Source organism: Cellulomonas endometrii (genome assembly GCF_949769265.1).
Lineage (GTDB): Bacteria > Actinomycetota > Actinomycetes > Actinomycetales > Cellulomonadaceae > Cellulomonas > Cellulomonas endometrii.
Window position 1 is genome coordinate 230,282 of record NZ_CATKPC010000001.1, and the last position, 52,742, is coordinate 283,023.

The window sequence follows — 52,742 nt, forward strand, 5'->3', positions numbered from 1 at the left end:
CCGAGCCGGGCGTCGTCCCGCTGGAGTCCGCGCGCCTGGGCCGGACCGTGCAGATCGGCGACGTCATCTGCTTCGAGGTCGCCTACGACCCCATCGTGCGGGAGAGCGTGCGCGAGGGCGCCGAGGTGCTCGTGGTGCAGACGAACAACGCCTCGTTCGGCTACTCGCCGGAGTCGACCCAGCAGCTCGCGATGGCCCGGCTGCGCGCCGTCGAGCTCGGCCGCGCGACCGTGCAGGTGTCGACCGTCGGCGTCAGCGCCGTCATCGCGCCGAACGGCACGGTCGCCCAGGACACGGAGCTGTTCACCGCCGACCAGTTCGTGGCCCGGCTGCCGCTGCGCGACTCGCTGACCCCGGCCGCGCGGCTCGGTGCCTGGCCGAGCGGCGTGGTGGGGGCGCTGGCCGTCGTCATGACGCTCGCCGGCATGGCGGGTGCGTGGCGGGTGCGCCGCGCCGACCGTCCCGAGGCGGCCGCGTGACAGGCCCCGCGGGCCGCGTGCTCGTCGTGGTGCCGACGTACGACGAGCGGGACAGCCTGCCCCGCGCGCTCGAGACGCTGCGGCTGCACGCGCCCGACGCCGACGTCCTGGTGGTGGACGACGCCTCCCCGGACGGCACCGGGGAGATCGCCGAGCGGATCGCCGCCGAGGACGCCGGCGTGCGGGGGCGCCAGGCCATCCACGTCCTGCACCGCGAGGGGAAGCAGGGGCTCGGCACCGCGTACGTCGCGGGCTTCCGCTGGGCGCTGGCGCGGGGGTACGACGCCGTCGTCGAGATGGACGCGGACGGGTCCCACCGGGCGGAGGACCTCCCGGGCCTGCTGGCGCGCGTGGCCGACGCGGAGCTCGTGATCGGCTCGCGGTGGGTCCGGGGCGGCCGGGTCGTGAACTGGCCGCTGCACCGCCAGCTGCTGTCCCGCGGCGCGAACGTGTACGCGTGGCTCGCGATGGGGCTGCCCGTGCGGGACGCGACCGCCGGGTTCCGCGTGTACCGGGCCGGCACCCTGCGCGCGCTGGCGCTCGACGAGGTCGCGTCGCACGGCTACTGCTTCCAGATCGACATGGCGTGGCGGGTGGTGCGCGCCGGCGGGCGGGTGGTCGAGGTGCCGATCACGTTCGTCGAGCGCGCCGAGGGCCGGTCGAAGATGAGCCGCGCCATCGTCGCCGAGGCGCTGGTGCGGGTGACCGTGTGGGGCGCGCAGGAGCGGGCGCGGCAGCTGCGCGGCGCGGTGCGTCGCCGGCGGGGCGCCCGGGCGGGTCGCACCGCCTCCTGACACGACGACGGGCCCCGCACCACGAGGGTGCGAGGCCCGGACGACGGACGCGGTGGGTCAGGCGCTGCGGCGCAGCTTGCCCGCCCGGAGCAGGTCGAGACGCTCGTCGAGCAGCTCCTCGAGCTCCTTGATCGTGCGGCGCTCCAGCAGCATGTCCCAGTGGGTGCGCGGGGGCTTGGTGGCCTTCGGCTCCGGCTTGGACGCGTCGCGCAGCAGCGCCTCCTCGCCGCACCGGCACTCCCACACCACCGGGACGTCGGCCTCGACCGAGAACGGCAGGATGATCGTGTGCCCGTTGGGGCAGTCGTAGTAGGCCTGGAGACGCGGGGCGAAGTCGACGCCCTCGTCCGTCTCCATGCTGTGGGACCCGATGCGCATGCCGCGCAGGGACCGGTTCGACATCAGGGACCTCCGTGCCTTGACGTACAGACTTTTCGTTTGCTCAGGGTGGTCAACGTCCGGGGACCGTCCGGTGTTCCAGTCTGGCGTGAAGGTCCGGTGAACGCGCGGCGAGCCCGGCACGGCCGCGCCCGGCATGCGGTTTCCCGCAGGTCAGGAGCCCGACCCCGCCAGGGTGCTGCGCACGGCCCGTCGCACGAGCTCCGCCTCGTCCGCGCCCTCGTGCCGCCAGGCCCGCTGCTGCTGCGCGCCGTTGCCCCGCCGCAGCAGCGTGGCGAGGTGCTCCTGGACCCACGCGAGGTCGCCGGTCCGCTCGAGCGCCGGGGTGACGTGCCGGAGCAGCTCGCCCACCGCCTCCGCCGCCGGGACCGGGCGCCCCGACTCCGGGCTCAGCAGGTCGCCCGTGAGCCCCGACCGCGCGGCCCGCCAGCCGGCGACCCGCACGAGCTCCGCGCGGGGCTGCGGCGCGGGCGGCGTCGCCGGGTCCAGCGCGGTCTCCGCGAGGCCGCGCACCAGCGCGCCGAGCAGCACGGCGTCCTCGGGGTCGAGGCACACGTCGGCGACCCGGACCTCGACGGTCGGGTAGCGGGCGGACAGGCGGGCGTCGAAGTAGACCATCCCGGTGTCGAGGATCGTGCCGCTCGCGACGAGCGCGTCCACGGTGGCGTGGTAGGTCGCGGCGTCGCCGAACGGCGCGGTCGGGCCGGCGGTGGGCCAGCGGCCCCAGACCTGCGACCGGAAGCTCGCGTAGCCCGAGTCCTCCCCGCGCCAGTACGGGCTGTTGGCGCTCAGGGCCAGCAGCACGGCGTTCCACGGGCGCAGGTGGTCGACCACCCGCACGCCCTCGGCGTCGTCGGCCACCTCGACATGCACGTGGCAGCCCGAGGTGAGCTGGTCCCGGGCCGTCTGCGCGAACGCCTCGGCGATGTCCTGGGCGCGGCGGTTGACCACCACCGTCGGGTCCGCGTCGCGCGGCGAGGTCGCCAGGGCCGCGATCCGGGCACCCGCGTGCTGCGCCGAGGTGTCGGCGCGCCATCGGCCCGCCCGGACCTCCTCCAGGAGCGCGGGCAGGTCCTCGCACGGGTGCGTGGACGTCTCGATCTGCTCCTGGGCGAACTCCTTCTCCAGGCTGCCGCCCGGCTGGTCCGGGTCGTCGTCGCCGTCCTGCGACGAGGCGTGCTGCAGGGCCGCAGCGGCCACCGCGCGGGGCGAGCCGTCCTGGGACACCAGCAGGAACTCTTCTTCCACTCCGATGGTCCGCACGCACCGCAGTCTGGCGGGGGACGCGGCGTCTGTCCTGCTGAGAGCGCCGCGCGCGTCAGGGTCGGCGCCAGTCGTCCTGCTGCAGGTGCGAACCCGCCATGGGGCCCATCGTGAGCATCCCGCCGTCGACGGGCCACGACGCGCCGGTCGTGTAGCCGCCGTCCGGGGAGCACAGCAGCTCGACGACTGCCGCGATCTCCCGCGCGTCACCGGGGCGGCCCAGCGGGATCCCCGGGCGCTCGTGACCCGCCAGCACGGTCTCGTCCTCCTGGCCCGTCATCGGCGTGGCGATCTCGCCCGGCGCGACGGCGTTCACCGTGACGCCGTGCTCGGCGAGCTCCAGGGCGGCCACCTTCACGAGCAGCCCCAGGCCGCCCTTCGCCGCGCAGTACGGGCCGGCGCCCACCCGGGGCGCGTGCTCGTGCACGCTGGTGATCGCGACGATGCTCCCGCCCCGCCCCGCGTCGACCAGGTGGCGGGCGGCCGCCTGCAGGCACAGGAACGCCCCGTCGAGGTCCACCGACAGGACGTGCCGCCACTCGGCGAAGTCCATGTCGAGCAGCAGGGTGGACGAGCCGGTCCCGGCGGCCAGCACCGCGGCGTCGAGCCCGCCCATCGCCGCGACGAGCTCGTCGACGACCGGCGGCGCGGTCTCCGGGTCCGTCAGGTCCAGGCGGGCGAGATGCGCCTCGGCGCCCCGGTCCCGCACCTCGGCGGCGGTCCGGCGGGCACCGTCCTCGTCCTCGTGCCAGGTGATCGCGACGTGGCCGCCGGGGCGCGCGAGGCGCACCGCGCAGGCCTTGCCGATGCCGGAGTCCGCGCCCGTGACCAGGACGCGGTGGGGGTCGGGGCGGGCGGTCGGGTCCTGCGCGGTCATGGGTCCTCCTCGCGGGCCCGTGGCCCGGTGGCGGGCGGGCGGCCGCTGCGCTGCAGCCTCGGCCACACCGTGCACCGCCCGGCCGGACCGCGCCAGTCGGTCGGGGCCGCGCGTCCCGGTGGTCCGCGTCCCGGTGGTCCGCGCCCCGGGTCAGCTCGGCCGCGTCGCCTTCCCGTCGAGCCACAGGGTGTCGGACTCGTCGCGGTGGGAGCCGTCCGAGCCGACGTGCGTGGTGCTGATCTGCGGACCGTTCCTGATGACGTGCACGAGCGCCATGGCGTGCCCGCGGCCGAGGCCGTAGTCCTCGGCGAGCCAGGCCACGATCGTCCCCGCCTTGACCGAGGGGTCGTCGAGGCCCTTCTCCTTCGCGCGGTCGACGAGCTGGCGCGGGGTGAGTCCCGTCTTGGTCTCGATCGCGTCGAGATAGGCCTGGAAGGACATGGTCGATCCTCTCGTGGGGGTGGTGGGAATCCTCCCGGACCGGTGCGCGGGAGTCGAGGTCCTGGTCGCGGCGCCCCGACCGGTCGCGCGCCCGGACGCCCGCCTGCCTAGGCTGCCGACATGGCGCGTGCCCACGAGGACGTCGAGCCGAGCGCGGCCGAGGCGGCCGTGACCGTCGCCGCGGTCCGGCGCTGGCTCGACCTGGGCCGCGACGTGGTGGTCCGCGGGGACGAGGGGTCCGGCCGGTCCCGGGTGCTGCGGACCGTGCTGTCCGACGCGTCGCGTCGCGGCATCACCTCGGTGCTGCTCCGCGCGGCCGGCGACGCCCCGTTGTCCGCGCTGCGGGGGCACGCGTCCGTCCTCGCCGAGCGCGTGCCCCCGACGCCGTCCGGTCTGGCCGGCTGGCTCGCGGGGGAGCTGCGGGGGCGACGGGCGGTGCTGCTCGTCGACGACCTCGACCTGCTCGACGCCGCCAGCACCGAGGTCGTGCTCCAGGCGCTGCGCCTCACCTCGGCGTCGTGCGTCGCCACCACGTCGACGGACCTCACGTCCGCGGGGACGGACGTGCTGGCCGCGCTCGTCTCGGAGCGGGCCCCGGCCGAGGTGCGGCTGCGGCCGCTGGGGTTCCGCGCGACGGCCCGGCTGCTGGCGGAGGTGCTGCGGGCACCGGCGGACGTGGCGCTGACGTCCTCGATCACCGCGCGCTCCGGGGGCAACGCGCGCGTCGCGATCGCGCTGGCCGACGCCGCGCGGTTCGCGGGCGCGGCGCAGGAGAGCGCGGGCCGGTGGCACAAGACGGGCTCGCTCGACGACGTGCCGCTCGACGCGGTGGCGCACGCCCTGCTGGCCCGGCTCGGCCCCGAGCAGGTCGAGGCGCTGGAGCTGCTGGCCTGGACCGGCCCGCTCCCCGAGCCGGCCGCGCTCTCCGCCCTCGGCGCCGAGCTTCTCGAGGGGCTCGTCGCGCGCGGCCGCGTCCGGCGCCAGCACCTGGCCGGGGGCGCCACCGTCACCGTCGCGCCGCCCGCGCTCGCCGCCGCGCTCCGTGCCCGCCTCGCACCGGAACGCCGCCATGACCTGTCGGAGCGCGTCGCCGCGCGCGTCGGTCCGGACGCGCCGCACTTCCCCGACGGGCGCGTCCGGGTCGCGGACATGCTGCTCGACGGCGACCGGACCGAGTACCGGCAGTGGGCGGCGGACCTCGCCGGCGTGCTCAACGAGCGCACGAGCGCGCAGGAGGCCGCCCGGCGCGCCGCGTGGCAGACGGCCCCGACCGTCGCGCACGCGAACGCGTACCTCGACACGCTGCTGCTCCGACGCGCGGACGCCCAGGTGGCCACGGTGTTCCAGGGGACGGAGCCCGCCGGCAGCGACGCGCTCGACGACGTCGTCACCTTCCGGCTCCGCGAGCTGCGCTGGGCCGCGGGGCGCGGCGAGTCCGACGCGGACCTGCTGCGCCGGGCGCGGGCGCACCCCGACCAGCTCGGCGTGGTGCAGGCCCTGGTCGCGATGCGACGGGCCGAACCCGACGACGCCGCGGCGCTGCGCGTCGACCTGCCGCCGTCCACGGTGGCGCGGGCGTGGGGGAGCGTGGTCCGCGCGGCCGGGCTCCTCGACGCGGGCCGGCCGGACCTCGCGCTGGGCGTCTGCGAGGCCGAGGAGCCCGGGGAGCCGCTGCGGGAGGTGGACCACCACCTCGACGGCCTGCACGCCGAGGCGCTGCTCCTGCTCGGCCGGCTCGAGGACGCCGCGCTGGAGTCGCGGCGCCGGCTCGAGCAGGCGCTCGACGACCTGGACCTGCTCGGCATCCGCGCGCACGCCTGCCTGCTCGCGGAGGCCCTGCTGCTCCAGGGCGAGAGCGACGCGGCCTGGCGGGTGCTGGGCACGTCCCTGCGCATCGGCCCCGGGGGGCCGATGGACAGCACGTTCTTCCGGCGTGGGCTCACCGTCGGCGCGGTCCTCCTCGCGCAGCGCGGGGCGACCGACGTGGCGGGGGTCCTCCTCGAGGAGCTCGAGGCCACGCCGCCCGTCGACCGGCCCGTGCTCCCCGCGCTGGAGCCCCTCGGACGGGCGGCGCTGGCCGAGGCCCGCGACCCGGGCAGCGGCGGGGACTTCCTCTGGGACGCCGGGAGCCGGTACGCCGAGGACCGTCAGCCCCTGGCCGCGCTCGTGTGCTGGCTCGCGCACCCCGGTCCGTACGACGCCGAGCGGCTCCAGGTCGTGCGCGACACGTTCGCCGCGTGCCGGGTCCCGCTGCTGGAGCCGTACCTGCGGCTGCACGAGGCGCGGGCCGCGGGTGACCAGGACGCGGTCGTCGCCGCGCTGGCCTCCGCCACGGTGGACATCGCGGGGCTCGTGCGCACCGCTGTCGCGTCGCTCGACCCCGAGCACGCGGCGCTCGACGTGGTCTGGGCGCTGGACCCCCGCCTGCGTCCTGTGCGCGAGGAGCCCCGGCAGGAGGCGCTGTCCCCGCGCGAGCGCGACGTCGCGGCGCTGGCCGGTGCCGGCCTGACCAACCGCCAGATCGCGGACCGGCTCCAGCTGAGCGTCCGCACGGTGGAGAACCACATGTCCGCGGTGCTGGGCAAGCTCGGGGTCTCCGGCCGCGGCGACCTCACGCGCTGGTTCCCGCCGGTCCCCGGCCCGCTCCCCGCCACGCAGTCCCACCCGCAGCGCCACTAGGTACTCCCAGGCCCGCGGTCGGCGGGCCACCCCTGCCCGCTGCGGGCGCCCGGTACGTGGTCGCCGCGCTGGTGCCGTAGAGGCATGGACCACGACACCCGCACCCCGGCCGGCATCACCGCGCCGTCCGCGCCGGACGACCTCTGGGTCGACCCCGTCGAGCCCTGGACGCTGCGCATGCGCGGCGAGCTGGACCTCGGCACCGTGCGCCGGTTCTGCCGGGTGCTGCACCCGTCCGCGAGCGCCGAGCACGCGGCACGGGTGCTGACCCGGGCGGGCGTGCGGGTGGTGGACGCCGGCGCCGTCACGTTCGCCGACTCCGCCGCCGTGGAGCTGATCTGCGCCCTGCTCCAGCAGAGCGGGGCGCGCCCCCTGCAGGTCCGTGACGCGAGCGCCGCCGTGCGGCGCGTCCTCGACCTCACGGGCGTCGCCGCCCTCGTGGACCTGCACCCCTGACCGCACGAGAGGAGACCCCATGCCATCGACCACCTTGTCGGCCCTGACGCTCGCCGCGCTCCTCGCGAGCCCGCCGGGCGGGGCGGGTGCGGGACGGGTGGACGTCGTGCCCGCGGAGTCCGCGCCGGTCGCGGGCACCGTCACGGAGACCGGCCGGGTCGAGCCGGAGGCCGGCACGCTCGAGCCGGACGCCGGGACGGACACGTCGGGCGCCGCGTCGGGCACGTCGGGCACCGCGACGGAGCCCGGCACCGCGCCCACGACCGGACCGACCACCGAGCCGACCACCGAGCCCAGCGAGCCCGCCGAGCCCGCGGACGACACGACCGCCGGCGACACGTGCACCGTCTGCGCGGGCGGCACCTCCGACGTCGGTGCCCAGGACCCGGCCGGGCCGACCGGCGACGTCCTGGACACGCCCGCGTCTGCTGACGAGCCGGCCGCACGCGTGACGCAGGGCTACCACCAGGACGGCGTCGACCGCCCGTTCTGGTGGGAGGACGACGGGCTGCACTTCCGCGACCCGATCCCCGCGAACGGCTACGTGAACATCAACGTCCCCGGCGCGCAGAACCTCAACATCGACGTCAACCGCGACCTGATCGGCGCGACCTTCGTCCCGTGGGAGCGGTTCGGCCTGCAGCCCGGCATGTGCGTGGCGTGGACGGAGTCGAACGGGTACAGCTACCACTTCGGCGAGGACAACTCCGGGCGCGGCGGCGTCGACGAGCGCGGCTGGACGTACTGCGTCCCGGACGAGCCGTCGGAGCCGGACACCCCGGACGAGCCGTCGGAGCCGGACACCCCGGCCGACCCGGACACGCCGACGGAGCCGGACACCCCGACGGAGCCGGACACCCCGGCCGACCCGGACACCCCGGCCGACCCGGACACCCCGACGGAGCCCGACACTCCGGCGGAGCCCGGCACCCCGGCCGAGCCGGCCGTCCCGGTGCCGCCGGTCGCCGACGGGACGACCTCCGCGGTGCTCGCCGCGGACGAGACGGCCGAGGCCGCGCCGCGGTCCGGCGTCCTCGCGACGACGGGCGCGTCCCCGGTGGGCGTGGCGCTGCTCGCGGCCGCCGCGTGCGGCGCGGGCGCGGTGCTGACCGCGGTGGTGCGCGGGACGCGCGGTCGCGCGCGCCCGTGACCCGTCCCTGACCGGGGCCTCACGTCCGCGCGGGCGGGAGTCGGTGCACGCGACCGCAGGTCTGCGGCGCGAACCCGCCCGCGCGGAGGCCGGCGCCCCCTAGGTTGTGCCCATGGCGGCGCAGCGGGACGCGATGCAGGAGGTCGACCTCGAGGACGAGGCGCCGGACGACCTGCCCGTGGGCGCCGCCGGCCTGCCGTCCGGCCCCGACGACCCCCTCCGGCGGCGCCGGGCCCGCCTCCTGCGGTGGTGGCCGGTGGCCGTGCTCGCGGTCGCCGGTGTGGTCGCGACCCAGCTGGTGCTTGACACCCGGGAGCGGCAGCGGGTCGACGCCGCGCGGGAGCTGGACCGGGTCGTGGGTCACGACGTGGGGCCCGACCTCGTCGTCACACCGGTGGGCCGGGGGTGGGACCACTGGCGCCTGATGGGCGGCATCGAGGCGGGGGACCTGCGCGTGGCCGCCGACGAGTCCACCGTCGGCGAACCCCGGGGGGTCACGGCGGTCGACGCGACGTCGGGCGACGTGGTCTGGCGGACGGCTGTCGAGGCGACGGGTCCGGCCCCGGGCGGCGCGCTGCCGGACTCGCCGGTGTGCTCCGCGGGGGACGCTCCGGTCGAGGAGATCCGGTGCCTGGTCCAGGACCGGTCCGCCGGGGAGACCGACGCCTCGGGTTACGTCGCGCAGGGGCCGCTCACCCGGTCACGGCTGCTGACCCTGGACGCCGCGACGGGGGCCGTGCTCGCGGAGCGGGAGCTGGCGCCCGTGTCGACGGCCTTCGCCTCCGGCCGGTACCTGGTGGTCGTCGAGGAGCTGGAGGGTGTCGTCCAGGTCCGTGCCGAGGACCTCGCGACGGGCGACGCCGCGTGGTCCACCACGCTGCCGGAGGTGCCGGACGCCCTGGCGCTGGATCAGGAGCAGGCCGCCGTCTTCGCGCCCGGCATCGGGGTGGAGGCGGGACACGTCTTTGTCCACCATGCGATGCGCGGGGCCGCCCTGCGCCTGTCGGACGGGGCGCTGGAGGCCTCGGGCCGGAGCGTCTGGCTCGGCCGGGGCGACCGGATCCTCACCACGGGCGAGGACGGCTACACGTGGCTGCGCGGCACGGACGGCACCGGGACGGCACGGGTGCTGGGGAACGCGCTGCAGCTCACGGTCGACGACGGCAGCGTGCCCGGGCTGGACCTGTTGTCCGACACCCGCACGGGCGTCGGCGTCATCAGCGCGGTGGAGCCGGCGACCGGCGCGACCGTGTGGTCCCACGAGGTCCCGGACTGGGCAGACGGGTCGATGGTCCTCCTGGACGGCGTGCTGTACGGCGCCGACACGACCGCGGTGTGGGCCCTGGACGCACGCGACGGGAGCGTGCGCTGGCGGACCGAGCGCGGCCGGGTGGACGCGGTCGACGACGGCGACGGCACGTCGATGTGGTCGTCGATGTGGGTGTCCCCGATGACGGACGGACGCCAGCTGCTCCTCGTGCAGTACGACGGCGACCAGCCGGTCCTGTCGGCGTGGTCGCTGGCCTCCGGTGCCAAGCTGTGGACGACCGCGCTGCCGGAGGAGGCGGGCGATCAGCTGGTCGTGTGGGACCACCAGATGTACGGCGGCGGGGAGGCCATGGTCCGGCTGGACGACGCGGCCGACGAGTAGCCCCCTGCCGGCGGCTCAGGCGGGCAGCGGCACTCCGAGCAGCGCCGCGAGCCGGGCGGTGTCCGACCGGTGCCGCTCCGTCTCCGCCGGGTACTCCAGGCACCAGAGGAGCTGCTGCACGGCGGCCCGCGGGCCGGGGGCGTCCGGCGTGCCGGGCATGTCGTCCCACAGCGCCGCCCGGGCGGCGTCGGCGTCGGCGGGCCCGGCCCAGGCGCTGTCCCAATCCAGCACGGCGGCGAGCTCCCACCCGGTGGCGGTGGGGCGCACGAGCGTGTTCGCGTGGTGGAGGTCGCCGTGCACGAGCACCGCGGGTCCGGTGCCGTCGAACAGGTGGCCGTGCCGGTCCAGCAGCCGCTCGACGGCGGTGCGCCGGGGACCCGGTGCGGTTCTGGCGAGGCTGCGGGTCCGGAGGGCGTCGAGCTCGGTGCGTGCGGGTTCGCCCAGGTCGCCGAAGGCCGGGTACCGCGCGGTCCGCAGCCGCGCCAGGACGTCGGCCAGCGCGTCCAGCACCCCGGCGCGCCCGGGCGGGTCGAGGGTCGGCGCGACGTCGCTCCACCGCCGCCCGTCGACCCGCTCGCACACCTGGTACTGCCACCCGTCTCGGGCGCCCGCCGCAAGCAGCCCCGGGACCGGGACCCCGACCGCCAGGGCAGCCTGCAGCGCGGCGGACGACCGCGCGAGGTCGAGCCCGGGCGCACCGACGGGCGCCGTCTTGACGACCAGGTCGCCGTCGCGCGGGCTGACGACGTGCCAGGTGCCCGCGCCGCCGTCGCCGGAGACGTCCGCCTCGACGCGGGCGTCCGGGCCCAGCACGTCCGCGAGCAGCGTGCGCGGGCCGTCCGGCACCGGGTCGCAAGGCACCGGTTCGTCAGGCACCGGTCACCGCTGCCACGACCGCGTTCCCGAGCACCACGCCGGCGAGCCACGCCCAGCCGCCGGTCAGCCGTCGGGCGGGGACCGTGGCCGGGCGGCGGCTCCACACCGGCGTCGGCTCCAGCAGCACGAACGCGAGCCAGAACGGCCACGCGAAGGCGCCGAGCCAGAACCACGCCCAGCGGGTGGCCAGGGCTGGTCCGGGCTGCGTGATCAGCAGCACGAGGGCGGCGAGGAACGCGCACAGCATCACGTACGGGTGCGGCCAGGACGCCCAGGCGACGTCCTCGGTGAACGTGACCCGGACGTCGGCCGGGGAGGCGTCCGCGGCGTCCAGGACCTCCCGCCGCTGGTCCAGCACGACGTCGCCGGCGCCCGGGTCGCCCATGACGACCGTGCCGTCGGTGGCCGACGACGCGGCGGTCTCGACCTGGAGCAGCGCGGTCCCCGGGCGTCCGGGCCCCGTCCACTGCACCCGGAAGGGGCCCACCGGGTCGCCGCCCGGCCGGGACTCGACCGTGAGCGTGCGGACGTCCCCGCGCTCCAGTGCGACCAGCAGCTCGTCGACGGTGCGCTCCGCGGGCGACTGCCACGTGCCGATCAGGTTGAGCACGATCAGCGCGGCCACCACGACGCGCGCGACCAGGACCGGCAGGGGGGACGGCGGGACCGTCGCGGGGAGCACGTCGGTCAGCTCGACCGGCGCGGGTCCCGGCGCGCGTGCCGGTCCGCGCGGGCCGGGGGGCGTGGTCATGAGCGCCAACCTAGGGGAGCGGTGGCCGGCGTGTGACGGGTTCGGGGGACCGGACGTCCCGGTCAGCCGGCGGTGCTCGCGGACGGCGACGCGGCCCGGGCCCCGGGCAGCATCTCCACGGGGAGGCGCTCGACGGGCGCGACCACGAGGTCCTGGATCTTCCAGTCCAGCGCGACGGTGCTCTCGCGCAGGCGGGCGAGCTCGGCGAGGTCGGGCGCCTGGCCGTCGCGGGGGACGACGAACGCCTCGACGTGGAAGACGTGCCCCTCGTCGCGCACCCGCGACCCGGCCTCTGCGACCCAGGGGGCGCCGCGCAGGTGCGCGTCGATCCGGGCGACGAGGGGGTGCGGCTCGTCGCCCTCGACGGTGCTCGCGCGCGCGTCCATGAGCGCGGCCGACGCGACCCGGAGGTTCGTGACGCCGTCGCGCAGGATGCTCCCGGCGATGAACAGGGCCGCCGCGGCGTCCGCCCACCACAGCCCCAGGCCGATCCCGAGGATGCCGACGATGCTCCCGAGGGCCGTCATCCAGTCGGCCTTGTTCATGTCGGCGTCGGCGTACAGGACGCGGTCGTGCAGCGTGCGGGCGAGCGGCAGCTTCGCGCGGCCCAGGAGGACCGGCGGGATGCCGGTCACGACCATCGCGGCGACCATCGGCCAGCCCGCCCACACGGGGTGCCCCGCGAGCACCATGACCCCGACGGGCGGGTGCTCGGCGGCGAGCAGACCGGACGCCGAGTCGACGACCAGGAACGCGCCCATCGTCAGGAGCGCGGCGGCGGCGACGAGGTGCCCGACGCCCACGGACCGGTGGTAGCCGTACGGGTGCTCGGGCGTGGGGGCCCGCCGCGCGAACCCCACGGCGACGAGGAACGAGATGGGCGGGATGAACGACAGCAGGTCCTCGACCCACGCCGCCTTCATCGCCTGGGAGCTGCCCATGACGAGGTAGACGAGCGTGACCCCGACGGCGAGGAACGCGATGGTGCCCCACGCGAGCCGGACGGCGCGGCGCAGCGCACGGGCCTGCTCCTGCGGCAGCTCGGTGTGCCCGAACCGGGCGCTCACGGCCGCACCTCCTGCTCGAGCAGGAACGTCTCCAGGGCGACGAGGAACCCGTTCTCGCCCAGGGGTGCCGCCATCACGTGCGGCTCGGGCGCGCCCTCGGGGTCCAGCACCGTCGCGTACGGGGAGGTCAGCGCCGCCTGGTCGGACCACGGCGACGCCGCCGTGAGGCCGCCGACCACCAGGTCCAGCTCGCCGCGCTCCAGCCGGCCGAGCAGGACCTCCTCGTTGCCCGGCACCCACTGCACCTCGGCGTCCCGGGTGGCGGCGAACTCGCGCACCAGGTCGACCTCCAGGCCGGACGGGTCGGTGTCGGAGTCGGCCACCGTCCACGGCGGGTTCTCCGAGACGCCGACCCGCAGGACGCCGCCCGTCACGCGGTCGAGGGTGCCGTCGGGGTCGGCCGGGAAGCCGCCGGCGCACCCGGTGAGCAGCAGGGCGGCGAGGAGCAGGCCGCCGAGGATCCGTGCCATCGGCCCAGTGAAGCCCGGAAGCCGCGACGGTGCACGTCAGGGCCGCGCCGGGCGTGGATCCGCGGGGTCAGTCCTCGTCCTCGACCCACTCCAGCAGGTCGCCGGGCTGGCACTCGAGCACCCGGCACATGGCCTCCAGGGTGCTGAACCGCACGGCCTTCGCGCGGCCGTTCTTGAGGACCGCGACGTTGGCCGGCGTGAGGCCGACGCGCTCGGCGAACTCCCCGACGCTCATCTTGCGCTTCGCGAGCTCCACGTCGATGCGGACGACGATGGCCATCTCAGATCACCGCGTCCATGTCGGTGCGGAGCGCGGCCGCCTGGCGCAGGAGCGCCCGCATCACGATCATCAGCAGCACGAACACGCCGCTGCCGAGCAGGATCCCCCCGAGCATGACCGGGATCCCGGGGTCGCGGAGCTCCGGCGTCACGTAGATGGTGATGCCGACCGTGAGCGCGCCCGCGAGGAAGATCAGCCAGGCGCCGACGACGGCCCACACGATCCCGTCCACCCACGCGAACGCGTCGGGGCTGAAGATCCGGTCGGCCTTCACCATGGTGAGCAGCTTCCAGGTGCAGACGATGACGATCTCGACGCAGACCAGGATCAGCACGGCGACGGCGGTGAGCGGCCAGCGCAGGTGCGAGACGGGCGGGTCTGCGTCGGCGAGGCTCGCGAACTGCCCGGGCCAGGACAGGGTCTGGCCGAGCACGCAGGCCAGGAACAGCAGCACGAGGAGCACGCGCAGGAGCGCCACGGCGGGGCGGGTCAGGTTCATGCATCGAGTGTCGGCGTATACCTATCGAATGTCAATCGACGATGCGGACGTCCCCTGAGTACGCTGGGCGTCATGCCGCAGGTCGCGCACCCTTTCACGCCCCGGACCGACCCCGCCGCGCTGGACGACCTGCGCCGCCGCCTTCGCGCCACCCGCTGGCCGGACGTCCCGGAGGACGCGGGCTGGTCGATGGGCACCGACGTCGACTACCTCCGCGACCTCGTCGCGTACTGGGCCGACGGCTTCGACTGGCCCGCGCAGGAGGCCGAGCTGGCGCGGGTGCCGCGGGTCCGCGTCGAGGTCGGCGGCCTCGGCATCCACGCCGTACACGTCCGCGCGGTGCGGCCCGCCGGCCCCGTGCTGCCGCTCGTCCTCTGCCACGGCTGGCCGGACTCCTCGTGGCGGTACAGCAAGGTCGTCCCGCTGCTGACGGACCCCGGCGCGCACGGCGCCGACCCGGCCGACGCGTTCGACGTCGTCGTCCCGGACATGCCGGGCTTCGGCTACTCGGACCGCCCCGCGGGCGCGCCCCTGGACGCGATCGCCGTCGCCGGCCTGTGGGCGGAGCTCATGCGGACGCTCGGGTACGACCGGTTCGGCGCCGTGGGCGGCGACATGGGCAGCCACGTGAGCCGGTACCTCGCGCTCGACCACGCCGACCGGGTCGTGGCCGTGCACCGGACCGACGCCGGCCTGCCCGTCTACCAGGGCGACCCCGCGGACCTGACGCAGCAGGAGCAGGACTGGCTGCGAGGCGCCGCGGCGTGGGGTGCCACCGAGGGCGCGTACGCCGCGATGCACCGGACGAAGCCGCAGACGGCCGCCGTCGGGCTCACGGACTCGCCGGCCGGGCTCGCCGCGTGGGTGGTCGAGAAGCTGCAGGCGTGGAGCGACTGCGACGGCGACGTCGAGCGCCGGTTCACCCGCGACGAGATCCTCACGCTGCTCACCACCACGTGGCTCACCGGGAGCATCGGCTCGTCGATGCGCGCCTACCGCGCGAACGCCGCCATCCCCCCGGAGCAGCTCGCCCGGCGGGTCGAGGTGCCGTCCGGGTTCGCGATCTTCGGCGGCGACGTCGTCCGGCCGCCGCGCGCGTGGCTGGAGCGCACGGCGAACACCGTCCACGTGTCCGAGCCCCCGAGCGGCGGCCACTTCGCGCCGTTCGAGGAGCCCGAGGTGTACGCGGCCGAGCTGCGGGAGTTCTTCCGGCCCTTCCGCGTGGCCGCGGCGGACTCCTAGAACCGGAACGGGATCGGGATCGGCCCGCAGCAGCACACGCCCCGCACGTCGCTCTGCGCGAGCATCCCGGCCGCCTGGTAGCAGGCCAGGAGCTGGACCACGCTGGGGCGGACGCCGCGCAGCACGCCGCGGCGCACGACCGCCTGCCGCACCGCCTCCGAGCACGACGTCCCCCCGTGCGCGACGCGGTACGCACAGCTGAAGCCCTTGTGCGGCGAGATGCGGCGCTGGTAGCCGCGGATCAGGCGGTCGACGGCGGTGGCTGCGGCACTCATCCCGTCACGCTACGGGCGCCCCCGCGGGAGCGCGCGCGGGAGGCGGGAGCCGGTCGTCACGGCGCGACCGGCTCCGGCGGCGCGCTCCGCGGAGCCCGGGACGACTCGCGCGCGCCGAGCGGGCGGGCGCGCCGCCACACGATCTGCGCCTGCAGCCCCACCATGAGCGCGATCATCACGAGCACCTCGCCGACACCGCCGTCGTCGCTGATGTCCCACAGGTACGCGAGGGTCCCCAGCGCGAACTTCGCGAGGATGAGCCCGACGAACAGGCCGATGGTCACGGGGGTGCCCTGCGCGTAGACCGTGCCGTCGGCCTCCTCCTGCCACACGCGGGTGAGCCGGCCGCGGACGATGCCGACGACCGCGCTGAGCAGCAGGCTGACGGCCAGGAACGTGACGGACCACGGCGTCCGGGGCAGGTTGAACCCGCCGATGAGGACGCCGACGCCCGCGTAGATGATCGCCAGCTTGAAGCGGCTGCGGCCCACGACCTCGTGGCGCTGCGTCTGGCGGATGATCGCGTAGACCACCAGCGCGAGGATGAGCACGTAGTTCCAGGCATCCATCGACCGACCCCCTGCCGACCGCCCGCGGCCTGTCCCGCGCCGGGAGGCGCAGGTGTCCCGCGCGAGCGCGAGGCTCCACCGTCGCAGGGCCGGTCGCAGGGGCCCCGGGGGGGTCGACCGCGCGCGGCTCCGGGGTCCCTCCGGTAGAACGGCAGGGTGAGCACGACGCGCCCTGCCTCCGCGCACGGACCGGTCGCCGACCCGCGACCGGCGGACGCGCCCGGCGCCGTGCCCGCGGGCACCGGCGAGCCGGACGCGCGCGTCGGCGTCGTCGTCATCACCTGGAACCGGCGCGAGGAGGCGCTGCGCGCGCTCGAACGCCTGCGGGACCTCCCGGAGCGGCCGCACGTGGTGCTGGTCGACAACGGGTCGACCGACGGCACGGCCGCCGCGGTGCGCGAGCGGCACCCGTGGGCGGAGCTGGTCGTCGCGGGGTCGAACCTCGGGGCCGTGGGGCGGAACGTCGGCGTCGAGCGCCTGAGCACGCCGTACGTGGCGTTCTGCGACGACGACACGTGGTGGGACCCCGGCTCCCTGCGGCGCGCGGCGGACGTGCTCGACGCCCACCCGGAGGTCGCGGTGCTGACGGCCCGGATCGTCGTCGAGCCCGCCGGGACGGAGGACCCCATCGTCGCGGAGCTGCGGGACTCGCCGGTGCCCGCGGCCCCCGGCCTGCCCGGCCCGGCCCTGGGCTCGTTCCTCGCGGGAGCGTCCGTGGTCCGCCGCGAGGCGTTCCTGGCGGCCGGGGGCTTCCACCGGCGGCTGTGGCTCGGCGGGGAGGAGGAGCTGCTCGCCGCCGACCTGGCGACGGCCGGGTGGGAGCTCTGCTACCTCGAGGACCTCACGGTGCACCACCAGGCGTCGAAGGCGCGCGACCACGACCGCCGGCGCCGCGACGGCGTCCGGAACACGCTGTGGTTCACGTGGCTGCGGCGTCCGCTGCGCCCGGTGCTCCGCCGCACCTGGGACGTGCTGACCACCGTGCAGCGCGACCGGGTGTCCGCGGCCGGGGTGCTGGCCGCGGTCCGGGGGCTGCCGTGGGTGCTGCGCGAGCGGCGGCCGCTGCCGCCGCGGGTCGAGGCCCGGTTCGCCGCGCTGGCCGCGTCGCAGCGGACGTCGCGCGCACGCCGGTACGTCGGGTGAGCGGGGAGGACGTGCTGCTCGGCGACGGAACGGCGGCGACCGCGCTGGCCCGGTACGACGCGCTCCCGCCGACGTCCCTCGCGCAGCTCCGGGGCGCGTGGCGGGGGTGGGGGATCCCGACGGGTCACCGCCTGGACGGCGTCCTGGAGGCGCTCGGGTGGCAGGGCAAGCGGTTCGACGACGAGGACCGCGTGCACCCCCTGGTCTTCCGGTCCGGGCGCCGGGTGGTGAGCGTGAACCCGGCCGTCGTCCCACTCGCGCTCGCCCTGCGCTGCGCGCCGGCGCTGCGGACCCGTGCGGCAGCCGGGGCGTTCGCTGTCGTCGCCCCGCTGCTCGGCACCGCGCGGCCGCACGGGCGGCTGCGTCCGGTGGAGTACCGCGGCGTGGTGTCGGCCGCGCTCGTCTACGACGACCTGCCCGTGATCGACGCGTTCCGCACCGTGGACGACGTGACCGTGGTCGGGGCGATGGACGCCCGGGGGATGCGCGAGCCCTACCTGTTCGCGCTGCGGCGCGTCGGCCCCTGACCGGCGCCCGCGCCGCGGCGCAGGTGCACGAGCGGGTACGGCCGCCCGTCGCCGGCGGGCATCAGGCCAGCTCCACGTACACGTCCAGCCCGCCCACCTCGACGAAGCCCAGGCGCGCGTACACCCGGGCCGCCGCGTCCGTGTCGGGGTGCAGGTGCGCGATGCGGGCGCCGCGGTCCGCCGCGTCCCGGAGCAGCCACGCGGACATCGCCGCGGCGACGCCCCGGCCGCGTGCCTCCGCGAGGACGCCCACCCCCGCGAGGTAGGCCGCGGGCCCGGCGCGCCCGTCCGAGCGCAGGGCGGACGCGGTGCCGACCGGGACCCCGTCGAGCTCGGCGAGCGCCACGGTGGCGCTCGGGTCGCCCAGGTGGCACCCGATCCACGCGGCCTCCGCCGCCGGGTCCCCGTCGAACGCCGCCGCGTCGACCGCCGCCACCGCGGTGAGGTCGTCCGGTCCGGCGGCGCGCAGGCTCAGGCCCGGCACCGCCGGCGCCGGGACCAGCGCGGCGAGGTCGAGCAGCATGAGGCGCTTGCGGAACAGGTGGCGCCCGTGCGGCCACGGCGCGCCCGCGGGTACCCGCACCCCCCACGGCACGCCGCGTGCGGCGTACCAGGCGCGGACGGCGTCCACGTCGACGAGCGCGGGGTCGGTGACGTCGCCGTTGTTCCACTGCGGGTGCGCCAGGCCGCTGGCCATGAGTCGGATGCCGGGGAGGTCCGCCACGCCGCCGCCGCGTCCGGCCCGCAGCACGCCGTGCTGCTGCCACGCGTCGGCGTGGGCGGTGCGGGCCAGGGCGGTGCGGCGGGCCAGGGCGGTGCGGCGGGCCAGGAGGGTGCGGTCGTCCACCCGCGCAGTGAACCGCGACGGGACCCGCGCCGGCACGCGTTTTGCGCGAGCCGACGCGCGTCCCACGTCAGGCGCGGGCCGGGGCGGCGACGGGGATCTCGTCCACCGACGTCCACACCGGGATGCCGCGCCGGCGGGCGATGGCGACGTCGTTGTCCGCGCCGCGGGACTCGCCGGGCAGGCGGAGGACGGCGTCGCAGTGCTGGAGCAGGCGCTCGGCGGTGGGGTAGAGGACGTCGGCGGCGCGCGGGTCGTCCGGGCCGGCGCCCATGCTGCTGAGCACGGGCAGCGCGACCCACTCGCCGATCATGGGCACGTGCCCGCGCTCGAAGACCGGCCAGGCGGCCTCCTCGAGCCGGCGGAGGTTCGCGGCCATCGCGTCGGGGTCGCCGTTCGTGCCGGACTGGTACGGACCGGCGATGAGGATCATCAGAGGTGTCATGCCTGGCACAGTAGCGTGCAGAAACGTGCAAGACTAGGCATCAATCGACAGGAGGAGGACGCGATGCTGCCGGCGCAACGCCAGGACGAGCTGCTGCGGGTGCTGCGCACCGAGGGCCGTGTGGTCGCGAAGGACGTGGCGGTGCGGCTCGGGCTGTCGGAGGACACCGTGCGCCGCGACCTGCGCGAGATGGCGGCGGCGGGCCTGTGCCAGCGCGTCTACGGCGGCGCCCTGCCGGTGTCGCCCGCGGTCGCCGACTACGCGGGCCGGCGCAGCGTCGCGGTGGAGAACAAGGACCGCGTCGCGCGCCGCGCGGCGGAGCTCGTGCGGCCCGGGAGCACGGCGATCCTGGACGGGGGGACCACCGCTCTGGCCGTCGCCCGCGCGCTGCCCCCGGACCTGCGCGCGACCGTCGTCACGCACAGCCCGACGGTGGCCGCCGCGCTCGCCGAGCACCCGACCGTCGACGTCCTCGTGCTCGGGGGGCGCCTGTTCAAGCACTCCGTCGTGACGTCCGGCGCGCTGCTGGCCGAGGCCGCCGCGGGCATCTGGGCCGACGTGTTCCTGCTCGGTGTCACCGGGGTGCACGCCGAGGCCGGCCTCACGACCGGGGATGCGGAGGAGGCCGCCACCAAGCGGACCCTCGCCGCCCGTGCGGGGGACACGTACGTGCTGGCGAGCGCCGAGAAGATCGGCGCGGCGTCGCCGTTCCGGGTGCTCCCGCTGACCGACGTGACGGGGATCGTCACCGACGCGCCGCTCGACCGGCCCGCCGCGCGGGCGCTCCTCGACGCGGGGGCGCCGCTGCTCGCGGCGCCGTGACCCGCGCGCCCTGACGCGCCCGCCCTGACCCGCCCCCCCGGGGCGGCCCTGGGCACGGGCGGGCGCGCGTGGCAGCATCGCACCCGTGACCACCGACGCCGCCGGCACGCACCGCCTCCAGGAGCTCGCCCGGCTGCGCCGCGTCCGCGACCGGATCGACCGCGAGTACGCGCAGCCCCTCGACGTCGAGGCGCTCGCCCGGGACGCGCACATGTCGTCCGGGCACCTCAGCCGGCAGTTCAGGCTGGCGTTCGGGGAGTCCCCGTACTCGTACCTGATGACCCGGCGCATCGAGCGCGCCATGGCGCTGCTCCGGCGCGGGGACCTCAGCGTGACCGAGGTCTGCTTCGCCGTCGGGTGCTCGTCGCTCGGCACGTTCAGCACCCGGTTCACCGAGCTCGTGGGGATGCCGCCGAGCGCCTACCGGAAGCAGGAGGCGCAGGCCACCGGCGGGCTGCCGCCCTGCGTCGCGAAGCAGGTGACGCGACCGGTCAGGAATCGAGAAGCACGGACGCCGGTGCCGCACCTAGCGTGACCGGCATGGACATCACCATCCACTCCAGCTTCCTCCCGCACGACGACCCGGACGCCTCGCTGGCGTTCTACCGCGACCTGCTCGGCTTCGAGGTCCGCCTCGACGTCGGCAAGGGCGCGATGCGCTGGCTCACGGTCGGTCCGCCCGGGCAGCCGGACACGTCGATCGTGCTCAACCCGCCGTCCGCGAACCCGGGCCTCACCGACGACGAGCGCCGCACGATCGCCGAGATGATGGCGAAGGGCACCTACGCCGGGCTGCTCCTGGCCACCGCGGACCTCGACGGCACGTTCGAGCGCCTGCAGGCCGCCGACGCCGAGATCATGCAGGAGCCGACGGAGCAGCCGTACGGCATCCGCGACTGCGCGGTGCGGGACCCCGCCGGCAACATGATCCGGATCCAGGAGCGCCGCTGATCCACCCCCGTCGCGGACCCGCCCCCGGGGTCTCCACCTGGCGGGAGCGGCCCCGCTACAGTGGTGCTGCGCCGCGTCGGACCCCCGCCGACACCGCCGTCCCGGCCTGCCCCACCGCCGGCGCACCGCGACCCCCGCCTCACAGACGGAGACCCGATGAGCCTGGCCACCAGCACGCCGACCGCCGAGACGCACGTCGCCGACAGCCACGACCTGATCCGGGTGCGCGGCGCCCGGGAGAACAACCTCAAGGACGTCAGCGTCGAGATCCCGAAGCGCCGGCTGACGGTGTTCACCGGGGTGTCCGGCTCCGGCAAGAGCTCGCTGGTGTTCGCGACGATCGCGGCCGAGTCGCAGCGCATGATCAACGAGACCTACAGCGCGTTCGTGCAGGGCTTCATGCCGACGCTGGCCCGGCCGGACGTCGACGTCCTCGACGGGCTGACCACGGCGATCATCGTCGACCAGGAGCGCATGGGCGCCAACCCGCGGTCGACGGTCGGCACCGTGACCGACGCGAACGCCATGCTGCGCATCGTGTTCAGCCGGCTCGGTCAGCCGCACGTCGGGTCGCCGCAGGCCTTCTCGTTCAACGTCGCCTCCATCAGCGGCGCCGGCGCGGTGACGTACTCCAAGGGCGGGGAGACCACCAAGGAGCGCCGCGAGTTCAGCATCACCGGCGGCATGTGCCCGCGGTGCGAGGGCCGCGGCACCGTGCAGGACTTCGACCTCGCGCAGCTGTACGACGCGGACCGGTCGCTCGCGGACGGCGCCATCACCGTCCCCGGCTACTCGATGGACGGCTGGTCCGGCCGGATCTTCGGCGGCAGCGGGTTCTTCGACATGGACAAGCCCGTGCGGGACTTCACCCCGGCCGAGCTGCACGACCTGCTGCACAAGGAGCCCACCAAGATCAAGGTCGAGGGCATCAACCTCACGTACGAGGGCCTGATCCCGAAGATCCGCAAGTCGATGCTCGCCAAGGACGTCGACGCCATGCAGCCCCACATCCGGGCGTTCGTGGAGCGGGCCATCACGTTCACCACCTGCCCCGACTGCGACGGCACCCGGCTCAACGAGGGCGCGCGGTCGTCGAAGATCCGCGGCATCAGCATCGCCGACGCCTGCGCGATGCAGATCAGCGACCTCGCCGCGTGGGTGCGCGACCTGGACGAGCCGTCCGTGGCGCCGCTCCTGGAGGCGCTGCGCGAGACGCTGGACTCGTTCGTCGAGATCGGGCTGGGGTACCTCTCCCTCGACCGGCCCTCCGGCACGCTGTCCGGCGGCGAGGCGCAGCGCACCAAGATGATCCGGCACCTCGGGTCGTCCCTGACCGACGTGACGTACGTGTTCGACGAGCCGACCATCGGCCTGCACCCGCACGACATCCAGCGGATGAACGAGCTGCTGCTGCGGCTGCGGGACAAGGGCAACACGGTGCTGGTCGTCGAGCACAAGCCCGAGGCGATCGCGATCGCGGACCACGTCGTCGACCTCGGCCCGCGCGCCGGGAGCGGGGGCGGCGAGATCGTGTTCGAGGGCACCGTCGAGGGCCTGCGGGCCAGCGGCACCCTCACCGGGCGGCACCTGGACGACCGCGCCCACGTGAAGGAGTCGGTGCGCCGGCCCACCGGCGCGCTCGAGGTCCGCGGCGCGAGCACGCACAACCTGCGCGACGTCGACGTCGACATCCCGCTCGGGGTGCTGACGGTCATCACCGGCGTGGCCGGGTCCGGCAAGAGCTCGCTGATCCACGGCTCGGTGTCCCGGCACGACGGCGTGGTGGCGATCGACCAGGGCGCCATCCGCGGCTCCCGGCGCAGCAACCCCGCGACGTACACGGGGCTCCTGGAGCCGATCCGCAAGGCGTTCGCGAAGGCCAACGGGGTCAAGCCGGCGCTGTTCAGCGCCAACTCGGCCGGCGCCTGCCCGACCTGCAACGGCGCCGGGGTCGTCTACACCGACCTCGGCATGATGGCGGGCGTCGCCACCACGTGCGAGGAGTGCGAGGGCCGCCGGTTCCAGGCCTCCGTGCTGGAGTACCACCTGGGCGGCAAGAACATCAGCGAGGTGCTCGCGATGCCGGTCACGGAGGCGGAGGCGTTCTTCGGGTCGGGCGACGCCCGGACCCCGGCCGCGCACGCGGTGCTGCAGCGCCTCGCGGACGTCGGGCTCGGCTACCTCAGCCTCGGCCAGCCGCTGACCACCCTGTCCGGCGGCGAGCGCCAGCGGCTCAAGCTCGCCACGCACATGGGGGAGAAGGGCGGGATCCTCGTGCTCGACGAGCCGACGACCGGCCTGCACCTCGCCGACGTCGAGCAGCTGCTCGCGCTCCTGGACCGCCTCGTGGACTCGGGGAAGTCGGTCGTCGTGATCGAGCACCACCAGGCCGTGATGGCGCACGCGGACTGGATCGTCGACCTCGGGCCGGGGGCCGGGCACGACGGCGGCCACGTCGTGTTCGAGGGCACCCCGGCCGACCTCGTGGCGTCCCGGTCGACGCTGACGGGGGAGCACCTGGCGGCGTACGTCGGGGCCTGACGGCCGGGCGCTGCGCCGGGATCAGCGCGGCGGGGTGCCCGCCGCGGCTCGCCGGCTGCGCACGAGCACCCCGCCGAGCGCGATCAGCGCAGCCGCCCCCGCGAGCGCGGTCCCGGTCTCGGCACCGGTCCACGCGAGGCCGCGCGCACCGTGCCCTCGCACGGCGGCACCGGGTCCGGGCGCGCCGCCGGCTCCAGCGGTACCACCGGAGCCGGGGTCCGTGCCGGTGCCCGCGGTGCCGGTGGCGGCGAGGACGCGGATCGAGCCCGTGACCTGGCCGGACGCCGGTCCCGTCAGCACGAGCTCGTGCGCGCCCGGGGCGAACCCGGCGGTCAGGGCGACCGTGAACGTGACGACCCCGTCCGCGTCGGCGGTCGCCTCCCCGAGGCGCAGCTCCTCGGAGAACAGCGACGCGGCCACCCGCTCGCCCGGCTGCAGGTCGGTGGCGGTCACCTGCCCGGTCGTGCCGGTGGTCAGGGTCTGGTCCGCGGGCACCACCGGGAGCCCGACCCGGCGCGCCGCCTCCGGCGAGACGTTGCCGGCCACGTCGCGCGCGTCGGCCGCAGCACGGTCGCCCCGGGGGAGCGCCGGCGCCGGCGCGAGCGACCAGGATCCGTCGGCGCCCGCGGTCACGGACGCCACGACGCCGCGGCTCCCGGAACGCACGGTCACGAGGGAGCCGGGCTCCGCCGTGCCCCGCAGGACGGATCCGTCGGTGGGCCCGATCGCGGGTGCGGCGGGTGCCACGGCATCCACCGTGACGGTCGCGGGCGCCGAGGGGATCCCGTGGCTGTCGACCGCCGTCACCGTCAGCGTCGCGCCGTGCGCCTGCGCCGGCGCGAGCGCGACGTCGAACGACCCGTCGGCCGCGACCGGGGCCGTGCCGACGGTCGTGCCGAGGCCGTCCCGGATGACGACGTCCGTGCCGGCCGGTCCGGTCCCGCGCACGTGCGACGCCGAGGCGGCCCGGGGAGCGGGGGCCGGCGGCGGCACCACGTACAGGAACGCCCCGGGCACCGTCAGGTCGGGTCCGGGCGTCGTCCCGTCGCGCAGCACGGTCGCGAGCCCGACGCCGACGCTCCCCGCACCGTGCGCCGGGGTGGTCACGGCGACCGGGCGTCGTCGAGCGCCTCCAGGTCCGTGCCCGCCAGGCCGTCGAAGCGTGCCTCCCGGACCTGGAGCGGCGACCGGGCGCGCACGGGCAGGCCCGCGTCGCCGGTGGTGCCGTCCCCGATGGCCCCCGACGTGTTCAGGCCCCAGCTCCAGAGCGTGCCGGCGTCGGTGAGCGCGGAGGCGTGGAAGCCCTCGGCCGCCACGGCCGTCACGGTGCTGCCCGCAAGAACCGCGACCTTGCGCGGCGCGTCGCCGAGGAGACGGCTCGGGTCGCCGAGCGTGCCGACGCCACCCCAGGTCCACACCGACCCGTCGGCCCCCAGCGCGACGGCGGTGGTCGTGGACAGCGCGACGGAGGTCACCCGGACGCCGGCGAGCGCCGTGACCTGCTGCGCCGACGCGGCGGACGAGCCGATCGCCCCGTCCCCGAGCTGGCCCCAGCCGCCCGCGCCCCACATCCACAGCGTGCCGTCGGACGCGACCGCGGCCGAGGTGTCGCCCCCGGCGGCGATCGCGACGACCGTCCGCGCGCCCCAACCGGTGGCCTGCACCGGCACCTCCGTGGAGGTGCCCTGGCCGTCGCCGAGCTGCCCGTAGTCCCCGCGCCCCCAGGCCCAGACGGTGCCGTCGTCCTGGAGCGCCAGGGAGTGCGAGGCCCCGGCGGCGACCGCGGTGATGGTGCGGCCGGCCATCGTCGGGACGCCGACCGGCAGCGAGGCACCGGGGACGGAGGTCGTGTACCCGAGCTGCCCGTGGCTGTTCGACCCCCACGCCCAGGGGCGCCCCAGCGCGTCGACGGCGAGGTTGTGCGCGTCGCCGGCCGAGACCGTCAGGACGTCGTGGCCGCCGAAGCCGCCGACCTGGCCGGGTGTCGCGCGCGACGAGCTGGCCCCGTTGCCGAGCTGCCCGCTGGAGCCCAGCCCCCAGCTCCAGACGCGGCCGTCCGCGGTGCGGGCGAGGGTGTGCGCCGACCCGCCGGTGATCTCCGTGATCGTCCCGGGCACGCCCGTCACCGGCGTGCGGACGGTGCGGTCCGTCGTCGTGCCGTCACCGAGCTGCCCGTGGTCGTTGCGGCCCGTGCCCCAGAGCCGGCCGTCGTCGGTCACCGCGAACGACGTCGCGGCCCCGGCCCCGACCAGGGCGTAGGTGGACCCGGGGACCTCGAGCTCGACCCGCGTCCCGCCCGCCGTGGAACCGGCGTCGGGCACGGGAGCCGCCACCGCCGCCGGCGCCGCGGCGAGGAGCGCGACCAGCAGGGCGGCGGCGGTGGACCGCAGCCGGGCCCGGCTGCCGCGCGCGGCGGTGCGGGTCGGCAGGGCGCGGGCGAGGTCGGCGGGGCGCATCGCGGCGGTTCCTTCGTCGTGCGGGCGGCGCCGGTGGCGGCACGGGTCACGGGCGGACGCGTCACGACGCAGGTCACGACGCCGCGTCAGCATAGGGCGCGCCGCCCGCGACGGGCAGGGGTCTCACCCGGTCGGCCCGGGTCCTGGCGACGCGTGCGGCGGGACCCGCGGGGCGCGGGGCCTACGAGGACCCCCCTCGACCGGGATGTCGCCGGTCCCGGATGATGCCGGGGTGTCCTCGTGACGCCGACCTGTGCGTCGTGCTGCTGACAGACCGACGAACCGAGGAGGAGCCATGACGTACGTGACGTTCGTGCGGGTGGGTGCCGACGCCGCACCGACCGCCGAGGAGGCCGACCCCACCGCCTGGGTGGAGCGCGCCGACCGAGCCGGGCGGCGGGAGGGCCACCGGCTGGCCGAGGCGGGCTCGGCCACCACCGTGCGGGTGCGGGACGGGCGCACGCTGGTGACCGACGGCCCGTTCGCCGAGTACAAGGAGCTGGTGGGCGGGTTCGACGTGCTGGACGTGCCGGACCTGGAGCAGGCCGTCGCCCTCGCGGCGGAGCACCCGGCCGCGCGGTTCGGGGCGATCGAGGTGCGGGAGGTGTGGCCGTTCGACGGGGCGGAGCCCGACGGGCACGTCCTGGCCCCCGACGAGGCGGGCGCCGGGCACTACCTCCTGCTCATGGGCGAGGTCCCCGACGGGACGCCGCAGCCCGACGAGCCGCCGACCGCGTGGGCCGAGCGGATGCGGGGGACCGACCTCGGGGGGCACCGACTGCGGCCGCCCGCCGAGGCGCGCACGGTGCGGGTCCGCGACGGCCGGACCGTCGTCGCCCGGGGCCCGTACGCGGAGGTCGCCGAGCAGGTCGCGGGCGTGGCGCTCATCGCGGCGCCGGACCTGGACGCCGCGATCGACGTCGCCGCGCAGCACCCGGCGGCCACTGCCGGGGCGGTCGAGATCCGGCCCCTCTGGCAGTGGTGACCGGCGTCGACGACGCCCTCACCCGCGCCTTCCGGGACGAGTGGGGGCGGGTCGTGGCGACGGTGATCCGGGTGACGGGGGACTGGGCGCTGGCCGAGGACTGCGCGCAGGACGCCTTCACCGCCGCCACCCGCACCTGGCCCCGGGACGGCGTGCCCGACCGTCCCGGGGCGTGGCTCACGACGGCGGCGCGGCGCAGCGCCCTGGACCGGCTGCGTCGCTCGGGCACCGAGGCGCGGCACCGGGCGGAGGTGGCGGCGATGACGAACGGCGGCACCGTGCCCGGGCCGGAGCCCGACGACCCGCGCGAGCTCCCGGACGACCGGCTGGCGCTGATCGCGACGTGCTGCCACCCGGCGCTCGCGCTCGAGGTGCAGGTGGCCCTGACCCTGCGCACGCTGTGCGGCCTGAGCGTCGCGGAGATCGCCCGCGCGTTCGGCACGTCGGAGGACGCGATGGCCAAGCGGCTGGTCCGGGGGCGGCGCAAGATCGCCGACGCCCGCATCCCGTACCGCGTGCCGCCCGCCGACCGGCTGCCCGAGCGGCTGGACGGCGTCCTCGCGGTCGTCTACCTGCTGTTCTCCGAGGGCTACGCCGCGAGCGCCGGGGCCGACCTGGTGCGGCTGCGGCTGTGCGACGAGGCGGTGCGGCTGGCGCGGCTGGTGGCGCGGCTCGTGCCCGACGACCCGGAGGTGCACGGGCTGCTGGCCCTCGTGCTGCTCCAGGACTCGCGCCGGGCCGCCCGGGCCGACGCGCAGGGCGACCTCGTGCCGCTGGAGGACCAGGACCGCGCGCTCTGGGATGCGGGCCAGATCGCCGAGGGCGTGGGTGCGCTGGCCGTCGCGCGCGACCTCGTCGCCCGCGGAGGGCGGGTCGGGCCGTACCTGCTGCAGGCGCGGATCGCCGCGGAGCACGCGCGCGCGGGGTCGTCGGGCGCGGGCTCGTCGGGCGCGGGGCCGTCCGGCGCGGAGCCATCGGGTGCGGGGCTGTCCGACGCGGGCACCGACTGGCCCACGGTCGTGCGGCTGTACGACGACCTGCTCGGCGTGGCCCCGTCGCCGTTCGCGGGGCTCGCGCGCGCCGTGGCCGTGGGCATGGCGCAGGGACCGGAGGCGGGGCTGGCGGCCGTCGACGCGGTGGCCGGCGACCCGAGGCTGGCGGGCAGCCACTACGTGGTCGCGGCACGGGCCGACCTGCTGCGCCGCGCGGGGCGCCGGGCGGAGGCGGGGGCCGCCTACCGGGAGGCGCTGGACCTCGTCGCGAACGAGGCAGAGCGCCGCTACCTCGCGCGGCGGCTGGGGGAGGTGTCCGGGGGCGTCGCTGCTCCGGGCGACGCGGCTGAACCGGAGGCCTGAGCCGCGCGCGTGAGGCGTCCGGCCAGGCGTGTGCACGCCTCGGCCAGCTCCGGCGGCCCCACCACGTCGACCTCCGCGTCGAGCCGCCCGAGCTCCGCCGCCAGCCCGGTCCACGACCACGACCCGAGCACGAGGCGGCACCGGTCCGGCGCGAGCTCCTCCACCACGCCGTCGCGCGCCCACGGCGCCACGTCCCGGGCCGGGGCGTGCACGACGACCTCGCCCCGGCACGGCCACGGCCCGTCCGGGCCGGTCGCCCCGCGGAACCGGCCCGTCAGGAACGCCGCGACGTCGCCGCCGGGCAGGTCCCGCGGGGCGAAGCGGGGTCCGCCGGCGGTGCGCAGCCGCATCCGGTCGGCGCGGAACGTCCGCCAGTCCGCGCGGTCCGGGTCCCACGCCACGAGGTACCAGCGTCCCCCGCGCGTCACCAGGTGGTGCGGCTCCGCGGTGCGTGGCGGTCCCTCAGCCGGCCGGCCCGGCGCGGCGTAGTCGAACCGCACCGCCTCGTGCCGCTGGATCGCGGTGCTGAGCGCGACGAGCACTGCCGGGTCGACGGCCACGTGCGCTGCGACGGGCTCGGCGGACGCCACGAGCACCGAGTCCACGCGCGGTCGCAGCCTCGTGGGCATCAGCTCCCGCAGCGTGCGCAGGGACCGGGCCGCGGCCTCGCCGACGTCGGCTCCGGAAGCAGCCGCGGTCTGCAGGGCGACCGCGAGCGCGACCGCCTGCTCGTCGTCGAACAGCAGCGGCGGCAGCCGGGCGCCCGCGTCGAGGCGGTAGCCGCCCTCGCGCCCGCGGGTGCTCGCGATCGGGTAGCCGAGCTCGCGGAGCCGGTCGACGTCCCGGCGGACGGTGCGGTCGCTCACCTCGAGCCGGTCCGCGAGGACGGTCGCGGGCCAGTCCCGCCGCTCCTGCAGCAGCGAGAGCAGGGCGAGCAGGCGGGCGGAGGTCGTCGGCACGGGACGAGTCTCCCGCAGTATCCGGACACATCCTGTCCGGATGGGCTGCGACGGTGCTCCTGCGCCGGACGGACCGGCGCACGGACACCAGGAGTCACCCATGTCGCTCACCACCACCACCCACATCAACCTGCGCGGCGACGCCCGCGCGGCCCTCGAGCTCTACCGGTCCGTCTTCGGCGGGGAGCTGACGGTCGTCACCTACGCCGACGCGGGCGCCGTCCAGCGGCCGGAGGAGGCCGACCAGGTCATGTGGGGCCAGGTCGAGTCCGCGGACGGGTTCCGCGTGATGGCGTACGACGTGCCCGCGTCCCTGCCGTGGGAGGCCGGGCGCAACGCGTACTTCGTCTCGGTCCGGGGCGCGTCGGCGGACGTCGTCACGGAGCGCTGGGCGCGGCTGAGCGAGGGCGCCACGGTCATCGTGCCGCTCGCGCCGGCCGGCTGGGCGCCGCTGTACGGGATGCTGCAGGACCGGTTCGGGGTGGTGTGGGTGCTCGACGTCGCGGCGGCGTACGACCCGGCCTGACGGGGCCCCGCCACGGGCGGTGGAAGGTTCGGGCGGACTCGCCGGCGGTGTGTCCGTCCGAACCTTCCACCCAGGGGCGCGCCGTACCAACTAGTACGGATGGTGTGGCGCGGCTCACTGTCACGCCGGTGCCCCCTCGGCCGTCTGGTGGGGGAGAACCGGACGAAGGAGGAGACGTGACGCAGCGGGTCGTGGTGGTGGGCGGCGGGTACGCCGGGGTGATGGCGGCCAACCGCCTCGCCGGGTCGGAGGGCCGCGGTTCGCGGCGGTCGCGCGGGCCGCGGGGTGCGGTCGAGGTGGTCCTCGTGAACGAGCGGGACGCGTTCGTGGAGCGGATCCGGCTGCACGAGTACGCCGCGGGCGTCCGACCGCTGCCGGTGCGCCCGTTCGGTGACGTGCTGCACCCGGCGGTGCGGCTCGAGGTCGGCCGGGCCGAGCGGATCGACCCGGCCGGGCGCCGGGTCCTGCTCGCCGACCGGGAGGTCCCGTACGACGTCCTCGTGTACGCGGCCGGGTCGACGGCCCGCACCGACGCCGGCACCGACGCCGGCACGGACGAGCCCGACGTCGCCACCGCGGAGAGCGCGACCGTCGCCCGCGAGCGCGTCCGCGCCCTCCCGCCCGGAGCGGCGGTGCTCGTCCGCGGTGCCGGGCACACCGGGGTCGAGCTCGCGGCCGAGCTCCGCGGGCGGCGCCCCGACCTCGCCGTGCACCTGCTGGCGCGCGGTGGGGTGGCACCGGCGCTCGGCGCGCGCGGCGCCCGCGCGGCGGCGGTGCGACTCGGCCGGCTCGGCGTCACCGTGCACGCGTCGGAGCGGACGCTGCCGTCGACCGCCCTCACCCTGCGCGCCGACGGCTTCGCCGGGGCGTCGCTCGCGGCAGCCAGCGGGCTGCCTGTCGACGAGCGCGGGCGGCTGCTCGTCGGTCCCGACCTGCGGGCGGCGGGCGACCCGCGGGTGGTCGGAGCCGGCGACGGGTGCCGGGTGGTCGGTCCCGGCACGGACCACCTGCGCATGGGGTGCGCCGCGGCGCTGCCGCAGGGCGCGCACGCCGCGGACGTGGCGCTGGCGGTCCTCGACGGGCGGCCCGCGCCGGTGCTGGATGCCGGCTTCGCGCTCCAGTGCGTGAGCCTGGGGCGCGGCGATGGCATCATCCAGACCGTGCGACCCGACGACACCGCCCGCGCGCTGCGCCTGCACGGCGTCGCGGCCGCCGGGGTCAAGGAGCTCGTGTGCCGCCGGACCGTGCACTGGCTGGCCGGTGAGGCGCGTCGCCCCGGCTCCTACCGGTGGCCGGCAGGCCCACGGACCGCGGCGCCCGCGTGAGCCCGGCGGACGACGTCTTCCTGCGGCACCGCGGGCTCGTCTTCACGATCGCCTACGACCTGCTCGGCTCGGTGGCCGACGCGGAGGACGTCGTGCAGGACGCGTACGAGCGGTGGACGACCCGCGCGGTGGACCCGGACGACGCCCGCGCCTACCTCGCGCGGCTCGCGACGAACCGGTGCCTGGACGTGCTGCGGTCGGCGCAGCGGACCCGCGTCGACTACGTCGGCCCCTGGCTGCCGGAGCCGCTGCCGACGGGCGACCCGCACGGCGGCCCGGAGGAGCGCGCCGTCGAGGCCGACCGGGTGTCGGCGGCGCTGCTCGTCCTCCTGCAGACCCTCGGGGACCGGGAGCGCGCCTGCTACGCCCTGCGCGAGGTCTTCGGCTTCTCGTACACGGAGGTCGCCCGCGCGGTCGGCGGCCACGAGGCCGCGGTGCGGCAGGCGGTGCACCGGGCGCGCGAGCGGGTGCAGGCGCGCCGGGAGCGGTTCGCGGTCGACCCGCGGGCGCACGCCGACGTGGTCGCGGGGTTCCTCGCCGCGGCGCGGGACGGCGACGTGGCGGGGCTCCTCGCGCTGCTCGCCCCGGGCGTGGTGCTCACCGTCGACGGCGGGGGCCGCGTCACCGCCGCCCGCCGGCCGGTGCACGGCGCCGACGCGGTGGTCCGGTTCCTCCTCGGGCTGCGCGCGCGGCAGGGGAGCTCCGCCACGGTCGCGCCGGCGGTCCTCAATGGGCAGGCGGCCGCCCTCGCGGTGGAGGACGGCGTCGTGTCCACGACGTTCCAGTTCGCGGTCGGCGACGGCGTGGTGCAGGAGATCTACGTGGTGCGCAACCCCGACAAGCTCGCGCGGGTCACCCGCCCGCGGCCCGGAGCCTCCGCGCCGCGGGCGTGAGCCTCAGGCGGGGGGAGCCGCCGTCTCAGGGCCGCGGAGCGTGACCTGGACGCTCCCCCCGACCTCGAGGTCGACGCGGGTGCAGGTGGCCTCCGGGTCCTCCACCACGGTGGTCGGCCAGTGGTGCTCGCTGCCCAGTGCCCGGTCGACCACGGCCTCGGCGTCCGCGAGGCCGAGGCACTGCTCGGCCACCCCGGCACGCAGCGCGTCGCGCAGGTCCTGCACCCACGGCACCATGTCCCCGGTGGAGACGAGGGTCTCCAGCGTGTCGACCCCCAGCGGGTGAACCACGAGCACACGCGCGTCCGCGTCCGGTCCGACGCTCGCGCACGCGCCCCCGGGCGGCTCCGGAGCCGCGCGCAGCTCCACCCGCCACGTCGACAGCCCGAGCCGGTCGAGCTCGGCCTGCGCCGCCGCCATCGCCTCCTCCGGGGTGGCACAGGCCGAGCGCACGCCGTCGACGTAGTCGTGGAACGTGGCCTCGAGCTCGCGGACGGCGCGGTCCTGGGGTGTCGACCCCGGCAGCAGGATCGCGTCCCGCGGCACCTGGTCCGCGGGAGCGACGACCACCGGGTGCCACGCGTCGCGGAACGCCACCGGGTCGGGGATCGGCGGCAGGCCCACGAGCTCCTGGTAGTGCGCGCAGTCGGCCACCGGGTCGCCCGTGAGCACCGGGCCGCCGCTCGACTCCGGGCCCACGGTGCCGAGCTCCCCGTAGGCGAGCGTGCACGTCACGCCGTCGGCGCCGCCGTCGCCCGCGTACCAGCTCTGGTACCCCGCGTAGGCGGCCCCGCCGCCCACCAGCGCCGCCACGACACCGCCCGCCACGACGGTGCGGCGAGCCCAGCGCCGCCGCGGCCCCCGGGTCGGTGCCGTGCCGGCCGCGGCGGCGGGGACCGCGTCGCGCAGGGCGCCGAGCGCCTCCGGGCCCACCCGTGCCAGGTCGACGCGGAGCGCCGGGTCGGCCGCGCGCAGTGCCGCCAGGACGTCCCCGGTCGTGGTCTCGTCGCGCATCATGCCTCCTCGGTGGTCGGGCGGGCGGTGCCGGTCAGCACCCGTGGTGGGGGCGAGGCCGCGACGGGGTCGCCGTCGGCGGTCATCCGGGCCATCTGCTCCATCAGACGCCGCCGGGCCCGGTGCAGGCGGACCCGGACCGCGGTGCGCGAGATCCCGAGGACCAGGGCGATCTCGTCGCGCGCCAGCTCCTCCCACGCGACGAGCCGCAGCACCTCCTGGTCGGGTCCCGGCAGGCGCTGCATGGCCGCGACCACCCCGGTCGCGGGGGACTCGTCCTCGACCGCCAGCTCCGTGAGCGAGTCCCGCAGGCGCTCGGCGAGCGCGTGCCGACGACGCTCGCCGCGGTACAGGTTCGCCAGCACCCGCCGCGCCACGCCGAACAGCCAGGGCCGCGCCGCGTCGCCGTCCGGGACGTCGTCGAGCCGGCGCCAGGCGACCAGGTACGTCTCGGCGACGACGTCCGCCGCGTCGGCCGGGTCGCTGACGCGGCGCACGGCGTACGCGAGCAGCGGCTGGTGCGTGCGGTCGAACAGCGCGGCGAACCGCTCCTCCGGGGTCATGGGTGCCCTTCCACGTCGGCAGCTTCCACCCCCGACGTGTCCGGCGGCGGCCCGAGCGTTACCGGTGCCTGGCCGTCGGACCCTAGCGGGCCCGCTGTCGGACCTGGGTCGGACGCCGGTCGGACCCACGTCGGACCGGCCCGGCGGCGCGATCCGACCCCGGGCCGACGGCCGCGCCGGTCGGGTTCCGTAGCGTCGTCCGCATGCCTGCCGACGTCCGCCACCCGTCCGCCCCCTTCGCCGTGCTCGGCCTCCTGGTCGCCGTGGTCCTGCTGCTGCCGCTGCCGGGCAGCCTGAACGTGGTCGTCGCGCAGTGGGCGGCGGCGTCCCCCGCCCGGCTCCCGGCGGTCGACCTCGTGTCGCCCGCGGCCCTCGCGCTGCTGGCAGCCGGGGTCGTCGTGGCCGGGCTGCACGCGTGGCGCACGCGACCCGGCTCGCTGCCGGGGGTCGTCGGCGCCGCGGTCGGGGTGGTGCTGGCGTACGGCACGAGCGAGGGGCTCAAGCTCGTGCTCGCGCAGCCGCGTCCGTGCTCGCGCTGGGACGGCGTCCCGCACTGCCCGCCGGCGGGGGACTGGTCGCTCCCGTCCAACCACGCCACGGTCGCGTTCGCCGCCGTGGTCGTCATCGCGGTCGCCGCCCGGCGTGTGTGGGTCACCTGGGCGGCGGTGGGCATCGCGCTGGTCGCCGGGGCCGGGCGGGTGCTGGAGGGCGTCCACTACCCGCACGACGTCGCCGCGGGCGCCGTGGTCGGCACCGGCGTGGCGGCGGGTGCGGCGTGGGGGCGTCGCCGCCCCGCGCCGCGGGCTCCGCGGGCGCGGCACGCGGGCGTAGCCGCCGACCGCGCCCGCGCCGGACCGCGTCGGTCCGGGCCCGCGTCAGTCGAGGACCGGTGGCCTCGACCTCCACGAGCACGTCCGGCTCGAACAGGTAGTCCACCCCGATGAGCGACGACGGCGGCATCGGCTGCGGCAGGCCGAGCTCCTCCGCGACGCGCTCGACGCCCGCCATGAAGTCGCCGATCCTCTCGGGGCTCCACGCCGTCACGTAGAACGTCAGACGCACGACGTCGTCGAACGTGGCCCCCGCCGACCGCAGACCCAGCGCGGTGCTGCGCAGCGCCGCGGACACCTGCCCCGCGAGGTCGCCCGGCGCGAGCGGCTGTGCCTGGGCGTCGCGCGCGATCTGGCCGGCGACGTGGACGTGGCGGCTGCCGGTGCCGACCGCGACGTGGGCGTAGGGGGTGGGCTGCATCGGTGGTGCACGAGCGTCCGGTCGCGGTCGAGTACCGCATCACCCCGCTCGGCAAGACGCTCCGCGAGCCGGTCGACGCGCTGCTGCGCCGGACGACGACGCACATGGCGGAGGTGGAGCGGGCGCGCGCCCGGTTCGACGGCTGAGCGGCGCCTCAGGCCAGCGAGGTCAGCAGCGCGAACGCCGCCGTCGGCACGATGTCCGCGACCCGCCGCGCGAGCGCCTCGTCCGCGGTGACGAGCACGTCGGCCTGGAGCTTCGCGACGGCGACGTACTCGGCGTCCGCGGTGTCGTCCCAGCCGAGCTGCGCGGCGACCTGCCAGGCGACGGCCCGGGACACGCGGTCGCCGAGCAGCCGGATCCTCGTCGTCGTGACGCCGTCCAGCAGGGTGCGGGCCTCGTCCTCGCCGAGCGCACCGCGCCGGACGTCCCGGTACAGGGACGACAGCACCTGCGAGCGGAGCAGGGTCGGCGCGACGAGCTGGTGCCCGGGCGGCACGACGACGCCCTCCCGGACCAGGCGGATCGCGGTGGCGGCATCGATCGCGACGCGTGTCATGGCCCGATCCTGCACCCGGCCGCCGACAGCCGCGGGGCGGTGCCTCCGTGCGGGGAGGACGTGTGCCCGGTGGCAGCGCACCGGCGTGCGCGGCGGGTCAGCCGATCGGGGCGGCCGGGCCGCTCTGCGCCTCCGGACGCGGCGCGACGGTCCCGGGCGGCAGCCACACCGTCGCCGGCAGGTGCCCCGCCACGGGGCGGTCGGGCGTGTCCGGCCGACCCAGCACCGCCCGGAGCACGTCGATGCCGGCGTTCGCACGGGTCCGGCCGGAGGCGACGACGCGACGGGCGCCGACGAGCACCGGCAGAGCCGCGGCCGCCGCGACGCCGAGGGGCAGGGCGAGCGCCGCGGCGAGGTCGGGCACCATGGCGGTGAGCATCGCGATCACGAGGGCCGCGGCGGCGAGGCGTCCCCAGCCGTCCGCGCGCATCGCGACGAGGTGGCGCGCCGGCTGCTCCGCGGGCACCCACCGCAGCAGGCGCCGTCCGGCACCGCGAGCGAGCAGGAGGCCGACGAGGGCTGCGCCCACGACCGCGGCTGCGGCGCCGCCGCGCATGCCCGTCGTCACGGGAGCGCTGGTGAGCTCGACGCACGCGCGGGCGCACGGGGCGACCGCCACCACCGCGTCCGCGGTCGCCAGGAGGACCGCGCTGCCGAGGAGGGTGCCGAGCACCCACGCGACGGCCGCCGAGAGCCAGGCCCGGGCCGCGAGCCGGGGGCGGGCGACGACGGCGGGGACGCGCCCGCTCGCCGTCACGACCTCGCCCGGGCGCACGACGAGGTGCTTCGCGATGTCGGCCTCGCGCACCCAGCGCCCGCGCAGGGACCCGTGCAGGAGCAGGACCGCGACGAACGTGGCGATGATCGACCGTTCCGGGCCCTCGCCGGTCACGAGCGCGTACCCACCGGCACCGAGCGCGAAGCCCAGTGCGAGCGCCAGCACCCGGCGGAGCGGGTACCACGGGCCCTCCAGGTCGTCCCGGACCCAGTCCCGGTACCGCGGGGGAAGGCGCGCCTCGAGCAGGAGGTAGGCGAGGTACGCGGCGGCAGGCGGGTGCTCCCGCCACCGCGTCGCCCAGCCGCCCCGCAGCAGGCCGATCCCCGATCGCAGGTCCAGCCGGCGGGCGCCCTCCGGCGCGAGGTCGGCGAGCAGGTCCGTCACCTCGGCGGCACGGGCGGCGCGCCACCGCGGCGGGTAGGCGAGCAGCCAGCGGGACACCGACCGGGCGAACGCCGGGTCGACCGCGGGCATCAGGCGGTCCCCGGACGAGGGACGCCACCCAGAAGGCGGTCCGCGCGGCGGGCCAGCGCGCGCAGCCGGGCGGTCTCGGCGGTGAGCGCGTCGTGGCCGGCCGGGGTCAGGCGGTAGTAGCGGCGCAGCCGCCCGTCGACCACGACCTCGCCCGAGGCCTCGGCGTACCCGGCGGCCACCAGCCGGTCGAGGACCCCGTAGAGCGTGCCGGCACTCAGCCGCACCGCGCCGCTCGACAGCGCCACGACCTCCTGGACGACGCCGTAGCCGTGCCGCGGCCGGTCGGCCAGCGCCAGCAGCACCAGGTACGCCTGCTCGGTGAGTCGCATCGCCACGGTCGATATATATCGTCCCGCGACCTATCGGAGCAAGAGCCGGAGCGGGGGCCGGCCCGTGGCCCGCGCTACAGGTGCCCGAGCGCCCGGGCGGCGTCCCGCTCCGCGACCAGCTCCGCCACGGACGCGTCGATGCGCGCGCGGGAGAACGCGTCGACGTCCAGGCCCTGCACGATCTGCCACGTCCCGTCGCCGGACGTCACGGGGAAGGAGCACACGAGCCCCTCGGGGACGCCGTACGACCCGTCGGACACGAGGCCGGCGGAGCTCCAGTCGCCGTCGGGGACGCCGTGCCGGCGCAGGCGGCTGTGCTGGATGATCGCGGTGGCGGTCGACGCGACGGACGACGCCCCGCGCGCCGCGATGATCGCCCGGCCCCGCTGCGCGACGGTGTCGATGAAGTCGCCCTCCGCCCACGTACGGTCGACGACCTCCAGCGCCGGCCTGCCGGCGACCACGGCGTGCCGCAGGTCGGGGTACTGCGTGGGGGAGTGGTTCCCCCAGATGCTCACGCGCGACACGTCCGCGACGCCGCAGCCGGCCCGCAGCGCCACCTGGGCGACCGCGCGGTTGTGGTCCAGCCGGGTCAGGGCCGTGAACCGGTCGCGGGGGACGTCGGGGGCGTGCGCCGCGGCGATCATCGTGTTGGTGTTCGCCGGGTTGCCCACCACGAGCACCCGGATGTCCGAGCCGGCGACGTCGTTCAGCGCCGCGCCCTGCGGGCCGAAGATGCCGGCGTTGGCCTCCAGCAGGTCCGCCCGCTCCATCCCGGCGGTCCGGGGCCGCGCCCCGACGAGGATCGCGACGTCCGCCCCGTCGAAGGCGACGCGCGGGTCGGCGGTGACCTCGACGTCGGCCAGCAGCGGGGACGCCGCGTCCTGCAGCTCCAGGGCGACGCCGTCCGCGGCGGCCAGCGCGCGCGGGTGCTCCAGCATCCGGACCCGCACCGGGGCGTCCGGCCCGAACAGCTCCCCGCTCGCGACGCGGAACAGCAGGGCGTAGCCGATCTGGCCGGCGGCCCCGGACAGCGCGAGCGTGACGTGCGGCTTCGTCATCGAGAGTCCTCCAGCGGCGGCGGCGGCGCGTCGGTCGGGCTCATTGAAACCCGGCTACCCCCCGGGACGCGCGTCCACGGGCACGACGACCTCCATCACCGTCCCGGCGGCCCCCGTCCCGAACTGCGGCAGGTAGACCTCGCGGTTGTGCCCGCAGGGGTCGCCCGCGTCCGGCCGGGACCCCCGCGCGAACGCGCCCGTGGACAGGTGGTCGTGCACCGCGACGACCAGCCGCTGGTCGTCCGCCTGGTGCTGCGTGTGCGCCGCGACCGCCTCCCGGTGGGCGGGGTCGAGGGTGAGCGCGGTCCCGGCGAGCGGCCGGACCGGTTCGTGCACCGGGACGCACACCCGCAGGTCGGCGGGCGCCGTCTCCGTCGCCCGGGACCGGATCTCGACGTGGAGAGGCCCGGCCGGCGACGCGTCGAGCGACGTCATCGCGGAGAGCAGCGCGCCCGTCGACGCGCGCAGCACCGCGCCCATGTCGGGCAACGACGCCGTGGCGGGCAGAGACAGCAGCAGTCGCTCGGGCACGTCGCGGTACGTCACCCGGACGCCGTCCGGCGCGCCGGACGCGTCGGCCAGGACGGCGCGCACGTGCTCGCCCGCCGCCGCGGCCCGCTCGCCGGCCCGCCTGCGGTCGCTCCACCACGCGTCGAACGTGCGGACGGGGTCGTCGGCGTCGAGCACGCGGGCGACGTCCGGCAGGGGGACGCCGAGGCCGCGCAGCAGGGCGATGCGGCGTGCACGGGTCACCTGGTCGGCGTCGAACACGCGCGCACCCGTCGCGGGGTCGCGCTCCGCGCGCAGCAGGCCGCTGTCGGCGTACCACCGCACGGCCCTCTGCGAGAGGCCGGTGGCGCGGGCCAGGCTGCCGGTGCTGCTCGTCGCTGTCATGGCCAGGACCGTAGGGGGTGCCGTGACGGCAGGGGCAACTCGGCACACCCGCTGGGTCCCGACCCATCCGCGCCGCTCCCGGCTCCGAACGAAGGGCGTGCGGTCCACCGGGGCCCGCCCGGCACCCATCGAAGGACACCGTGACGACGCTGGATCTCACCCCGCCCGCCCCCTCGACGGCCGCCGAGGGCGGGACGCTGACCGTGCGTGAGCGCGTGGTGCTGGCCGAGCTCGCCGACGACGTGACCCTGGAGCAGGTCGCCCGCCGCCTGTACGTCTCGCGCAACACCGTGAAGTCGCAGGTCCGGTCCATCTACCGCAAGATCGGCGTCTCGACCCGCGCGGACGCCGTCGCCTGGGCGCGCGCCTCGGCCCCGCCTGCCTGACCAGCGGGCGGCACCCCTGGACGGGGCCGTCCCCGGCAGGGCAGCCTGTGCGGCACCAGGACGGCGCCACGGGGTGCCGCAGGCAGGGGGCGGCACGATGACCGAGGACGACCGGACCGAACCGATCGACGGGTCCGACCGGACCGACCGCAGGCTGCCGGGTGAGCGCCCCGGGGTGAACGGCAACCCGCTGGGTGCCTCCTTCCGGGACGGGCCCCGGCGCACGCCGGCGTCGGCGGGTGCGCTGCTGACGATCGTCCCGTTCCTCGTCCTGGTCGCCGTCGTGGTGCTCGTCGCCGGCCGGTGACGTGGCGGGGCCCGCCGTGCCGGGTCATGGCAGTACCTGTCACCCGTCGGGGGCGGCGCCTACCGTCGGGGGCATGGACAGCAGGAGCGAGGTGCGCGACTTCCTGGCCTCGCGTCGGGCGCGGGTCACCCCCGAGCAGGCGGGGCTCCGCGTGTACGGCGGCCTGCGCCGCGTCCCGGGGCTGCGGCGCGAGGAGGTCGCGATGCTGGCCGGCGTGTCCGTCGACTACTACACGCGCCTGGAGCGCGGGAACCTCGCCGGGGTCTCCGACCAGGTGCTCGACGCGCTGTCGCGGGCGCTGCAGCTCGACGACGCGGAGCGGGAGCACCTGGAGCACCTCGCCCGCGCCGCGGGTCCCGCCCGCGCCGGCCGCGCCCGTCGCCGCCCGGCGAGCACGGTCCGCCCGGTGGTGCAGCGCATCCTCGACTCGATGCACGGCACGCCGGCGTTCGTCCGCAACGGCCGCCTCGACGTCCTCGGCGCGAACGCGCTGGGGGAGGCGCTGTACTCGGAGATGTACGCGGACCCGTCGCGACCCGTGAACCACGCGCGGTTCAACTTCCTCAACCCGGCGGCGCGCCGCTTCTGGGGCGACTGGGACCGGGCGGCCTACGACACCGTCGCGATCCTGCGCGCCGAGGCGGGGCGCGACCCGTACGACCGGGACCTGACCGCGCTGGTGGGCGAGCTGTCCACCCGCAGCGAGGAGTTCCGCCGGCTCTGGGCGTCGCACGACGTCAAGCACCACGACACCGGCGTCAAGACGTTCGTGCACCCCGTCGTCGGGCGGCTCGACCTCGCGTTCGAGTCGCTGGACCTGGCCGCCGACAGCGGCCTGACCGTCCTGGCCTACAGCGCCGAGCCGGGGTCGCCCGCCGACGACGGGCTGAAGATGCTCGCCAGCTGGGCGGCGACGCGGCGCACCGAGCAGGCGGCGGCCGACGGCCGGGGCTGAGCCCGTCGTCGAGGGGTCGCCGACGACCGCCGCGTTCCCCGGACGGGGCGCGTGCCGCCGTGCGAGGCTGCCGCCGTGAGGTCGTGGCCGGGTCGCGGTCGGCGATCGCCGTCGTCATGCCCTGACCCGGGCCCACGGGTCAGGCGGGCTGCCAGAGCTCGACGCGGTTGCCCTCGGGGTCGGTCACCCACCCGAACCGGCCGACGCCCTCCATCTCCTGGGTCTCCGCCGCGACGTCCGCGCCGGCCGCCTGCAGCTGGGCGAGCATCTCGTCGAGGTCCCGCACCCGGAAGTTCAGCATCGTCTGCTGCGTGGGGGACCCGAAGTAGTCGGTGCCGCGCTCGAACGCCGCGAACACGGTCGGGCCGCCCTCCTGGTGCCAGAGCCCGTGCGCGTCGGCGTCCAGGCCGAGGGCGTCGCGGTACCAGGCGCCCAGGGCCTCCGGGTCCGCCGCGCGCAGGAAGTAGCCGCCGATGCCGAGCACCCGTTCCATGCCGGCCATCGTGCCAGGCGAGGCGGCCCGGAGGGGAGGGCCGCACCTCGTCCACGACCGTGACCGCGGCGTACACGGTGGTCACGGTTCGGGAAAGGCACATCCCGGAACCCGCGGCGCCGCGGTGGACACGGCGCGCAGTCCCGCGACGCCCCCGCGCGGCCGCAATGCGATGGCGTCCGCGGTGCCGCGCTCACTACGGTCGCGGGATGACCAGCCCCGAGGACCTCGGCCCGATCCTGGACGCCCGCGCCGTCGCGACCGGGTTCAGCGGCGTCGTGCACGTGAGCCGGGGCGAGGAGGTCCTGTTCGCCCGCGCGTACGGCTGGTCCGACCGGGCACGTCGCCTCCGGGCCTCCGTCGAGCACCGCTTCGGGGTCGCGAGCATCGCGAAGGGCTTCACCGGTCTGGCGACGGCCTCGCTGGTCGACGAGGGACGGCTGGCGTGGGACGACCCCGTGCGGCCGGTCCTCGGGACCGACCTGCCGCTCGTGGACGACCGGGTGACCGTCGGGCAGCTGATCAGCCACACCTCCGGCATCGGCGACTACCTGGACGAGGAGGCGGACGGCGACATCACGGACTACGTGCTGACCCTCCCGCCGCACGTCCTGGACGACACCGAGGCGTACCTCCCGATGCTGGACGGGCACCCGCAGGTCTCCGAGCCCGGGACGACGTTCGCCTACAACAACAGCGGGTTCGTCGTCCTGGCGCTCGTCGCGCAGCGGGTGGCCGGCGTCCCGTTCCCGGACCTGGTGGCCGAGCGCGTGCTCACGCCGGCCGGCATGTCCCGCACCGGGTTCCCCCGCACCGACGAGCCGGCCGAGGACCTCGCGGTCCACTACCTGCACGACGAGGGCCCCCGCACCAACGCACTGCACCTGCCGGTCCGGGGCACCGGTGACGGGGGCCTCGTGACCACCGCCGCCGACCTCGCCGCGTTCTGGCGGGCGCTCACGGCGGGGCGGATCGTGGCGGCGGAGACGGTGACGTTCCTCACGGAGCCGGTCACGCGGCTGGAGGACGGGCGCCGGTACGGGCGGGGGTTCTGGCTCGGCGACGCCTCCACCGACGACGCCGCCGACGTGGTCCTCGAGGGCTACGACGCCGGCATCTCCGCCCGCACCCGGCACGACCCCCGCACCGGCGTGACCGTCACCGTCCTCGCGAACACCTCGGACGGCGCGTGGCCGGTCATGCGGGGGTCGGAGGCGTGAGGCCTCAGACCCGGCGCTCCCGGCGGTACAGCGAGCGGGCCCACGCGTAGCCGGCGACCCCGAGCACCAGGCACCACGCCACGGCCTGCACGGCGACCGCGCCCTCGAGCCCCTCGCCGCCTGCGAGCAGACCCCGCGTGGTCTCGATGATCGGCGTGAAGGGCTGGTGCTCGGCGAACCACCGGACCGCCGACGGCATGGTGTCGACCGGCACGAACCCGCTGCCCAGGAACGGCAGGAGCAGCAGCACGAGCGGCAGGTTGCTCGCCGTCTCGACGCTCTGCGCGTTCAGGCCCATGGCGACGCACAGCCAGTTCAGCGCGAGCCCCAGCAGGACGAACAGCCCGAGCAGCGTGAGCCAGTCCAGCGCGTCCGCCTCGGGCCGGTACCCGATGGCCAGGGCGGCGCCCAGCACGAGCACCAGCGCAGCCAGCGCCTGCAGCAGGAAGCCGATCACCTGACCGGAGAGCACGGACCCGGGCGCGATGGCCATGGTCCGGAACCGCGCCATGATCCCGCCGGCGGCGTCCATGGCGGCGCTGGTGGCCACCGACGTCGCGCCGCCGACCACCGTGATCACCAGCAGGGTGGGCGTGATGTAGTCGAGGTAGGCGGCGCGGCCCTCGGCCCCGGGTGTGACGCCGGCGGCCACGCCGGCACCGAACGCGCCGCCGAACACGAACACGAACAGCAGCAGCATGACGAGGGGCCCGACGACCAGGAACACCGTCAGCCCCGGGTAGCGCACGGCGCGCAGCAGGCTGCGGCGCACCATGGTGACGACGTCGGCGACGGGGCGAGGGCGGGCGGTCGGGCGGGTGGGTGCGGCGACGGTCGTCATCGGACGTTCTCCTTCTCGGTCGTGGGGCCGGTCCCGGCCTCGGCGGGCGGCTCGGTGAGCGCCAGGAACACGTCGTCGAGCGACCCCGCGGCGTGCACCTGCTTGAGCTCGGCGGGCGTGCCCTGGGCCACGATGCGGCCGCCGGTCAGCACGGCCACGGAGTCGGCGAGCTGGTCGGCCTCCTCCAGGTACTGCGTGGTGAGCAGGATGGTGGTGCCGCCGGCGACGAGCGCCCGCACCTCGTCCCAGAGGGTCCGGCGGCTCCGGGGGTCGAGACCGGTGGTCGGCTCGTCGAGGAACACGACGGACGGCGCACCGACGAGCGTCATCGCCAGGTCGAGCTTGCGCCGCATCCCACCGGAGTAGGTCGCGACGGGCTTGCCCGCCGCGTCCGTCAGGCCGAAGCGCTCGAGCAGCTCGGCCGTCCGCCGGCGCCCCGCGGCCCGCCCGAGGTGGTGCAGGTCGGCCATGAGGCGCAGGTTCTCGGCGCCGGTGAGCAGGTCGTCGACGGCGGTGATCTGACCGGTGACGCCGATGGCGGCGCGGACGGCGTCCGGCTCCCGGACGACGTCGTGACCGGCCACCCGGGCCGTCCCGGCATCGGCACGCAGGAGGGTGGTGAGGACGCCGACGGCGGTGGTCTTGCCGGCGCCGTTCGGGCCCAGCAGGGCGGTGACGGTACCGGCGGGGACGACCAGGTCGAGCCCGTCGAGGACGAGCTGCTCCCCGGACCTCGACCGGTAGGACTTGCGTAGACCGGTGACCTCGACGGCGGGTCCACGGGCGGTGACGGACATGGGTGCTCCTTCGGTGCGGGGGACGGGCGGGCCGGCCGGTGCGCGGCTCAGAGGCTGCGCGCGGTGATGTCGCCCTGGCTGGTGGTGGCGCGGATGTCGAGCACGGGGGTGCCGTCGTTCCGCAGGGCGTTGCTGATGCGGCCGAGGCCGGTGCCGGCGTCCAGGGCGGCGGGGACCCCCGCGGAGGCGCCCACCGTGATGTCGCCCTGCTGCGTCCGCAGCTCGAGCGTGCCGCCCAGGGCCTCGGCGACCCGGATGTCGCCCTGCGTGGTGCTGACCTCGCCGGGGCCGGTGAGGCGGCCCACGACGACGTCACCCGCTGCTGCGGAGAGCCGGACGGTGGCCGCCTCGTCCAGCCGGATCCCGTCGGCCGAGCCCTGGACGGTGACGTCGCCGAGCCGCCCGACGGCGTCCGCCCCGGCGCTGCCCAGGATCTCGGCTGCCGAGCCGGCGGGCAGGTGGATCGTCACGTCGAGGGTCCCCGACGGGCCGAGGGCCTCGGTGCGGGCGGCGGTGACGACGCGCAGGACGCCGTCGCGGTACTCGACGGTGGTGCGCTCCGCGGCCTTGACGTCCCGGCCCCGGGTGGCGTCGCCGGGGCGGACCTCGACGGTGGTGTCGGCCCGGTCCTCGGCGACGAGCCGGACCCGGCCGGCGGGGACGTCGACCACCGCGGAGACGGGGTCGGGGGTGGGGAAGGTCTGCATCGGGTCCAGCTCCTCGGTGACGTGGTGCGCGGCGTTTCTGACGAGAGAAACGCTACGGAGCGTTTCGCGCGCAGGCAACGTTGTTGTTGCGTTGCGAGCGCGATGGTGCAGGCCAGCACCGCTGAATCGTTGCGCTGAGCCGAGCGACAACGCAACAAGCGAGCGGCGGCGCCGTTGCAACCGCGTTCGAAGAACGCTACTCTTGGCCGTCCCGACGACAGGAGGGGCACCGTGCCCGGAGGCAGGCTCACGAAGCAGGAACGTCAGCAGATCGCCCTGGGGCTGGCCGACGACCTGGCGTACGCGGAGATCGCCCGCCGCCTGGGTCGCCCGACGTCGACCGTGACGCGCGAGGTGACGCGCAACGGCGGCCCCGGCGCCTACCGCGCCGACCTCGCCCACCGCGCGACCGAGCGTCGCGCCCACCGCCGGGGCGCCACGGTGCCGCCCCGGTCGCAGGTCCCCGTGCGCGACGCCGAGGCCCTGCGCGAGTACGAGGAGACGTTCACGACGCTGATGATGCAGTCGGGCATGCCGCGCACGGCCGCCGGGGTGCTGACCTGCCTCTACACGACCAACGCCGGCAGCCTCACCGCCGCGGAGCTGTCCCGGCGCCTGGGGGTCAGCCCGTCGTCCATCTCCAAGGCGATCGCCGTCCTCGAGGTGCACGGCCTCGTCGCGCGTGAGAAGGGGGAGGGGCGGCGGGAGCGCTACGTCGCGGACGGCGACGTCTGGTACCAGTCGATGATCGCCACCGTCCGCAACAACGCCGAGCTCGCCGAGACGGCCCGGCGTGGCGTACAGCTGCTGGGCCGGGACACCCCTGCCGGCGACCGGCTCGAGAACATGGCCCGGTTCATGGACTTCGTCAGCGCGAGCATCCTGCGCGCCGCGGAGGATGCCCGGGACATCCTGCTGGGCGGCGCCCCGCGCTCGTCCTGACGCCGCGGACGTCCTCGCCCGGTCACGCGCCGTCCCCGCGCCGGCGCGACCGGCGCCGCTGCGCATCGACGAAGGTGCGCGCCCGCCGCTGCCCGCCGCGCTCGGTGATCGCGTGCTCGAGCGCGTCGAGCGACCGCAACACCGCGCCGACGTCCGGGGTCCACCCGCGCCGCTCGCACTCCTCGAGCCAGTCGACGACGCCGCGGTGGCCCCGCTCCGCGTTGCACCGGCGGCACGCCGGCACCTCGTTCTCCAGCCACGACGGCCCGCCCCTGGCCCGCGGCACGAGGTGGTCGCGGGTGGGTCGCACCAGGTCGGTGAACGCCCGCCCGCACCACACGCACCGCGCCCCGTCCCGCTCGACGGCGAGCCGCAGCCGCATCGCCCGCGCAGACGGTCGCGGCTCGTCGGGGCTCATCGCACGACGCTACGTCCGTGCCGACGAGGCGGCCCGGGGGCTGCGGAGCCGGGCGCCTCAGGTCAGGCGGCCGGAGCCCTCCGCCAGGTCGGGGCTGCGCTCCGGCTGGGGCACGCAGAGCTCGAGCGCCGCCGGCCGGACCGTCACCGTCAGCGAGCGCCCGGGGTCGATGACGTCGCCGTCGAGCTGGCGCGCCTCCTCCCGGGTGCTGACGACGCGGATGCGGCTGGCGCGCAGCACGTCCATGTGGGCGATGTCCCGGCGGCGCAGCAGCACCGTCCACGACGTCTGGACCCAGTGCCGCAGCGAGCGGGGCGCGAGGACGGCGACGTCCATCTGGCCGTTGTCCGGCTCGGCGTCGGCGAGCAGCCGCACACCGCCCTGCAGGCGGCCCACGTTGCCGATGAGGATCGAGCGCGCGCGGCGGCGCAGCGGCGGCCGGTCGTCCAGGTACACCTCGACGTGCATCCGGCGGTCTCGCAGGTGCCGCAGGGCCGACAGGACGTACGCGACCGGGCCGACCTTGGCCTTGAGCGTCGTCGAGGCGTCGTCCAGCAGCGCGGCGTCGAAGCCCATGCCCGCCATCACGACGAACGCCCGGCCGTCGACCTCGCCGACGTCGATCCGGCGGCGCCCCATCTCGGTCGCCAGGCGCACCGCGGCGCCCGCGTCGTCGGGGACCCCGAGGTTCGCGGCGAGCAGGTTGCCCGTGCCCGCCGGGAGCACGGCGAGGGCGGCGTCGGTGCCGGCGAGGCCCTCGACGCACGACCGGACCGTCCCGTCGCCGCCGCAGACGAAGACGACCTGCGCCCCGTCCTCGACCGCCTGCCGCGCCTGACCGGCGCCCGGGTCGTCCTGCGTGGTCTCGACCCACTCCGGCAGCGGCCAGCCGGCGGCCGTCAGCGCCGCCTCGACGGCCGCCCGCCGGTCGTCCAGGTCCGTCACCCGCACCGGGTTGAACACGACGACCGAGCGCAGCGGCCCGGTGTCCTCCGCCGTGACGGTCGGGTCGGGCTCCGTCGCACGGGCCCCGGCGGGCGGTCCGGCGGGACCCACGGCGCTCGTCGATGTCATCGGTGCTCCTCCAGGTGCGGTGGTGTCCCTCCGCGCAGCGGGGGACGGTGGCGGGCGTCGGCCCGCAGCTCGGTGCAGTGGACCACGTCGACGGCTCCGAGGCGCGTCGAGAGCGGCGCCACGGACCGGGTCACCCGTCCGTTCCGGCCCGGAGGTGCGTCCCCGTCACTAGTCTGACGGCCATGACGAGGACCTTCGCCGCGGCCGGCTGTGCGCTCCTGCTCTGCGCGGGCGCGGCGGCGTGCAGCCCGCCGGCGGCGACGGACGACGACGCTGTGGTCCGCTGGATGGATGCGCGGGCCGACGACGCCGGTGCGGACGGCGTCCTCGGGCAGGCGACCGCCCGGGTCGGCACGGCGGACCGTGAGCCGGCCGCTGCCCCCGGTGCGGTCGCGCTGACGTTCGACGAGCCGATCCAGGTCCAGGGCCTGCGACTCTCCTGCGTGGGTGACGGCACCGTGGACCTGACGGTGTACGTGACGACCGGGACCGCGGGCGGGGGGACGTCCACGGAGGCGCTGACGTACGCCGACGTCGCGTGCGGCTCGACGGTGCACGAGGAACCGCTGGCCGTCCAGGACGCCACGGGAATCGGGTTCAGCGGGTCGGGTGCGGACCGTGCGGGCGCGTGGCACGCGGTGGTTGTCGGCGACGACGGCCGCTGAGGCCGCACCCGGTCGCGCGGGCGCGAGACCGGGTCAGGGCTCCCGCGGCCCGCCGAGCCGCTCGACCGCGCGCTCCAGCCGCCGCCGGCGGGTCTCCGGCGTCGCCGCGGTCATCAGCGGGTGCAGGACGGAGTACCGCTCCTGGCGGCTCAGGGCCTCGAACCGCGCGAGGGCGTCCGGGACGGCGGCCAGTGCGCGCAGCAGGTCGTCGGGCACCTCCGCCGCGGCGGAGCCGGCGTACGCGCGGTCCCAGCGGCCGTCGGCGCGGGCTCGCTCCACCTCGGCGGCTCCGCGCGGGCGCATGCGGCCGGACTCGACGAGGCGCGCGACGTGCTCGATGTTGCGCTGCGACCACAGCGACCGTGCCCGACGCGGGGTGAACCGCTGGAGGAACGTGGCGTCGTCGTGGCCGCGCTTCTGCCCGTCGATCCACCCGCTGCACAGCGCCTCGTCGAGCGCCTCGGCGTAGGTCAGCGAGGTCGGGGACGTCGTGCCCTTCTTCGCCAGGACGAGCCACACGCCGTCGGGGTCCCCCTCGTGCGCGTCGAGCCAGGCGCGCCAGGCCGACACGTCGGGGACGGTCAGCGTGGCCGGCGGGGGAGCGGGGGCGCGGTCGAGGTCCGGCATGACGCGGATCGTACGGGGCGCTGCGTGGGCCGCGGCAGGTCCGGTGACAGGATCGGGGCATGGAGCTGAGCGACTTCCTGGACCACGTGAACCGCGGCGCCCTGATCGAGGGCGGGTCGCCGGCGCACGCGTTCATGCACGACGCGGCCCAGGAGGCGCTGCGGGTCGTCGCCGAGCTCAACACCGGGTACCGGACGCCGGAGGAGGTGCGGGCGCTGCTGAGCCGCCTGACCGGGACCGCCGTCGACGGGTCGGTGACCGTGTTCCCGCCGTTCTACAGCGAGTTCGGCAAGAACCTGCGGCTCGGCCGGGGGGTCTTCATCAACCAGGGCTGCCGGTTCCAGGACACCGGCGGCATCAGCATCGGCGACGGCACGCTCATCGGGCACGGGAGCACCCTGACCACGCTGAACCACGCCGTCGACCCCGCGCGCCGCGCGGACATGGTGCCCGCACCAGTCGTGATCGGCCGCCAGGTGTGGCTGGGCGCGTCGGTGACGGTCGTGCCCGGTGTGACCATCGGGGACGGTGCGATCGTGGGCGCCGGCGCGGTCGTCACCCGGGACGTGCCGGCGAACGCGATCGTCGCCGGCGTGCCCGCCCGGCTCGTCCGGATGACGGGGTTCGAGGCCACGGACCCGTAGGGCACCCCGGGTCGGGCGTGCTCAGGCCAGGTGCGACGACGACATCGCCCGGTCCGCGGTGACGCGGAGCACCACGCGCTCCGGGTCGTACTCGCGCGGCCGGTAGCGCTCGCCGTACCGGCGCAGGGCGTCGGCGATCTCGACGGGGTCCTCGACCACCTCGATCGTCCCCTCCAGCGTCAGCCAGCGGCGGCCGTCGACCTGGCACAGCGCCGCCCGTCCCAGGGGCTCGCCCGGGGCGCGCCGCGCGTTCGCGACCTTGGCGGTGCGCCGACGCGTCGTGATCCGGGCGACGCCCGCGTCGGCGTCCCAGGTGAAGGCGACCGGGACGACGTGCGGGGTCCCGTCCGGCCGGAGCGTGGTGAGGGTGGCCAGGTGGCGGTCGGTGACGAACGCGAGCCGGACGGGGGAGAGGTGCAGCACGTGCGGAGCGTACGTCGGCCGCGTCAGTCGCGTCGGACGGCGTAGCGGAGCCAGAGCGTGCCGTTCTCGAACTGCCGCTGCTCGAGCAGCTCGAGGTCCAGCCGGAGGTCCTCGGGCCAGAACCGCAGACCGCCGCCGACGGACACCGGTGCGACGTACGGCTGCACCTCGTCGACGATCCCCGCCCGCAGCGCCTGCGCGGCGAGCGTCGGGCCGTCGACGGACGCGTCGTGGTCCAGCTCCGCCACCGAGGCGCGCACGGCCTCGGGGTCGAACGTCCGCTCGAGCGTGGTCCGCGCGGTGGTCGGCGCGGCGAGCGTCGTGGAGTAGACGACCTTCGACGCGGCCTGCCAGACACCGGCGTAGGTGCGGACGAACTCGGGGGCGTCCGGCTGGTCGAGCGCCGTCTCCCAGTACGACATCGTCTCGTACATCCGGCGGCCGTACAGGTACGTGCCGATGGACCGCGTCTGCTCGGACACGAAGTCGTGCAGCCTCGGGTCGAGGGCACCGCCCCAGTCGCTGCTGCCGGACGTGTCCGACGCGTAGCCGTCGAGGGAGGTGAACATCGAGTAGATCAGGCGCCCCATCGCCCCACCGTAGGGAACGGGGCCGCCGCGGTCGAGGGGCGGCGGCCCGGTGACGCGTCCGGGCGGCACGACGCCCCGCCGTGGTCCGGCGGGGGCGTCGTCGTGGATGCGGTCGGGGGCGGGTCGTCACACCGCCTGGGCGGTCGGCAGGATCGTGATCTCGGTGAGGTTCACGTGCCGCGGGACGGCGGCGACGAACGCCACGGTCTCCGCGACGTCGGCGGGCTGCAGGCAGTCGATCTCCCGCAGCAGGTCCGCCATGAGGCGGCTCGCGTCGGGGTCCGTGACGTGGTCGGGCAGCTCCGTGTCGACCATGCCCGGCTCCACCGTGGCGACGCGGACGCCCTTGCGGCCGAGCTCCGTGCGCAGCAGCCGCGTCAGGTGGCTCACGTACGCCTTGGTGCCGGAGTACACGGAGAACTTCTCGAGCACGCGGGTGGCCGCGATCGAGGACGTGGTGATGAGGTCGGCGGGGCGGCCCTCGGCCGCGGCGGCCTCCAGCGACCGGACGAACGCCTCGACGGTGTACATCACGCCCTTGATGTTCAGGTCGATCTGGGCCTCCCAGTCGGCCACCTCGAGCGCGTCGATCTCCGAGATCAGCTGCACGCCCGCGTTCGCGAACACCAGGTCGACGTGCCCCCACTCGCGCCGGATCGCCTCGGCGGCGGCGGAGACCTCCTCGCGGGAGGTGACGTCGGTCGGCACGACGAGGACGGTGCCGCCGGCGGCGGTGATCCGCTCGGCCAGGGCGTCGAGGCGGTCCTTGCGCCGGGCGAGCACCGCGACCCGGGCGCCGAGCGCGGCCAGCCGCTCGGCGGTGGCCTCGCCGATGCCGCTGGAGGCCCCGGTGACGACGGCGGTGCGACCGGCCAGGGCGGCGTCGGTCAGGACGGTGGTGGACATGGGCGGGTTCCTCTCGTCGAGCTGGTCCGGACGGGGCGGGTGGCCCCGCCGGGGTCGGTGCGTCGCGACCTGCCGTCGAGCCTGGCCGGGCGGTGCCCGGCGAACCAGGCAGCGTCGCGGCCAGGCTCTCGAGTTGCGGCAGCGCCCCCGGCCCCCGTCCGGGCTCTCACAGCAGGTCGAGCAGCGCCAGGGACTCCGCGTCCCGGTCGCCGCGATCGCCGGGGCGCGGCACGAGGCGCTCGCACCACGTCCCGTCGGGCCGCAGGACGGTCACCCGGTCGAGCCGCAGCACGCCCAGCGCGGGGTGGCGCACCTCGTAGGGCGTCCGCGGCCGGTGCGCGACGGCGAGTCCCGACCAGAGGGCGCGGAACCGTTCGCTCCGGGCGGCGAGCCCCACGGCTGACGGCGGCACCGGTCCGTCGCCTCGAGCGCCGGGCGTGCCGGACGCGCCGGGCGTGCCGGGTGCGTCGGGCCCGCCGGACGTGGCGCGCGCCCGGAGCTGCGCGACCACGGCTACCTGGACCTGGGCGAGGTCCAGGTAGAACCACGCCGCCGACGGGTGCGTGAACACGGCGCTCGCGAGGTCGGTCACGACGCCGAGCGGCGCGTGCAGCGCGCGCCAGCGGTGCGTGGCGCGCACGACGCCGAGGGCGTCGCCGAGGATCGCGGCGACGTCGCCGGCCCCGGGGTCGTCGAGGTGCACGCCTCGACGCTAGGCCGGGGCGGCGGGCGCGAACCTGGCCGCGCTACTGCTCCCCAGCGCCCTCCAGCGCGGCGGGCAGCGGATCGGCGGGCGCCGGCTCGGCGGTCACCGGCTCGGCCAGGGCCCGCTCCAGCGCCCGGAGCCGCTGCCCGTCCACCGTGGCGGGCTCGGCGCGGTAGACGACCAGCTGGTGCCCCGGCATCCCGGCCACCTCCAGCGCGTCGAAGTCCACGGTGAGGGTGCCGACCTCGGGGTGGTGCAGCTGCTTGGAGTCGTGGGTCTTGGGCGTGACCTCGTGCGCCGTCCACAGCCGGGCGAACTCGGGGCTGCCGTCGTGCAGGCGCTGGACGAGCCGCTCGCGGCGCCGCGCGCCCACGTGGATGTCCGAGGTGGCCCGCAGGTTCGCCACGCAGCTCGTCGCGGCGCGGTCCCAGTCGGTGTAGAACGTCCGCCCGGCCGGGTCGAGGAACACCATCTCGACCAGGTTCGACGTCGCCGCGAACGGGGAGAACAGCCGTTCGGCCAGCGGGTTGATCGCCAGGATGTCGAGGACCGGATCGAGCACGAAGCACGCGGCCCCAGGCCAGGAGCCCATCAGCCGCACGAGCGCGGGGTCGACGGGGGGCGGCGCGTCCGGCAGGGGCGGCACCCACAGGAGCTGGGCGAGCGCGTACGCGTGCCGGTGGTCGGCGGCGTCCATGCCCACCACGTGCGCGAGCGCGTCGACCACCTGGGCGGACGGCCGGGTCTCACGCCCCTGCTCCAGGCGCGTGTAGTAGTCGACGCTCACGCCGGCCAGCTGGGCGACCTCGTCGCGGCGCAGACCGGGCACGCGCCGCGCGCCGTAGGACCGCAGCCCGACGTCCGCCACGGACGTGGCGGCCCGCCGCGCACGCAGGAAGCTCCCGAGTTCGTTCCCCTTCGCCATGCGGCGAAACTAGCCGCGGGTCCCGCCCGCGGCAAGGCTCCGCGTCCGCCGGTACGCCGGTGACCTGCGACGACACGCCCGCCCGCGTCACACCTGGCGCGTCGGCATCACGACGATCTCCGCGACGTTCACGTGCGCGGGCATCGACGCGGCGAACAGCACGGAGTGCGCCACGTCCTCCGGGGTGAGCGGCCGCTCCACGG

64 protein-coding genes and 1 pseudogene (2 of these 65 running past the window's edge) are annotated in these 52,742 nt (G+C 76.6%); 27 read left to right on the forward strand and 38 right to left on the reverse strand.

Annotated elements, in window-relative coordinates:
• On the forward strand, positions 1-479 hold the 3' end of the coding sequence (gene lnt, locus QNH85_RS01020; protein ID WP_282943978.1) for an apolipoprotein N-acyltransferase. Its footprint begins 1,087 nt before the window's first position; 479 of the gene's 1,566 nt are visible here — the last part of the coding sequence; its start codon lies off the left edge, out of view; the stop codon is at positions 477-479.
• Entirely contained in the window at positions 476-1,273 is a 798-nt protein-coding gene (locus QNH85_RS01025; RefSeq protein ID WP_282943980.1) for a polyprenol monophosphomannose synthase, read from the forward strand. The genes lnt and QNH85_RS01025 overlap by 4 nt, the downstream gene beginning before the upstream one ends.
• A 57-nt stretch (positions 1,274-1,330) precedes the next feature.
• On the opposite strand, the gene QNH85_RS01030 is transcribed toward QNH85_RS01025, so the two are convergent.
• From QNH85_RS01030 to QNH85_RS01045, 4 genes are all read right to left on the reverse strand, one after another.
• Positions 1,331-1,675 carry an RNA polymerase-binding protein RbpA gene (locus tag QNH85_RS01030; protein WP_147793582.1) on the reverse strand — a complete coding sequence of 115 codons (345 nt, stop codon included), beginning with the start codon at positions 1,673-1,675 and terminating at the stop codon, positions 1,331-1,333.
• A gap of 150 nt (positions 1,676-1,825) precedes the next feature.
• On the reverse strand, positions 1,826-2,935 hold the full coding sequence (locus QNH85_RS01035; RefSeq protein ID WP_282943983.1) for a carboxylate-amine ligase: 1,110 nt from the start codon (positions 2,933-2,935) through the stop codon (positions 1,826-1,828).
• Positions 2,936-2,990: 55 nt separating this feature from the next.
• Complete coding sequence (locus tag QNH85_RS01040; RefSeq protein ID WP_282943985.1) at positions 2,991-3,812, reverse strand: SDR family oxidoreductase; 822 nt, start codon at positions 3,810-3,812, stop codon at positions 2,991-2,993.
• Between the two features lie 150 nt (positions 3,813-3,962).
• Positions 3,963-4,253: a DUF4287 domain-containing protein gene (locus tag QNH85_RS01045; protein WP_282943987.1), complete on the reverse strand. Its 291-nt coding sequence runs from the start codon at positions 4,251-4,253 to the stop codon at positions 3,963-3,965.
• A gap of 120 nt (positions 4,254-4,373) precedes the next feature.
• Here QNH85_RS01045 and QNH85_RS01050 point away from each other — a divergent pair, with 120 nt between their 5' ends.
• The 4 genes from QNH85_RS01050 (at position 4,374) to QNH85_RS01065 (ending at position 10,189) form a co-directional block, all read left to right on the forward strand.
• Positions 4,374-6,932, forward strand: coding sequence for a helix-turn-helix transcriptional regulator (locus tag QNH85_RS01050; protein ID WP_282943988.1), 2,559 nt, complete (start codon positions 4,374-4,376; stop codon positions 6,930-6,932).
• 84 nt (positions 6,933-7,016) lie between these two features.
• Positions 7,017-7,388: an STAS domain-containing protein gene (locus tag QNH85_RS01055; protein ID WP_282943990.1), complete on the forward strand. Its 372-nt coding sequence runs from the start codon at positions 7,017-7,019 to the stop codon at positions 7,386-7,388.
• A 19-nt stretch (positions 7,389-7,407) separates the two neighbouring features.
• A complete protein-coding gene (locus QNH85_RS01060) occupies positions 7,408-8,538 on the forward strand; it encodes a hypothetical protein (RefSeq protein WP_282943992.1) in 1,131 nt (376 codons plus the stop codon).
• Between the two features lie 112 nt (positions 8,539-8,650).
• Positions 8,651-10,189, forward strand: a complete 1,539-nt coding sequence (locus QNH85_RS01065) for an outer membrane protein assembly factor BamB family protein (RefSeq protein WP_282943994.1) — start codon at positions 8,651-8,653, stop codon at positions 10,187-10,189.
• A gap of 15 nt (positions 10,190-10,204) precedes the next feature.
• Here QNH85_RS01065 and QNH85_RS01070 read toward each other — a convergent pair whose 3' ends face one another.
• The 6 genes from QNH85_RS01070 to QNH85_RS01095 form a co-directional block, all read right to left on the reverse strand.
• Positions 10,205-11,035 (reverse strand): phosphotransferase family protein, encoded by an 831-nt coding sequence (locus QNH85_RS01070; RefSeq protein WP_282943996.1) that lies wholly within the window; start codon positions 11,033-11,035, stop codon positions 10,205-10,207.
• Positions 11,036-11,057: 22 nt separating this feature from the next.
• Positions 11,058-11,816 carry a hypothetical protein gene (locus tag QNH85_RS01075; RefSeq protein ID WP_282943998.1) on the reverse strand — a complete coding sequence of 253 codons (759 nt, stop codon included), beginning with the start codon at positions 11,814-11,816 and terminating at the stop codon, positions 11,058-11,060.
• Between the two features lie 62 nt (positions 11,817-11,878).
• Positions 11,879-12,883 carry a cation efflux transmembrane domain-containing protein gene (locus tag QNH85_RS01080; RefSeq protein ID WP_282944000.1) on the reverse strand — a complete coding sequence of 335 codons (1,005 nt, stop codon included), beginning with the start codon at positions 12,881-12,883 and terminating at the stop codon, positions 11,879-11,881.
• Positions 12,880-13,353 carry a transporter substrate-binding domain-containing protein gene (locus QNH85_RS01085; RefSeq protein ID WP_282944002.1) on the reverse strand — a complete coding sequence of 158 codons (474 nt, stop codon included), beginning with the start codon at positions 13,351-13,353 and terminating at the stop codon, positions 12,880-12,882. The genes QNH85_RS01080 and QNH85_RS01085 overlap by 4 nt, the downstream gene beginning before the upstream one ends.
• Before the next feature lie 67 nt (positions 13,354-13,420).
• A complete protein-coding gene (locus tag QNH85_RS01090; protein WP_282944004.1) occupies positions 13,421-13,633 on the reverse strand; it encodes a helix-turn-helix domain-containing protein in 213 nt (70 codons plus the stop codon).
• Position 13,634: 1 nt separating this feature from the next.
• Positions 13,635-14,132, reverse strand: a complete 498-nt coding sequence (locus QNH85_RS01095; protein ID WP_282944006.1) for a DUF2975 domain-containing protein — start codon at positions 14,130-14,132, stop codon at positions 13,635-13,637.
• Between the two features lie 72 nt (positions 14,133-14,204).
• On the opposite strand from QNH85_RS01095, the gene QNH85_RS01100 reads away from it, so the two are divergent.
• Positions 14,205-15,374 (forward strand): epoxide hydrolase family protein, encoded by a 1,170-nt coding sequence (locus QNH85_RS01100; RefSeq protein WP_282944008.1) that lies wholly within the window; start codon positions 14,205-14,207, stop codon positions 15,372-15,374.
• On the opposite strand, the gene yidD is transcribed toward QNH85_RS01100, so the two are convergent.
• Both yidD and QNH85_RS01110 read right to left on the reverse strand, forming a co-directional pair.
• The gene (gene yidD / locus QNH85_RS01105; protein WP_213283811.1) at positions 15,371-15,649 is read right to left on the reverse strand and encodes a membrane protein insertion efficiency factor YidD; all 279 of its coding nucleotides are present in this window, start codon (positions 15,647-15,649) and stop codon (positions 15,371-15,373) included. The two genes, QNH85_RS01100 and yidD, sit on opposite strands and share 4 nt — an antisense overlap.
• A 56-nt stretch (positions 15,650-15,705) precedes the next feature.
• A complete protein-coding gene (locus QNH85_RS01110) occupies positions 15,706-16,218 on the reverse strand; it encodes a hypothetical protein (RefSeq protein ID WP_282944010.1) in 513 nt (170 codons plus the stop codon).
• A 156-nt stretch (positions 16,219-16,374) separates the two neighbouring features.
• Between QNH85_RS01110 and QNH85_RS01115 the strand changes: the two genes are divergently transcribed.
• Positions 16,375-17,361: a glycosyltransferase family 2 protein gene (locus tag QNH85_RS01115; protein WP_282944011.1), complete on the forward strand. Its 987-nt coding sequence runs from the start codon at positions 16,375-16,377 to the stop codon at positions 17,359-17,361.
• Entirely contained in the window at positions 17,358-17,888 is a 531-nt protein-coding gene (locus QNH85_RS01120) for a DUF4334 domain-containing protein (RefSeq protein ID WP_282944013.1), read from the forward strand. Before QNH85_RS01115 ends, QNH85_RS01120 begins: the two co-directional genes overlap by 4 nt.
• Before the next feature lie 61 nt (positions 17,889-17,949).
• Here QNH85_RS01120 and QNH85_RS01125 read toward each other — a convergent pair whose 3' ends face one another.
• Both QNH85_RS01125 and QNH85_RS01130 read right to left on the reverse strand, forming a co-directional pair.
• Positions 17,950-18,735: a GNAT family N-acetyltransferase gene (locus QNH85_RS01125; protein WP_282944015.1), complete on the reverse strand. Its 786-nt coding sequence runs from the start codon at positions 18,733-18,735 to the stop codon at positions 17,950-17,952.
• A 67-nt stretch (positions 18,736-18,802) separates the two neighbouring features.
• Positions 18,803-19,177, reverse strand: a complete 375-nt coding sequence (locus QNH85_RS01130; protein WP_282944017.1) for a DUF4406 domain-containing protein — start codon at positions 19,175-19,177, stop codon at positions 18,803-18,805.
• A 63-nt stretch (positions 19,178-19,240) separates the two neighbouring features.
• Here QNH85_RS01130 and QNH85_RS01135 point away from each other — a divergent pair, with 63 nt between their 5' ends.
• The 4 genes from QNH85_RS01135 (at position 19,241) to QNH85_RS01150 (ending at position 23,491) form a co-directional block, all read left to right on the forward strand.
• Positions 19,241-19,999: a DeoR/GlpR family DNA-binding transcription regulator gene (locus QNH85_RS01135; RefSeq protein ID WP_282944019.1), complete on the forward strand. Its 759-nt coding sequence runs from the start codon at positions 19,241-19,243 to the stop codon at positions 19,997-19,999.
• 85 nt (positions 20,000-20,084) lie between these two features.
• Complete coding sequence (locus QNH85_RS01140) at positions 20,085-20,534, forward strand: helix-turn-helix transcriptional regulator (RefSeq protein WP_282944021.1); 450 nt, start codon at positions 20,085-20,087, stop codon at positions 20,532-20,534.
• Between the two features lie 5 nt (positions 20,535-20,539).
• Positions 20,540-20,950 (forward strand): VOC family protein, encoded by a 411-nt coding sequence (locus tag QNH85_RS01145; RefSeq protein ID WP_282944023.1) that lies wholly within the window; start codon positions 20,540-20,542, stop codon positions 20,948-20,950.
• A 156-nt stretch (positions 20,951-21,106) separates the two neighbouring features.
• Positions 21,107-23,491 (forward strand): ATP-binding cassette domain-containing protein, encoded by a 2,385-nt coding sequence (locus QNH85_RS01150; protein ID WP_282944025.1) that lies wholly within the window; start codon positions 21,107-21,109, stop codon positions 23,489-23,491.
• 21 nt (positions 23,492-23,512) lie between these two features.
• Here the strand turns inward: QNH85_RS01150 and QNH85_RS01155 are convergent, their stop codons facing one another.
• Both QNH85_RS01155 and QNH85_RS01160 read right to left on the reverse strand, forming a co-directional pair.
• Positions 23,513-24,598 carry an Ig-like domain-containing protein gene (locus QNH85_RS01155; protein ID WP_282944027.1) on the reverse strand — a complete coding sequence of 362 codons (1,086 nt, stop codon included), beginning with the start codon at positions 24,596-24,598 and terminating at the stop codon, positions 23,513-23,515.
• Positions 24,595-25,947 carry an RCC1 domain-containing protein gene (locus QNH85_RS01160; protein WP_282944029.1) on the reverse strand — a complete coding sequence of 451 codons (1,353 nt, stop codon included), beginning with the start codon at positions 25,945-25,947 and terminating at the stop codon, positions 24,595-24,597. Before QNH85_RS01160 ends, QNH85_RS01155 begins: the two co-directional genes overlap by 4 nt.
• A gap of 295 nt (positions 25,948-26,242) precedes the next feature.
• Here QNH85_RS01160 and QNH85_RS01165 point away from each other — a divergent pair, with 295 nt between their 5' ends.
• Both QNH85_RS01165 and QNH85_RS01170 read left to right on the forward strand, forming a co-directional pair.
• Positions 26,243-26,932, forward strand: a complete 690-nt coding sequence (locus QNH85_RS01165) for a YciI family protein (RefSeq protein WP_282944031.1) — start codon at positions 26,243-26,245, stop codon at positions 26,930-26,932.
• Positions 26,929-28,287 (forward strand): RNA polymerase sigma factor, encoded by a 1,359-nt coding sequence (locus tag QNH85_RS01170; protein ID WP_282944033.1) that lies wholly within the window; start codon positions 26,929-26,931, stop codon positions 28,285-28,287. The genes QNH85_RS01165 and QNH85_RS01170 overlap by 4 nt, the downstream gene beginning before the upstream one ends.
• Here QNH85_RS01170 and QNH85_RS01175 read toward each other — a convergent pair.
• The gene (locus QNH85_RS01175) at positions 28,212-29,246 is read right to left on the reverse strand and encodes a helix-turn-helix transcriptional regulator (RefSeq protein ID WP_282944035.1); all 1,035 of its coding nucleotides are present in this window, start codon (positions 29,244-29,246) and stop codon (positions 28,212-28,214) included. The two genes, QNH85_RS01170 and QNH85_RS01175, sit on opposite strands and share 76 nt — an antisense overlap.
• Before the next feature lie 100 nt (positions 29,247-29,346).
• On the opposite strand from QNH85_RS01175, the gene QNH85_RS01180 reads away from it, so the two are divergent.
• The 3 genes from QNH85_RS01180 to sigJ all read left to right on the forward strand — a co-directional run bounded on the left by QNH85_RS01180 (position 29,347) and on the right by sigJ (position 31,990).
• A complete protein-coding gene (locus QNH85_RS01180) occupies positions 29,347-29,772 on the forward strand; it encodes a VOC family protein (RefSeq protein ID WP_282944037.1) in 426 nt (141 codons plus the stop codon).
• Positions 29,773-29,948: 176 nt separating this feature from the next.
• Positions 29,949-31,097 (forward strand): FAD-dependent oxidoreductase, encoded by a 1,149-nt coding sequence (locus QNH85_RS01185; RefSeq protein WP_282944038.1) that lies wholly within the window; start codon positions 29,949-29,951, stop codon positions 31,095-31,097.
• Positions 31,094-31,990, forward strand: a complete 897-nt coding sequence (gene sigJ / locus QNH85_RS01190) for an RNA polymerase sigma factor SigJ (RefSeq protein ID WP_282944040.1) — start codon at positions 31,094-31,096, stop codon at positions 31,988-31,990. Before QNH85_RS01185 ends, sigJ begins: the two co-directional genes overlap by 4 nt.
• Positions 31,991-31,993: 3 nt before the next feature.
• Here sigJ and QNH85_RS01195 read toward each other — a convergent pair whose 3' ends face one another.
• Both QNH85_RS01195 and QNH85_RS01200 read right to left on the reverse strand, forming a co-directional pair.
• Positions 31,994-33,004, reverse strand: coding sequence for a hypothetical protein (locus QNH85_RS01195; RefSeq protein ID WP_282944041.1), 1,011 nt, complete (start codon positions 33,002-33,004; stop codon positions 31,994-31,996).
• The gene (locus tag QNH85_RS01200) at positions 33,004-33,567 is read right to left on the reverse strand and encodes an RNA polymerase sigma factor (protein ID WP_282944043.1); all 564 of its coding nucleotides are present in this window, start codon (positions 33,565-33,567) and stop codon (positions 33,004-33,006) included. Before QNH85_RS01200 ends, QNH85_RS01195 begins: the two co-directional genes overlap by 1 nt.
• Positions 33,568-33,770: 203 nt before the next feature.
• Here QNH85_RS01200 and QNH85_RS01205 point away from each other — a divergent pair, with 203 nt between their 5' ends.
• Positions 33,771-34,511 carry a phosphatase PAP2 family protein gene (locus QNH85_RS01205; protein WP_282944045.1) on the forward strand — a complete coding sequence of 247 codons (741 nt, stop codon included), beginning with the start codon at positions 33,771-33,773 and terminating at the stop codon, positions 34,509-34,511.
• A gap of 4 nt (positions 34,512-34,515) precedes the next feature.
• Here QNH85_RS01205 and QNH85_RS01210 read toward each other — a convergent pair.
• A pseudogene (locus QNH85_RS01210) lies at positions 34,516-34,818 on the reverse strand (RidA family protein); the annotation flags it as partial.
• A 2-nt stretch (positions 34,819-34,820) separates the two neighbouring features.
• Here QNH85_RS01210 and QNH85_RS01215 point away from each other — a divergent pair.
• Positions 34,821-34,964: a hypothetical protein gene (locus QNH85_RS01215; protein ID WP_282944047.1), complete on the forward strand. Its 144-nt coding sequence runs from the start codon at positions 34,821-34,823 to the stop codon at positions 34,962-34,964.
• Between the two features lie 8 nt (positions 34,965-34,972).
• Here the strand turns inward: QNH85_RS01215 and QNH85_RS01220 are convergent, their stop codons facing one another.
• From QNH85_RS01220 to QNH85_RS01240, 5 genes are all read right to left on the reverse strand, one after another.
• The gene (locus QNH85_RS01220; protein ID WP_282944049.1) at positions 34,973-35,377 is read right to left on the reverse strand and encodes a type II toxin-antitoxin system VapC family toxin; all 405 of its coding nucleotides are present in this window, start codon (positions 35,375-35,377) and stop codon (positions 34,973-34,975) included.
• A 97-nt stretch (positions 35,378-35,474) separates the two neighbouring features.
• Positions 35,475-36,629 (reverse strand): hypothetical protein, encoded by a 1,155-nt coding sequence (locus tag QNH85_RS01225; RefSeq protein ID WP_282944050.1) that lies wholly within the window; start codon positions 36,627-36,629, stop codon positions 35,475-35,477.
• Positions 36,629-36,958 (reverse strand): PadR family transcriptional regulator, encoded by a 330-nt coding sequence (locus tag QNH85_RS01230; RefSeq protein WP_282944336.1) that lies wholly within the window; start codon positions 36,956-36,958, stop codon positions 36,629-36,631. The genes QNH85_RS01225 and QNH85_RS01230 overlap by 1 nt, the downstream gene beginning before the upstream one ends.
• A 74-nt stretch (positions 36,959-37,032) precedes the next feature.
• Positions 37,033-38,019: a malate dehydrogenase gene (locus QNH85_RS01235; RefSeq protein ID WP_282944052.1), complete on the reverse strand. Its 987-nt coding sequence runs from the start codon at positions 38,017-38,019 to the stop codon at positions 37,033-37,035.
• A 54-nt stretch (positions 38,020-38,073) separates the two neighbouring features.
• On the reverse strand, positions 38,074-38,913 hold the full coding sequence (locus QNH85_RS01240; protein WP_282944054.1) for a MerR family transcriptional regulator: 840 nt from the start codon (positions 38,911-38,913) through the stop codon (positions 38,074-38,076).
• Positions 38,914-39,053: 140 nt separating this feature from the next.
• Between QNH85_RS01240 and QNH85_RS01245 the strand changes: the two genes are divergently transcribed.
• The 3 genes from QNH85_RS01245 (at position 39,054) to QNH85_RS01255 (ending at position 40,561) form a co-directional block, all read left to right on the forward strand.
• Positions 39,054-39,299, forward strand: coding sequence for a helix-turn-helix transcriptional regulator (locus tag QNH85_RS01245; protein ID WP_282944055.1), 246 nt, complete (start codon positions 39,054-39,056; stop codon positions 39,297-39,299).
• Positions 39,300-39,396: 97 nt separating this feature from the next.
• On the forward strand, positions 39,397-39,606 hold the full coding sequence (locus tag QNH85_RS01250) for a hypothetical protein (protein ID WP_282944057.1): 210 nt from the start codon (positions 39,397-39,399) through the stop codon (positions 39,604-39,606).
• Positions 39,607-39,679: 73 nt separating this feature from the next.
• Positions 39,680-40,561 (forward strand): helix-turn-helix transcriptional regulator, encoded by an 882-nt coding sequence (locus QNH85_RS01255; protein ID WP_282944059.1) that lies wholly within the window; start codon positions 39,680-39,682, stop codon positions 40,559-40,561.
• A 139-nt stretch (positions 40,562-40,700) separates the two neighbouring features.
• On the opposite strand, the gene QNH85_RS01260 is transcribed toward QNH85_RS01255, so the two are convergent.
• Positions 40,701-41,063, reverse strand: a complete 363-nt coding sequence (locus QNH85_RS01260; protein ID WP_282944061.1) for a VOC family protein — start codon at positions 41,061-41,063, stop codon at positions 40,701-40,703.
• 200 nt (positions 41,064-41,263) lie between these two features.
• On the opposite strand from QNH85_RS01260, the gene QNH85_RS01265 reads away from it, so the two are divergent.
• Complete coding sequence (locus tag QNH85_RS01265) at positions 41,264-42,274, forward strand: serine hydrolase domain-containing protein (protein ID WP_282944063.1); 1,011 nt, start codon at positions 41,264-41,266, stop codon at positions 42,272-42,274.
• Positions 42,275-42,278: 4 nt separating this feature from the next.
• On the opposite strand, the gene QNH85_RS01270 is transcribed toward QNH85_RS01265, so the two are convergent.
• The 3 genes from QNH85_RS01270 to QNH85_RS01280 are packed head-to-tail and all read right to left on the reverse strand — an operon-like array spanning position 42,279 to position 44,619.
• Positions 42,279-43,115, reverse strand: a complete 837-nt coding sequence (locus QNH85_RS01270; RefSeq protein ID WP_282944065.1) for an ABC transporter permease — start codon at positions 43,113-43,115, stop codon at positions 42,279-42,281.
• Positions 43,112-43,912: an ABC transporter ATP-binding protein gene (locus QNH85_RS01275; RefSeq protein ID WP_282944066.1), complete on the reverse strand. Its 801-nt coding sequence runs from the start codon at positions 43,910-43,912 to the stop codon at positions 43,112-43,114. Before QNH85_RS01275 ends, QNH85_RS01270 begins: the two co-directional genes overlap by 4 nt.
• Before the next feature lie 47 nt (positions 43,913-43,959).
• Positions 43,960-44,619 (reverse strand): DUF4097 family beta strand repeat-containing protein, encoded by a 660-nt coding sequence (locus QNH85_RS01280; RefSeq protein ID WP_282944068.1) that lies wholly within the window; start codon positions 44,617-44,619, stop codon positions 43,960-43,962.
• 231 nt (positions 44,620-44,850) lie between these two features.
• Between QNH85_RS01280 and QNH85_RS01285 the strand changes: the two genes are divergently transcribed.
• Positions 44,851-45,561, forward strand: coding sequence for a GbsR/MarR family transcriptional regulator (locus QNH85_RS01285; RefSeq protein ID WP_282944069.1), 711 nt, complete (start codon positions 44,851-44,853; stop codon positions 45,559-45,561).
• 22 nt (positions 45,562-45,583) lie between these two features.
• Here the strand turns inward: QNH85_RS01285 and QNH85_RS01290 are convergent, their stop codons facing one another.
• Both QNH85_RS01290 and QNH85_RS01295 read right to left on the reverse strand, forming a co-directional pair.
• Positions 45,584-45,979 (reverse strand): HNH endonuclease, encoded by a 396-nt coding sequence (locus QNH85_RS01290; protein WP_282944070.1) that lies wholly within the window; start codon positions 45,977-45,979, stop codon positions 45,584-45,586.
• Positions 45,980-46,036: 57 nt separating this feature from the next.
• Positions 46,037-47,053, reverse strand: coding sequence for a diacylglycerol/lipid kinase family protein (locus QNH85_RS01295; protein ID WP_282944072.1), 1,017 nt, complete (start codon positions 47,051-47,053; stop codon positions 46,037-46,039).
• A gap of 182 nt (positions 47,054-47,235) precedes the next feature.
• Between QNH85_RS01295 and QNH85_RS01300 the strand changes: the two genes are divergently transcribed.
• Positions 47,236-47,718 (forward strand): hypothetical protein, encoded by a 483-nt coding sequence (locus QNH85_RS01300; RefSeq protein WP_282944074.1) that lies wholly within the window; start codon positions 47,236-47,238, stop codon positions 47,716-47,718.
• A gap of 33 nt (positions 47,719-47,751) precedes the next feature.
• Here the strand turns inward: QNH85_RS01300 and QNH85_RS01305 are convergent, their stop codons facing one another.
• Positions 47,752-48,345, reverse strand: a complete 594-nt coding sequence (locus QNH85_RS01305) for a YdeI/OmpD-associated family protein (protein WP_282944076.1) — start codon at positions 48,343-48,345, stop codon at positions 47,752-47,754.
• A gap of 59 nt (positions 48,346-48,404) precedes the next feature.
• Between QNH85_RS01305 and QNH85_RS01310 the strand changes: the two genes are divergently transcribed.
• On the forward strand, positions 48,405-48,989 hold the full coding sequence (locus QNH85_RS01310; protein ID WP_282944077.1) for a DapH/DapD/GlmU-related protein: 585 nt from the start codon (positions 48,405-48,407) through the stop codon (positions 48,987-48,989).
• Positions 48,990-49,010: 21 nt separating this feature from the next.
• Here QNH85_RS01310 and QNH85_RS01315 read toward each other — a convergent pair whose 3' ends face one another.
• From QNH85_RS01315 to QNH85_RS01340, 6 genes are all read right to left on the reverse strand, one after another.
• Positions 49,011-49,412, reverse strand: coding sequence for a pyridoxamine 5'-phosphate oxidase family protein (locus QNH85_RS01315; RefSeq protein WP_282944078.1), 402 nt, complete (start codon positions 49,410-49,412; stop codon positions 49,011-49,013).
• 23 nt (positions 49,413-49,435) lie between these two features.
• Positions 49,436-50,002, reverse strand: coding sequence for a dihydrofolate reductase family protein (locus tag QNH85_RS01320; protein WP_282944079.1), 567 nt, complete (start codon positions 50,000-50,002; stop codon positions 49,436-49,438).
• Between the two features lie 126 nt (positions 50,003-50,128).
• On the reverse strand, positions 50,129-50,908 hold the full coding sequence (locus tag QNH85_RS01325; RefSeq protein ID WP_282944080.1) for an SDR family oxidoreductase: 780 nt from the start codon (positions 50,906-50,908) through the stop codon (positions 50,129-50,131).
• 166 nt (positions 50,909-51,074) lie between these two features.
• A complete protein-coding gene (locus QNH85_RS01330; protein ID WP_282944081.1) occupies positions 51,075-51,611 on the reverse strand; it encodes an MmyB family transcriptional regulator in 537 nt (178 codons plus the stop codon).
• Between the two features lie 43 nt (positions 51,612-51,654).
• Entirely contained in the window at positions 51,655-52,539 is an 885-nt protein-coding gene (locus QNH85_RS01335) for a helix-turn-helix transcriptional regulator (RefSeq protein ID WP_282944083.1), read from the reverse strand.
• An 87-nt stretch (positions 52,540-52,626) separates the two neighbouring features.
• On the reverse strand, positions 52,627-52,742 hold the 3' portion of the coding sequence (locus QNH85_RS01340) for an SDR family oxidoreductase (protein ID WP_282944084.1). The gene runs 676 nt beyond the window's last position; the window shows 116 of its 792 coding nt (coding positions 677-792); its start codon lies beyond the right edge, outside the window; it ends in the stop codon at positions 52,627-52,629.

Coding starts and splice junctions, on each gene's coding strand:
- QNH85_RS01300 (WP_282944074.1), top strand. CDS start 47,236: ATGACGAGGACCTTCGCCGCGGCCGGCTGTGCGCTCCTGCTCTGCGCG.
- QNH85_RS01280 (WP_282944068.1), bottom strand. CDS start 44,619: ATGCAGACCTTCCCCACCCCCGACCCCGTCTCCGCGGTGGTCGACGTC.
- yidD (WP_213283811.1), bottom strand. CDS start 15,649: ATGAGTGCCGCAGCCACCGCCGTCGACCGCCTGATCCGCGGCTACCAG.
- QNH85_RS01205 (WP_282944045.1), top strand. CDS start 33,771: ATGCCTGCCGACGTCCGCCACCCGTCCGCCCCCTTCGCCGTGCTCGGC.
- QNH85_RS01270 (WP_282944065.1), bottom strand. CDS start 43,115: ATGACGACCGTCGCCGCACCCACCCGCCCGACCGCCCGCCCTCGCCCC.
- QNH85_RS01165 (WP_282944031.1), top strand. CDS start 26,243: ATGACGTACGTGACGTTCGTGCGGGTGGGTGCCGACGCCGCACCGACC.
- QNH85_RS01260 (WP_282944061.1), bottom strand. CDS start 41,063: ATGGCCGGCATGGAACGGGTGCTCGGCATCGGCGGCTACTTCCTGCGC.
- QNH85_RS01090 (WP_282944004.1), bottom strand. CDS start 13,633: ATGGCCATCGTCGTCCGCATCGACGTGGAGCTCGCGAAGCGCAAGATG.
- QNH85_RS01160 (WP_282944029.1), bottom strand. CDS start 25,947: ATGCGCCCCGCCGACCTCGCCCGCGCCCTGCCGACCCGCACCGCCGCG.
- QNH85_RS01325 (WP_282944080.1), bottom strand. CDS start 50,908: ATGTCCACCACCGTCCTGACCGACGCCGCCCTGGCCGGTCGCACCGCC.
- QNH85_RS01065 (WP_282943994.1), top strand. CDS start 8,651: ATGGCGGCGCAGCGGGACGCGATGCAGGAGGTCGACCTCGAGGACGAG.
- QNH85_RS01290 (WP_282944070.1), bottom strand. CDS start 45,979: ATGAGCCCCGACGAGCCGCGACCGTCTGCGCGGGCGATGCGGCTGCGG.
- QNH85_RS01230 (WP_282944336.1), bottom strand. CDS start 36,958: ATGCGACTCACCGAGCAGGCGTACCTGGTGCTGCTGGCGCTGGCCGAC.
- QNH85_RS01150 (WP_282944025.1), top strand. CDS start 21,107: ATGAGCCTGGCCACCAGCACGCCGACCGCCGAGACGCACGTCGCCGAC.
- QNH85_RS01135 (WP_282944019.1), top strand. CDS start 19,241: ATGCTGCCGGCGCAACGCCAGGACGAGCTGCTGCGGGTGCTGCGCACC.
- QNH85_RS01305 (WP_282944076.1), bottom strand. CDS start 48,345: ATGCCGGACCTCGACCGCGCCCCCGCTCCCCCGCCGGCCACGCTGACC.
- QNH85_RS01145 (WP_282944023.1), top strand. CDS start 20,540: ATGGACATCACCATCCACTCCAGCTTCCTCCCGCACGACGACCCGGAC.
- QNH85_RS01195 (WP_282944041.1), bottom strand. CDS start 33,004: ATGCGCGACGAGACCACGACCGGGGACGTCCTGGCGGCACTGCGCGCG.
- QNH85_RS01075 (WP_282943998.1), bottom strand. CDS start 11,816: ATGACCACGCCCCCCGGCCCGCGCGGACCGGCACGCGCGCCGGGACCC.
- QNH85_RS01265 (WP_282944063.1), top strand. CDS start 41,264: ATGACCAGCCCCGAGGACCTCGGCCCGATCCTGGACGCCCGCGCCGTC.
- QNH85_RS01220 (WP_282944049.1), bottom strand. CDS start 35,377: ATGACACGCGTCGCGATCGATGCCGCCACCGCGATCCGCCTGGTCCGG.
- QNH85_RS01295 (WP_282944072.1), bottom strand. CDS start 47,053: ATGACATCGACGAGCGCCGTGGGTCCCGCCGGACCGCCCGCCGGGGCC.
- QNH85_RS01240 (WP_282944054.1), bottom strand. CDS start 38,913: ATGACAGCGACGAGCAGCACCGGCAGCCTGGCCCGCGCCACCGGCCTC.
- QNH85_RS01200 (WP_282944043.1), bottom strand. CDS start 33,567: ATGACCCCGGAGGAGCGGTTCGCCGCGCTGTTCGACCGCACGCACCAG.
- QNH85_RS01225 (WP_282944050.1), bottom strand. CDS start 36,629: ATGCCCGCGGTCGACCCGGCGTTCGCCCGGTCGGTGTCCCGCTGGCTG.
- QNH85_RS01130 (WP_282944017.1), bottom strand. CDS start 19,177: ATGACACCTCTGATGATCCTCATCGCCGGTCCGTACCAGTCCGGCACG.
- QNH85_RS01040 (WP_282943985.1), bottom strand. CDS start 3,812: ATGACCGCGCAGGACCCGACCGCCCGCCCCGACCCCCACCGCGTCCTG.
- QNH85_RS01320 (WP_282944079.1), bottom strand. CDS start 50,002: ATGGGGCGCCTGATCTACTCGATGTTCACCTCCCTCGACGGCTACGCG.
- QNH85_RS01110 (WP_282944010.1), bottom strand. CDS start 16,218: ATGGATGCCTGGAACTACGTGCTCATCCTCGCGCTGGTGGTCTACGCG.
- QNH85_RS01335 (WP_282944083.1), bottom strand. CDS start 52,539: ATGGCGAAGGGGAACGAACTCGGGAGCTTCCTGCGTGCGCGGCGGGCC.
- QNH85_RS01100 (WP_282944008.1), top strand. CDS start 14,205: ATGCCGCAGGTCGCGCACCCTTTCACGCCCCGGACCGACCCCGCCGCG.
- QNH85_RS01250 (WP_282944057.1), top strand. CDS start 39,397: ATGACCGAGGACGACCGGACCGAACCGATCGACGGGTCCGACCGGACC.
- QNH85_RS01060 (WP_282943992.1), top strand. CDS start 7,408: ATGCCATCGACCACCTTGTCGGCCCTGACGCTCGCCGCGCTCCTCGCG.
- QNH85_RS01030 (WP_147793582.1), bottom strand. CDS start 1,675: ATGTCGAACCGGTCCCTGCGCGGCATGCGCATCGGGTCCCACAGCATG.
- QNH85_RS01275 (WP_282944066.1), bottom strand. CDS start 43,912: ATGTCCGTCACCGCCCGTGGACCCGCCGTCGAGGTCACCGGTCTACGC.
- QNH85_RS01095 (WP_282944006.1), bottom strand. CDS start 14,132: ATGAACCTGACCCGCCCCGCCGTGGCGCTCCTGCGCGTGCTCCTCGTG.
- QNH85_RS01045 (WP_282943987.1), bottom strand. CDS start 4,253: ATGTCCTTCCAGGCCTATCTCGACGCGATCGAGACCAAGACGGGACTC.
- QNH85_RS01310 (WP_282944077.1), top strand. CDS start 48,405: ATGGAGCTGAGCGACTTCCTGGACCACGTGAACCGCGGCGCCCTGATC.
- QNH85_RS01050 (WP_282943988.1), top strand. CDS start 4,374: ATGGCGCGTGCCCACGAGGACGTCGAGCCGAGCGCGGCCGAGGCGGCC.
- QNH85_RS01180 (WP_282944037.1), top strand. CDS start 29,347: ATGTCGCTCACCACCACCACCCACATCAACCTGCGCGGCGACGCCCGC.
- QNH85_RS01235 (WP_282944052.1), bottom strand. CDS start 38,019: ATGACGAAGCCGCACGTCACGCTCGCGCTGTCCGGGGCCGCCGGCCAG.
- QNH85_RS01055 (WP_282943990.1), top strand. CDS start 7,017: ATGGACCACGACACCCGCACCCCGGCCGGCATCACCGCGCCGTCCGCG.
- QNH85_RS01255 (WP_282944059.1), top strand. CDS start 39,680: ATGGACAGCAGGAGCGAGGTGCGCGACTTCCTGGCCTCGCGTCGGGCG.
- QNH85_RS01085 (WP_282944002.1), bottom strand. CDS start 13,353: ATGGCACGGATCCTCGGCGGCCTGCTCCTCGCCGCCCTGCTGCTCACC.